This window comes from Pseudoalteromonas sp. Angola-7 (genome assembly GCF_028599255.1).
Taxonomy (GTDB): domain Bacteria; phylum Pseudomonadota; class Gammaproteobacteria; order Enterobacterales; family Alteromonadaceae; genus Pseudoalteromonas; species Pseudoalteromonas atlantica.
In genome coordinates this window covers 57672-99619 of sequence record NZ_JAQREL010000018.1, presented here as the reverse complement: position 1 = coordinate 99619, position 41948 = coordinate 57672, and the positions used below count along the sequence as shown (strand labels likewise).

Here is a 41948-nt window from a genome sequence, read left to right as displayed (position 1 = left end):
GTTAAAGAACGTTGCGATTAAAGCGTTAAACTTTATCTCGCTAGGGCTGCGCATCTTACGCTTTCCTATTTTTTTGTCAACACTTAATTTTGTTAAACTTGAAAGTTTTTAAAACTAAGTTTTACTCAACTCACTGAGTAGCTCGTGCCTCGCTATGCGTTGCGCTCTGCCGTCTCAGTGGGGTCGCATTATAGGGAGATCCGAAAACAGATCAACCCTTTTTTGAAGAAAACTTGAAATAAATGACTGTTCGCGTGAAATTAAAGCAAAGTGGTTACTTTAAACACTAAAAAGGCCCTTACGGGCCTTTTATATTAGTTTACGATGAGTTTCCAACCGAGTTTACTTTGCAATTTAGACTCTTGTTGTAGCTCACTAGCCATAAGAGGGTGTTCTTTTAACCAGTTATTGGCAAACTTTAAGTCTAAGGTGTCTTTTTCTACAGATAACTCTATTTTAGGAAGTACGTCGTCTTGTCGGCGCATCGATAATATTACGGCAATTCTTAATAACCTAACTAAGTATTGGGTAAGTGTACTATGTGCACCTAAAACGTCGAAGCTTCCTTTTTGAATATCGGAGCGATGAGCATTGGCAACAGCAGCAATCACTTTATGTTCAGATTGTGAAAAACCTGGCATATCGGTGTTTTCTATAATGTAGGCTGTGTGCTTGTGATATTGCTTGTACTCTATTAATAAACCAATTTCGTGTAGTTGTGCTGCGGCTTTTAAAAGCGGCAACGCATTTTCACTAACAAGCGGCCAGCTTTCACCTACTTGCTCTGCCAGTTGAATAACTAAGCTCGATACTCGATTAGCTTGCTTTTGATCAACATGGTAACGGTCCATAAACCCATCAACGGTGCGTTTACGAATGTCGTTGTTATGAAGCTCGGGCACCATACTGTAAAGCACACCTTCGCGTAGTGCACCGCCAGCTAATCCCATTTTTTCAATTTCAAGTGATTCAAATAGTGCAATTAAGATAGCAAGACCAGATACAAAAACTAATCTGCGCTCCTCGCTTAGACCAGGTAAGTCTAGTGCAGCGATAGTGCTAAACGTTATTGATTGCTCTTTTATTTTATTTAGCTTTTCTAGAGTGAGTAGTTCATCTAAGTGTTGCGCAACCATTATTTCTTGAATGGCTTGCACCGTGCCAGAAGCACCCGATGCAATTTGCCAACCTGCTTGTTTATACTCAGGGGCAATTTCATCAATGACTTCGTGGGCAGCTTTGATAGCAGCGTTAAAGTTTGCTTCACTTAATTGGCAATCTTTAAAATAGCGCTCTAAATAAGTAACGCACCCCATATTTAAGCTTTTATAGTGCAGTGCCTCAAAGCCCTTACCTATAACGACTTCGGTACTTGCACCACCAATATCAATAACTAGCTGCTTGCCAGTGCATGATGAAGTGTGTGCTACGCCTTTATAAATAGTGCGTGCTTCTAGCTCACCACTTATTACATTAATAGTGTGGCCTAAGATTTTTTCGGCTTGTGCTTTAAAAACATCGGCATTCGTCGCAAGACGTAAAGTGGCCGTTGCTACTATGGTTATATTTTGTTTTGGAATGTCTTGTAGGCGCTCAGCAAAAAGTGCAAGGCACTCCCAGCCTCGCTGCATTGCCTCAGTGCTTAATACGTTATCTTTATCAAGCCCTGCGGCTAATCTTACTTTGCGTTTAACGCGGCCTATAGTTTGTAGGCCGCCAGCAATTGATTTAGCAATAAGCATATGAAAGCTATTTGAGCCTAAATCAATGACTGCATACACATTTTTTTGCGGTTTAAATTGCCCCACCGTTCAAAAACCTCTAGTTACTACTACGTACAGTAACGGCCGAGTTACGACCGTCCTTTTTGGTAACTATTATTTGGGCGACGTCCGTTATTATTACTACGATTACGTGGGCCTGTAGAATAGTTGCGCTTTCTTTGAATAGTAGGCTTTGTTAAATCATCTAGCAATGCGGTTTTATCATAATGTGATAAAGGAATGCTGTGCTCTATATACTCTTCTATTTCATGCAGGTTATAAGCGTACTGCTCACATGCAAAGCTAATTGCATGACCTGATGCGCCCGCACGACCTGTACGGCCAATACGGTGAACGTAATCTTCACAATCATCTGGCAGGTCAAAGTTAAATACATGACTTACCTCAGGGATATGTAGCCCACGTGCTGCCACATCGGTTGCCACTAAAAAGTCTAATTCGCCTTTGGTGAATTGCGCTAATATAGATTGGCGTTTTTTCTGGTTTACATCGCCAGTGAGCATACCTACTCGGTGGCCATCGGCTTTTAACCAGGCATACACTGTTTCACAGCTGTGCTTTGTATTGGCAAACACAATGGCTTTGTCTGGCCATTCTTCCTCAATTAAAGTTAATAGCAGCTTAATTTTATCTTCTTGAGAAGGATGAAATAGCTCTTCTTTAATTCGCTTACCTGTTTTAACGTCTGGCTCGATTTGAACGTGCTCAGGGTTGGTCATATGTTCAAAGGCAAGTTCTTGCACGCGATAAGAAAGCGTGGCAGAAAATAATAGGTTTAATCTATCTGCTGTATCTGGCATACGGCGGAACATGTAACGAATGTCTTTTATAAAGCCTAAATCGAACATACGATCGGCTTCATCAAGCACAACTACCTCAATTTCATTAAGGGTGTAACAGCCTTGCTTGTACAAATCGATTAGTCGACCTGTAGTACCAATTAAAATATCAACGCCTTTTTCTAATTGTGCACGTTGTTTTTCGTAATCTTCGCCACCATATACTAAACCTAAGTTAAGATTACAGTGCGGCGCTAAAATTTTAGCATCTTTGTGTATCTGAATCGCAAGCTCCCGAGTCGGGGCCATGATCAGGGCTCTTGGATGTTTACTAGGTGCTTTGCTAGATTGTAATAACCGATGGCACGTGGCAGTTAAAAACGCCAACGTTTTGCCTGTACCTGTTTGTGCTTGGCCCGCGATATCGCGTCCGTCACAAATAAAAGGTAGGCATTTTGCTTGAATGGGTGTGCAATATTCAAACCCACTTTCGGTTAAACCGGCAACCACTTCCGGTGCGATAGCAAAGTCTGAAAACTTTTTATCGGTCAAATGTGTCTTAGTCATAGCGTTTAAGCATAACGTTTAAACTTGCAATAAGAAACAAGAGTGTTTAAATACGCACTAAATATTTCGCCTAACTAAATCGGAGAGCGCAATGAGCGAGAAAATAATCCAAATTACTGACGATAGCTTTGAAGCTGACGTATTACAATCAGACAAGCCTGTACTAGTAGATTTTTGGGCTGAGTGGTGCGGACCTTGTAAAATGATCGCCCCTATCCTTAATGAAGTAGCTGATGAATACGAAAGCCGTGTAACAGTTGCTAAATTAAACATCGACCAAAACGCGGGTACACCGCCTAAATTTGGTATTCGTGGTATTCCTACTCTGCTTCTTTTTAAAGACGGCCAAGTAGCTGCAACGAAAGTTGGTGCGCTTTCTAAAACTCAACTTATTGAGTTCTTAGAAAACAATATCTAAGTAAAAATTAAAAAAAAGGGCGTTTTTGCCCTTTTTTTGTGTTTATTTTGTATAAAGACTGGACGCTATGCCAGTGAACTGCTAGTTTATAAAGCCAACTAATCCTTAGTTATATTCAACAAACCTCACTCAACTATCAAAGCGATTTTGAGTATGACAATTGTAATAAAGAACCCACCAATATGCATTTACGCGAATTAAAAGACAAGTCTATAAAAGAACTTGTAAACTTAGCTGAGTCCATGGGGCTCGAAAACGTAGCCCGCTTAAGAAAGCAAGATATCATTTTTGCCATTCTTAAAGCACACGCCAAAGGCGGAGAGAACATCTTCGGTGGCGGTGTACTAGAGATTTTACAAGATGGTTTTGGTTTTTTAAGATCATCAGAAGCATCTTACTTAGCTGGCCCAGATGATATTTATGTATCTCCAAGCCAAATTCGCCGTTTCAGCATGCGTACTGGCGATTCTATTTCAGGGCTTATTCGTCCACCTAAAGATGGCGAACGCTACTTTGCTTTATTAAAAGTAAATGAAGTTAACTTCGATAAACCTGAAAACTCTCGCACTAAAATTCTTTTTGAAAACCTTACCCCACTACATGCAAACGAACGTTTTCGTATGGAACGCGGTAACGGCAGTAAAGAAGACATTACCGCTCGTGTACTTGATTTAGCATCTCCAATTGGCCGTGGCCAACGTGGTTTGTTAGTAGCACCGCCTAAAGCGGGTAAAACAATGCTACTGCAAAACATTGCACAATCAATTACTCACAATCACCCAGATGTTACATTAATGGTTTTACTTATTGATGAGCGTCCGGAGGAAGTAACCGAGATGCAACGCCTCGTTAAAGGTGAAGTTATTGCATCAACGTTTGATGAGCCAGCTTCTCGCCACGTACAAGTTGCAGAAATGGTTATTGAAAAAGCAAAACGTTTAGTTGAGCACAAAAAAGATGTGGTTATCTTGCTTGATTCAATCACCCGTTTAGCGCGTGCTTACAACACTGTTATTCCTTCATCAGGTAAAGTACTTACCGGTGGTGTTGATGCTAACGCATTGCACAAGCCTAAGCGCTTCTTTGGTGCTGCACGTAATGTTGAAGAAGGCGGTAGCTTAACGATTATAGCTACAGCTCTTATCGACACGGGCTCTAAAATGGATGAAGTTATCTACGAAGAGTTTAAAGGTACCGGTAACATGGAACTACACTTAAATCGTAAGATTGCTGAAAAGCGTGTATTCCCTGCCATCGACTTTAACCGCTCTGGTACGCGTCGTGAAGAACTACTTACTAAGCCAGATGAGCTACAAAAGCTGTGGATTTTACGTAAGATTGTTCATGAAATGTCAGAGATTGATGCAATGGAATTCTTAATTGATAAGCTTTCTATGAGCAAAACGAACGATGAATTCTTCGATTCGATGAAACGCCAATAAGCGCGTTTTCGTTACATAAAAAAAGCGCCTAGGGCGCTTTTTTTATGTTTAAACGAAATACCAATCGGCTTAGATATTTAGCCTTTCTAGCATACTAAATAAAGCGTTAATGGCGTTATAAATTTCTTATGTAGAACAACTAGGTGTCAAAACTTATGCCTTATGACCACTCTATTTATCTGTCGCTATAAATGTCTAATAACCTAACACGATTGGTATAATTAACTCTCGTTATATTTTTTAAGTACACGCTGTAATTCATCTACAAGCTTTTGAATGTGCTCTTTACTTTGGCTTTGTTTATTGAGTAAAGCCATATCGAGATTTTTAGCGGCCTTGGCAATATCGTCTAACGCAAACATTTGCGCAGCACCTAAAATACGATGGCTGTCTTTTTGTAGTGCCTCTAGGTCATTACTATTATGGTGCTGACTTATGGTTTCGCTTTCAAACGTGAAGCTTTGCTTAAAACTTGTTACTAAGTCGCTCATGTCTATCTTAGCTGTATAGGCTGCCTCTTGTTTTGCTTCACCTAAATGCTGGGAAAGGGTGTTATAAAACGCGTTTTTATCTAATGGCTTACCTAAATACCCTGTAAACCCTAGGGCAAGATAATCATCAACTTCATGGCTCATTGCATTGGCCGTTAAAGCAAAAATAGGCGCTTGAAAGCCGCACTGTTGCAACAACGAAAACGCAGCGCGCCCGTCCATAATAGGCATTTGTATATCAAGCAGCACTAAATCTGGGTATATTTGTAGGCACTTCTCAACCGCTTGCTCGCCATTTTCTACCGCAATAACTTCAAGCCCCATAGAACGTAAATAACGACTTATGAGTCTGCGATTGTCGGGATGATCCTCAGCCAGTACTACGCGCCCGGTTAACTGCTTAACCTGTTCAGCGGCGCTTACATGTTCGTACTCATCTAGCTCTTTTTCGACCTCTACACAGGGTAAAAACAGCGAAAACTGACTTCCGCGCTTAAACTCACTTTGTACGCTAATATAGCCGCCCATCATAGAGGCTAGCTGTTGAGACAAACTAAGCCCTAATCCGGTGCCACCAAAGCGGCGGCTAATACTGTTATCGGCTTGGCTAAAGCATTCAAATATTTGTTTTAGCTGTGATGAATTCATGCCAATACCGGTGTCTTTAACTATAAAAACAAGCCCTTGCTCGGTTTTGTTTAAAGACACAACAACCTGCCCCGCCTGAGTAAACTTAACAGCATTAGCACATAAATTAATGAGTATTTGCTTCACCCGCATTAAATCAAGCTTGGTATAAAACGCATTGCCTACATGGTTATCAAAACGAATTTGTAAATGCTTCGCCTTAGCCTGCGTAATAAACATGGCATGCACATCGCTAACTAGCTGCACTATGTCAAAGCACGAAATATTAAGCTCTAATCTGTTTGCTTCTATTTTACTTAAATCAAGTACGTCATTAATTAAACTTTTTAAGTGATCGCTATGTCGTTGAATTATTTTTAATTCGTCTTGTAGGTTTTCAGGCTCGTACAAACCATTAATTAAATCATCTGTTTGGCCTAAAATAGCGGTGAGCGGGGTTCTAATTTCATGGCTAATATTTGCCAAAAACTGGCTTTTAACATCATTTGCTTCTCGTAGCTCTTGGGCAATAGCTTGTAGCTCTGCTGTACGCTGCGCGACTTGTTCTTTTAATAACTGCTTAGCACGCTTTTCGGCGCCCCGACGATAAAGCGCGGTGCCCGTTACAATTACTAAAAATAATAAAACAAAAATAAAAACCGTAAGCTGCGAACGTTGGCTCATTTTTAACTTTTGTACTTTTCGTTCTTGCTTCAGCTTTTGAATTTCTTGATTTAACTGAGTAGCTTTAAATTGATTTTGTAATACAGCTAAGGCGCTGGTAATTGTTTCGCTATTTATACCGCGCTGCTCTGCTACAAACTTTTCGTGCAGAGTTAATGCCTCAGCGTAGTTGCCTTTGCTTGCCTCTAGGAGCGAGCGTGTACCAAAAGCATCGCGCTTTATACGCACACTATTATATTGTGTGGCCAAATCGGTTGCTTTATCTAAGCTTTTTTGCGAATCAGCAAGCTCGCCTCTCACAAATTGTATTTTAGCCAGTGCATGTAAGGCGTTAAGCTCTAAACTGTGATTGGCAATTTTAAGGGCATTTTGCACCCCCAATTTAGCTTGCTCGTAGGCAACATCCACGTTATTAAGAATTAAATTGATGTTTGCTAAATTAGTATATTGGGTAGATAACTTATTATAATCATTGGTAGAAATATAATAGCGCAGTGCCATTTGGTAATAATGCAGCGCTAAATCAAATTGCGAACTTTCGTAGTAAGCAACCCCTAAATTATTGTTAACTTGCGCTATGCCGCTGGTATCAGCTAATTTTTGATAAACTTTAAGTACTTCTTTATAAAATAAAATGGCGCTTTCGTAACGCGATAACCTTATGTACACCCCTGCGATATTTAGCAAAATATCAGCTTGGTCTTGAGCACTGCCCTTTTTCTCATAAATCTCTTTTGCTTTTAAATAATATTCGAGCGTTAGCTCCATATTATTCATTTCAAAGTACGCTAAACCAATATTACTTAGCAGGTTTGCAAGCTCTACTTGCTTATTGTTTTTTTCAACAATCACCATGGCGCGGCTATATTCAACAATAGCTTGCTGAAAATATCCCTGAAAATAAAACACAACGCCTTGCATTTTAATGGCTCTAAAGTGCATATCTGGTAGGTAGTTTAAGGAAGTGTGCTGTTCTAATTTTTTAAAATACAGCAGGGCATTTTCAAAATCATCTGAGGAGAAGGCTAAATCGGCAAGTTCAGAATACACACTGACCTTTTGGGATTCTGTAATATTTTTTGCTTCAAGCAGTGCATTACCGAGCGTGAGTTTTACGTCCCACTGCTGCTCTTTTTTAAATTCATCAAATAAAGATACACTATTTTGAGCAAAGCTTGGCAGTATGAACACACAACATAAAACAAATAAAAGGCACTTCAATTTGCCTTGCATAATATTATTCCTTCAAACTTTAGCTTTAGTCAGTGTAATCTTTATTGAAGATACACAACAAAACGAGTGCAAACAATGCTTAACCCCCTGATTGATGAGATTTTTGAGCTACTTTTAACTCAGCGTGTTTGGAAAGTTCATATCTTAGCTGCAACGCTCGCTCAACAAGGGGTGCTACCACCTTTAGATGCAAACCCTGAGCAAAATTTATTTAAAAAGAATTTTTTAATTATGAATGCTTTATTTGAGCTGCAAACACAGCTATTACCCAAGCACTTAATTATATCGTCATTACATATTGAACTTGTAGAGCCAAGTAGCAATGTAGCAACGCAATCCCATTTACAAAGTTACTATTTAAACTGGGAAAACTACGACACCAGTGCCAAAGACATAGAGGCATTATTAGATAGTTTTTGGCAGCAATTTAACCCACTAATAAAGCAACCAGTTGGGCGAATTGAGCCATTACTTAAGGCTTGGCAATTACCGCCAAACTTTAGCCTGGCTATGCTACAAAAGCGCTGGCGGCAATTGGCATTAAAACATCACCCCGATAAGCAAACTGGGAGTGCATGTAAATTTAGACAAATAAGAGCCGAGTATGAGCAGCTAAAGCTAGCTGCTCAAAACACGTAATTAACGGGTAAGGCGACGGGCACGAATTTTACGCCCTTTAATATTGCCCTCGGTTAATTTACGTAGTGCAGGTTTTGATGCATTGCGCTCAACGGCTACAAAGGCGACGTTATCGAGTACATTTATTTTACCTACTTGGCGTCCTGCAACACCATCTTTGCCAGTAAGTGCACCTAAAATATCACCAGCACGCACTTTTTGCTTTTTGCCCGAGTCGATCATTAGGGTAACCATTTCAGGCTTGTAAGGCGGCTTTTCTAATAAACTAAAAGCTGGCATTGGCTCTGGCAAAAAGTCTCGTTCGTAATGGTCGCCTATTTGCGCCACTTTAAACTGCTCAGCCTCACCGTAAATAGAGCATGCAATACCTTTTTTACCCGCTCGGCCTGTGCGCCCTACACGGTGCACATGGGTTTGTGGGTCGTGTGCTAAATGGTAATTTATTACCATGTCCATGTCGTCAATATCTAAGCCACGCGCGGCAACATCGGTAGCAACTAATATTGAGGCACTTTTATTAGCAAAATGAATTAACGTACGTTCGCGATCACGCTGCTCTAAATCACCGTGCAACGCCACTGCACTAAAGCCTTCACTTGCTAAATCATCACAAACTTGTTGTGTTTCTACCTTGGTATTACAAAAAACAACACAGCTTTGTGGTGTAAATTTAAGTAGTAATAATTTAAGTGTTGAGTAACGCTGTTTGTTGTTATCCATTTTGTAAAAGTATTGCTTTATTGTGCTTTTTTCTTGCTCTTCTTCTACTTTTATCATCTCTGGATTTTTTAATACGCGCTTTGCAATAGCTTCAATTGCACGCGGAAAGGTTGCACTAAATAACAACGTTTGACGATTTTGCGGTATGTGCTCAATAATGGCATCAAGGGTATCTTGAAAACCCATATCAAGCATTTGATCTGCCTCATCAAGTACCAGCGTTTCAACATCGTCTAAACGCAGTGTGCCTTTGCGAATATGATCGTCCACTCGCCCAGGTGTACCCACAATAATGTGCGCGCCATGCTCAAGCGAGCCTATTTGTGGGCCAATAGAAACCCCGCCACACAAGGTTAAAATTTTAATATTGTGAATACCGCGGGCAAGTTTACGCATTTCTACCGCCACTTGCTCAGCCAACTCGCGCGTAGGACAAAGTACAAGCGATTGAATACGAAAACGTTTTACATTTAATTTAGCTAACACACCTAAACTAAAAGCAGCTGTTTTACCTGAGCCGGTTTTTGCTTGCGCAATTATATCTTTACCTGCCAAAACCGGCGGTAAGCTTTGCGCTTGTACAGGCGTCATTTGCGAGTAGCCAAGTGTTGATAAATTATCAACTAAACCAGCAGGTAAAGCCAAAGATGAAAATGCAGTAGAAGTCACAATTAATTCCAAAATAATAAAAACAACACAGGGCTTAGCCCCAAAATATGGCTCTATAATAGCAGAATTCAGATAAGGCAACCATTAATACCCGATGACCATTATTTTACGATGCGTTAATCCTTGTTAATAAAAAAGTTGCAAATGATACTAGTTTTCATTAAGATCCCCGAAAATTTTAACACCCTAACACTGGATGTAATTGATGAAACTAAACTCACTGTACGTAGCACTTGTTGGTGCCATTAGCACAAGCGCCTTTGCCACCCCTACTGACCTAGAGCGAATTGAAGTTAAAGGCAGCTATTTCAACGACTACAAAGTCGACAACGCCAACGGAGCAATGAGAACATCAGCGTCATTGTTAGAAACAGCGCAATCAGTAACTGTTATTAGCGATACAATAATTAGCGAGCAATTAGCAACCACTCTTGGCGAAGTGCTTACTAACGATGCAAGTTTAACTGCCGGCTCTCAACAACGTAACCGTGAAGTATTTAACTTACGCGGCTTTGAACTTAGCTCATCGACAGGCTACTTACGCGACGGACACCAACATTGGTCTCACTACCAGCAACCGATTGAAATTCTACAACAAGTAGAAGTTATTAAAGGCCCATCAAGTATTTTATACGGACAATCAGGTCCAGGTGGCTTGATTAACATGGTGACAAAAAAGCCTACAGCAACCACATTATTTAACGCCAGTGCAGATGTAGACCAACATGGCTCTACCCGCTTTATGCTAGACGCAGCTGGTGCACTTACCGACGCTGAAGATTTACGTGCACGCGGTATTTTAGTAAAACAAGATGTTGATTACTGGCGCGAATACCAAAACGGCGAAAACCGTGAACGCGACCGTTTTTTAGGTGCTGTAATTGTTGATTACGATTTAAGCGACAACGCATTAGTACGTGTACATTACGACCGCACAGACGACGAAGCAGGCCTTGATACAGGTGCATGGATAGATGACAACGCCAATGTGATTGGCGATGACAAAACTATTCGCGATATGTCTTGGGCATTTACCGACATAACGGTAGAAAACTTAGGCGTAGATTTTGAAGTGTACTTAAACGATCACTGGCAAGTTAAGCTTGGTTACAACGAGCAAACATTTGAGCGCCAGCGTTTTGAGTCTGCACCTCGTAAGCCAAGCACATTCGTAGAAGGCGATAGCTATGAGTCACGCCCTTACGACCGTTTTGACGATTGGCAGTTTAAAACCGCATTTATTGATTTTGTTGGCGAATTTAAAACCGGTAGTTTACAACATCAGTTTTTAATTGGTGCAAACTCGCTAGATTACTATTACGGACAACGCCGTACATCAGCAGAGTATTTTGATTTTGCCGCTGGCCAAAACGAGCCAAGCCGCCCAACAGTAAGCTATAAATCAGATGATACTATTAGCGAAACTGAATACGACTACTACGGTATTTACGTTCAAGACTTAATTACTTTCTCGCCACAGTGGCAAGTATCATTAGGTGGCCGTTACGATGAGCAAAATAGAGAAGGCGCAGATAACGAGTCGTTCGTACCAAAAGTAGGTGTGCTTTATCACCCTAACCCTTCTGCGACTATTTATGCTAGCTACTCAGAAGGTTTTGAGCCACAAGGTAGCGATACATTAGTAAGCGAAACTGACATCAACAACGGTATGAAGCTTGATGCTGTTACCTCTGAGCAAAAAGAAATTGGTGTTAAATGGCAACTATTTGATGACCGCCTAATGTTAAGCGGTGCTGCATTTGATATTAGCAAAAAAGGCACCTTAGTAACCGAAGCACTTGAAGTGCCAGTCGGCGAATTTACCTCTGAAACAAACCAAGTAGGCGAGCAACGCCATAAAGGGCTTGAGCTAAGCGCGCAAGGTGCAGCTACCGATCGCTTATTTGTTATGGCATCAACTATGTACTTAGATGCAAATTTTGAGCGTGACGAAGACCTACAAGGTAAACGCCCCACTGATGCTCCTAAATGGTCTGCATCACTTTGGACTCGCTATGAGTTAAACGACACCATTGCATTTAATGCCGGTGCATTTTATGAAGGTGAGCGCTTTGCCGATAGTGCAAACACAGTAGTAAAAGATGCTTACACACGAGTAGATGTAGGTGCAACTTACAAACTTAAAGTAAGTAAAACCGATGTAAACCTTCGTTTAAACATTGAAAACCTATTAGACGAAAACTACTTAGGCGGCGGTGGCTTAAACAACGTTACCGTGGGCGAAGGCACAAATGTACGCCTAGCAGCTCAATTTAGCTTTTAATTTATAATACTTATACTTATAAAGCCCGCACAATAATAATTGTGCGGGCTTTTTACTGCCTATTAAAAACACCACTGCATTCATCTCATCTATTTTTTAAAGCCTTTAAAAAGTGCTCTAATACACTTAATTATAAAAAGGCTTACTCTATATGAAAAAAATTATTACAGCGCTACTAATGACTAGCAGCCTCAGCGTTAGCGCAAACAATGCAGAATTCACCACAATGCAATTACAACAGGTTGATAAGGTGCGCACTGCTGCACTTAAAAGCCATTTAAGCTACGAGCTACTCGAGTCACTCACAACAGAAGTTGGCCCTCGCTTACCCGGCACTGAAAACGATAAAAAAGCAGTAGCATGGGCTAAAGCAAAATTTAACGAACTTGGTTTTGATAAAGTATGGCTTGAAGAAGCAACATTTCCAAAATGGCGCCGTTATAGCGAAAGCGGAAAAATACTCACCCCAAGTGAGCAACCTCTGCATTTAACTGCGCTGGGTAATAGTGTAAGCACACCCGATGATGGCATTAGTGCACCGGTTGTGTTGTTTGAAACATTGGATGAGCTAATTGCAGCACCAGCAAATAGCTTAGAAGGTAAAATTGCCTATATTAATTACCGCATGAACCGCGACATAGACGGCAACGGATACGGCCCCGCAGTAAAAGCACGTGCCACAGGCGCGATTGAAGCTGCAAAAAAAGGCGCGGTTGCTTACATGATGCGCTCAGTGAGCACAGCTCACCATCGCTTTGCTCACACTGGTGGTAGTTACTATAAAGAAGGGGTTAAAAAAATACCTAACGTAACTATTGCCAACCCTGATGCGGATCAAATAGCGCGCTTAGTGGCTTTAAACAAAAAGGTAACGGTTAATATAAATGTACAAACACAAAGCCTAGGAGAAGGCACAAGCTATAACGTTATAGGCCAATTTAATGGCACCGAAAACCCAGAACAATATGTGTTAATTGGCGGCCACCTAGACTCGTGGGATTTAGGCACTGGCGCATTAGATGATGGTGCAGGTGTTGCGCTAACAATGGCTGCGGCTAAACACATTAGCGATGTTAAACGCCCTAAGCGCAGTATTCGTGTTGTACTGTTTGCAGCAGAAGAGCTTGGACTTTGGGGTGCAAAAGCTTACTTTGCACAACACAAAAGTGACTTACACAATATAGTTGCAGCTGCTGAGTCGGACTTTGGCGCCGATGTAGTATATGGTTTTGAGTCAAATGTTAATGCGGCTTCTCTGCCAGTAGTGCGTGCCATAGCAAAAGAGCTGGCTGCGTTAAACATTGAGTACATTGGTAAAAACCAGGCTAACGGCGGGCCGGATTTAATCCCCTTAAAAAAAGCGGTGTCGGCACCTATATTTGAGTTGGCCCAAGATGGCACTGATTACTTTGATTACCATCACACAGCTGATGACACACTCGATAAAGTAACGCCTGCTAAACTGCGCCAAAATACCGCTGCCTATGCTGTATTTGCGTTAATGGCAGCAGATGCCAAAACAACAATTCAACCGAAAGCGCAGGCTAACTAATAACTGACATACTTACTTACAGTTTGTCGCTTTGATAAACGCACTCCTTGTTTTACCTTTATATAAATTAAATAAAACAAGGAGTGTGCGGGCATGTTGCTTTTCAATACGAGTCAGTCGTTTCCTCATTTTGCACAAACACAGTGCTGCCCTAACTGCCATAGCCGCGCCTATCATCTAATAAACCAAAGTCGTTTTTTACGCTTTACGGTTATTCCGGTTCTACCTTTAGCACTAAACTATAAATACGAATGCTATCAATGCGGCCATAATGCGCCTGTAAAGTTAAAGCAGTTACCGATGTTTGAAATTTTCACTCTACCTAAATACTTTATAGGGGTATTTTTAGCGTTATGGGTGGGGCTATTTTTTTACCAACAACACGCTGCAGCGCAAGCGCAAAAGCAAAGCTACTTAACTAACCCTAAAGCCTACGATACGTATTTAGTACACGCTGATAAATTTACTCATGAGCCCTGGACACTCACCAACTTAAAAGTTGCGCAAGTTTTAAGTTTTGACGAGCAGTTTATAACGTTTCAAGTAAGTAACTACAGCTATAAACGCAACAAAGGCATTACTACTGCAATGCGTACCAGCTTATTAGTACAAAGAGGTTACTTCTCAGATGACAAAATTACTTTGCCTCGTAGCGAAGTAAAAAGACTTTACAGCGACGGGGTGATTTACGATGTACTGCGCCCCTCAGCAAACAGTTTATATGGTGGTTTTGTAATGTTTCCGCCAAAACCAAAACCGCTATATAAAGGCTTAAAGCTCGACAAAAATAACCAACAGGGCATTACGTATTTTAAAAACGAACAGTATAGCGATGCGCTTGAGAGTTTTACTCTAGCCGCAAATGCCGGCTCGCAATGGGGGCAGCTCAATCTTGCGCAAATGTACCGAGATGGACAAGGCGTGACTCAAAATGTACAAACAGCAAAACATTGGTATGAGCAGGCAATAGCGCAAGGTAATAGCAAAGCTAAAATAGAATTAGAGGAAATGTGCGATAAAGCAAACTGCAAATAAAAAATGGCCAGTTAAACTGGCCATTTTCAATCTTCGTTCATACTTATAATTAGAAAGTCATATGCTCATCTAAAAAGTTAAGTACCTGCTTGTAGTAGCGTGTTCTGTGCTCTGCTTTATAAAAGCCATGCCCTTCATCTTCAAGTAACTCGTATATATAAGGATGGTTTTCTTTTTTTAGTGCTGCAACTAAAGACTCAGCTTGCTCAATTGGTGCTCTTTCATCCTGCCCACTATGTACAATTAAAACTGGCGCTTTAAGCTTGTCTATGTTGTAGCTAGGTGAAAAACGCTTTAACAGTGCCTCATCAGTACCAAGCGCGCTTTTAAGATAGCGCTGTCCACGGTCACGTTCAGAGATATCGCCTTCTTCAAACATTAGCGGTAAATCGTACACCCCAACTACACCAATAGCACACTGAAACATATCAGGTTCTAAAATTGCACTTTGTAGTGCCGAATAGCCACCAAAACTTGCGCCCATTATACAAATATTATCTTTATTTACAGTGCCTTGCTCTATTAAGTATTTTACACCGTCAATAATGTCGTATTGTATTTCAGCACCCCATTTTTTATGTCCGGCATGTTCAAAGTTGCGACCAAAGCCACCAGAGCCTCTAAAGTTAACTTTTAGTACTGCAATGCCTCTACTGGCTAATAGCTGAGCTTCGCTCTCATAGCCCCACCAATCTCTTGGTCCATGAGGACCACCGTGAGGCATAACAACTAAAGGTAAGTTTTTCTCATCAGTATTATTAGGGATGGTTAAATATCCGTATATTGTTAAGCCATCACGCGCTTTATAATTTACAGGTTTGGTTATAGCCATTTCACTTGGCTTGATCCAGCTTTTAGTCGCAAACAAAAAGCGTAAGCTATTCTTTTTGGCATCGAACAAGTAGTAGCTGCCAGGGTTAGTATCGCTTGACGCAAAGATAATACTCTTCTCACCATCTTCAGTACTACTAACAAGCTGAACTTGCTGCCCTTGAAGGGATTGTATTAATGCCTTTAAGCGCTCACTTTTATGTGAATTATTTATAAAGGAATAGGCAGGATAGCCAAGCTCATTTTCAATTGCGAATAATTCTTTAGAAACTTCATCTACCCACACTTTTTTTGGAGAGACCTGTGGTTCTTTATGCAAAAGCTCAAACTTTTTGCTCTCTAAATTTAGTTTATAAAGCCCCTTTGCTTCGCCATTTTCTGACGCTGTCACATAAACAGAAGCACCGGTACTATCAAACGCATGGAGGCTAATATCAGTGTATTTTAACTCTCCTAAATCAAGCTGTTGCCATTCACCACCTGACTTATCACGGGTATAAATTTTTTGATTAATATAATCATCGTTTGAAACAGCAACACGCACATTACCATCATGGTCTGTTAAAAAGCCTGCCATTTTTGATGGTGAACGAACGACTCTTTTTCGTTTTCCGCTGTAAATATCAACTTCATAAACTATTGTATGCGGCTCATTTGAAGCGCTCCATGGGTAGGTCAGGATCAGCATTTTACGCCTATCATGAATAAGCGGGTCTAGTACATAAGAAGTACCTAGTATGGGTGTCGCTTTTTTTATACGGGTTCCTGTTTGCATTTCACCTTGGTAACCCACTAAATATTTGCCTCGGCTACCATCAGCATTTACACCAAAAAGCTCACCATGAAATTCGGGATGATCTTTCCAGCCTTTAATGTACTCTTTAGCCAATACAATTCTTTCATTGTTAACCCAGTAATAATTGCCAACTTGGGCATTATTAGGAAACCTAATTGCATGACTTACTTTAAATGTATCAGTGCTTAGCACCATTAATACATTTTTTCCTTCAGGGCGAGTAATTACAGCTAAGTATTTTCCATCAGGTGAAATTTTCACACCTGCAAACTCTATATCTTTACTAAAGCTTTCTATCGGTACCAAGTCGTTACTTGCCGTAGTATGAGAGCTAAAAATACTGGCCAGCAATAAAGACAGACAAGCCAAAAACTTATTCATTAAAGTTCCTTTTATTTATTTTTGATTGAGCTTTTATGTTACATACTTTTAACAAAAATATACACCATACTTCTTCCCTTTATGTAAACAGGCGTAAATTAATAAGGTTATAAATCTAATGCTTAGGATTAGTAAGCTTACTCCAAACTAAATGCAGAATAACAATGCATAGCCCTGCTACTACTCCTAGTAATCCGTCAAATATAAGGGGGGCTAATGTTTCGCCGGTGCCATTTAATAACGACTTACCTATGGTTATTACTTCTAATTGCCAATGATGTAGTAGCTCAATACCGTGGGATAAAATGCCGCCACCGACTAAAAACATGGCTACTGTGCCGGCAAAGGCTAAAAATTGCATAAGCCTTGGTGCTGCAGCTAATAGCCCCTTACCAAGCATCTCTTTAAATTTATTAGCCGACACCTTTGATTGATTAAGCAAATACAACCCCGCGTCATCAAGCTTTACAATACCGGCTACAAGGCCGTATACACCTATGGTCATTAATACGGCTATAACACACAGTACAAGCGCCTGATTTACAAGTGTGGCACCTGCAACCGTTCCCAAGGTGATCACTATAATTTCGGCTGAGAGAATAAAGTCGGTGCGTATGGCTCCTTTTACTTTTTGCTTTTCATACTCAGCTGGGTCTAATTGTTGCGACTCATCAGCCTCTTTTTCGGGGTGAGGTAAAAACCCAGCAAATACTTTCTCAGCGCCTTCAAAACATAAAAATAAGCCACCGATTATTAGCAGCGGGGTTATTAACCAAGGCAGCCATACACTTATGAGCAATGCACCAGGCACCAAAATAGCTTTATTCAAAAATGAGCCCTTTGCCACAGCCCAAACTACGGGTAATTCGCGGTCGGCTGTAACCCCTGTAACTTGCTGAGCATTAAGTGCTAAGTCGTCACCAAGTACACCGGCTGTTTTTTTAGTGGCGACTTTACTCATTGTGGCAATGTCATCAAGTAAGGTGGTTATATCATCAAGTAATGTTAAAAGGTTAATGCCTGCCATGTTGCTTCCTAGCTAAAAAATAATGCTATCAACATAGCGTAATACGTAATTTTCACCAACGGTTAATTTTGCTTTGTTATGCTGATTAAACGCACTGATTTTTATCAATGGCAAACTTACTTAGGGGATATAAATGAAAGCATTGGTGGTTATTTTTACAAGCATGCTGGTTTTATCAGCCTGTAGTAATGAGTCTAAAAGTACCCACTACTTATGCAACGAGCGCGTAGTAGAATTAGCCCACCAAGGAGCGGGGGCAACACTTACTTTAAATGAGCAAACATATACGCTTAATAAAGAGCCGAGCGCATCAGGGGTAAAGTATATTAATGAGCGAGTGCTATTTTGGTCTAAAGCCGATGAAGCCATGCTGATTGTTTCAGGTAATAAATACCATTGCCAACTTCAACAAGCCGACGCCTTATAATTTTGTCGTTCGCGATTTAAACTTTTTCTTTTTTCTCATCGTAATAAATAGCCTGTTTTTACGTTATCACTGACTAGGGTGTGTTGAAATTTGCGGATTGAAATTTGTTCAATCTAGGGGCGATTAAGTCGCGGCGCGAGGTTTGTAACCTAGTGGGCTAAGTAAAAACCAAGCAACAAAGAGTTTATCGCCCCTAGGCAGAACCCGAAGGGCAGCGCATGTTTGGCATTTATGCTGCGTTATCGCCTATTTATGGGGAATAACCACACTTCATAGGCTCTGCCTTGCCTAAAAGCCAAACACACTGCTGCAAATTCAACCATCAAAGTTCAACACACCCTTAACAACTGCACATGCATTTGTTGTTTAGTTGGGTATAATACTTTCACTTTTTGCTTAGTAGCGGCCTACCATGAAATATAAAGATTTACGTGATTTTATCGATTTGCTTGAAAAAAAAGGCGAACTTAAACGTATTACTCAAGAAATCGACCCGTATCTTGAAATGACAGAAATAGCCGATCGTACATTACGTGCTAAAGGCCCCGCATTATTGTTCGAAAACCCAAAAGGTCACAGTATGCCTGTGCTTGCAAACTTATTTGGTACACCTAAACGCGTTGCTATGGGCATGGGCCAAGAAGATGTAAGCGAGCTGCGTGAAGTTGGCAAGCTACTCGCTTTTTTAAAAGAGCCCGAGCCACCAAAAGGGATTAAAGAAGCACTAGGGCAAATTCCGGTATTTAAACAAGTACTCAATATGCCGGCTAAAGAAGTTAAAAAAGCACCGTGCCAACAGGTTGTTCTAGAAGGTGACGAGGTAGATTTAACTAAGCTGCCTATACAACATTGTTGGCCTGGAGATGCCGCACCTCTTATTACTTGGGGCTTAACTGTTACCAAAGGGCCTTATAAAAAGCGCCAAAATTTGGGTATTTACCGCCAGCAGCTATTAGGTAAAAATAAAATAATTATGCGTTGGTTATCGCATCGCGGTGGCGCACTCGATTTTCAAGAATGGTGTAAAGAAAACCCCGGTGAGCCTTACCCGGTTTCGGTTGCATTAGGAGCTGATCCTGCCACTATTTTAGGTGCGGTGACACCTGTGCCAGACACGTTAAGCGAATATGCCTTTGCTGGCTTACTGCGCGGTAGTAAAACCGAAGTGGTTAAGTCAATTTCAAATGACTTACAGGTCCCTGCCAGTGCCGAAATAGTACTTGAAGGCTACATTATGCCTGGCGAAATGGCTCCCGAGGGGCCATATGGCGATCACACTGGTTATTACAATGAAGTTGATGACTTTCCTGTGATGACAGTGACCCATTTAACACACCGTAAAAACCCAATTTACCACAGTACATTTACCGGCCGTCCACCTGATGAGCCAGCTATTTTAGGTGTGGCATTAAACGAAGTGTTTGTGCCTATATTGCAAAAGCAATTTCCAGAAATCGTCGACTTTTATTTGCCACCCGAAGGCTGCTCTTACCGTATGGCCGTGGTAACCATGAAAAAACAATACCCAGGCCATGCTAAGCGCGTCATGATGGGCGTATGGTCGTTTTTACGTCAGTTTATGTACACTAAGTTTGTTATTGTTTGCGATGATGATGTAAATGCCCGTGACTGGAACGATGTTATTTGGGCCATCACTACCCGTATGGACCCTGCGCGCGACACCACATTAATTGAAAACACGCCAATAGATTACCTCGATTTTGCATCGCCGGTATCTGGGCTTGGCTCAAAAATGGGCATGGATGCAACAAATAAGTGGCCAGGTGAAACCGACCGCGAATGGGGCGAGCCAATTGTCATGGATAAAGCGACAAAAGATCGTGTTGACGAAATTTGGCAAAGCCTCGATATACTTTAAGCACGCTTAGTGAATATAAACAGGCTATAAAATAACCCCGCAGATATGTTAATATTGCTCCACTTAACTGCATATCTGCGTAAACGCTGCTAAAAGGTAAAAAATGCAAACATTAAAAGCTGAAGTTGTTGCCATCAGCCCACTTACAGAATTTGTTCATAAAGTAATTTTAAAGCCTCAACAACCTGTTACGTTTGAAGCTGGCCAATACATGCAACTTGTACTTGGCGAAAAAGACAAGCGCGCATTTTCGATTGCAAGTCGTCCATCGCAATGTGATGAAATAGAGCTTCATATTGGCGCATCTAAAGCCGATTCATACGCAATGCAATCGCTTGAGCATTTGCGTAATGCGCATCAAAATAATACACCGGTAGATATAGAAGCCGGCCTTGGTGTATCGCAACTACGCCTTCAATGCGAGCGCCCTATTATTTTATTGGCTGGCGGCACTGGTTTTTCTTATGCAAAATCAATGGCTGATCACTTAGCTGAAATTAAATGCGACCGCCCGGTATTATTTTACTGGGGTGTTAAAGAAGAGTCTGCATTGTATGCTCACAGCGAAATGCAAGCATGGGCAGAGAGTAACGAGCACTTTAAATTTATTCCTGTTGTAGAAAACCCATCTGCTAATTGGCAAGGCCACACCGGGTTTGTACACAAAGCAGTAATGCAAGATATTGTGTCGTTAGAACCTTACGACATTTATATGGCTGGTCGCTTTGACATGATAGGCATTGTCCGTGATGACTTTATTGCTCACGGTGCTGTTCGCGAAAACATGTACGCCGATGCATTCGCGTTTATAAAATAAATTTTTATTTATAATACAAAGGCGCCCCATGGCGCCTTTGTTATTTCTATCAAATTTAAGCTATTAATTGGTATAACCTATTACTTTAATCAGTATAAACAATTTCCTAAATTCCTATCTATAAACCATACTTTGTATAGAACATCAGCGGGAGAGACCCAAATGTTAAATACAAAAGTAAAAGATTTTATGCAACGTAAGTTGCCACACATTACCCCCAATACCGAAATGACCACCGCTATTAGCGAGCTGCAAAAGTTTAACTTATTAGGTGCACCAGTATTTGATGACAATAAATCGCTGGTTGGTTTTATATCTGAGCAAGAGCTGTTAAAACCATTAATGCGAAGCAGCTATTTTTGCGATGGCGTTGTAAAAGTTTCGCAGCTTATGCAAACCGAGGTTGTAACCGTTAATGCCGATACCAACATTATCGAGCTTGCAGAGCAAATGAAAACAGGAAAGCCAAAAAACTACCCCGTTGTTGAGGGTGATACCGTGATAGGGCTAATTGGCCGAAGCGATGTATTAAAAGCACTGTTTGATAATTACATGAGCTGCCAAACAAAAGTAAGCTAACATAAAAAATGCCGCTAATAAGCGGCATTTTTTGTATTAAGCGTGTTTAACGTGCTGCAGCAAGCGCAGTTAATGCGCCTTTATCGCTGTCGCTTAAAAATGCAATCTCTAAGGCATTAGCTTGTGCCTTATGCATATCGGCTTGTGTTAAACCCGCCTTTGGTGCAGCCACTAGGTATTCATGCTCAATTTCAATGCCCTCTACAGCCGGATCGTCGGTATTAATACACGCTAAAATACCGTGATCTAAAAACTGTTTAAGGGGATGTTTAGCTAAATCGTTTACGGTACTAGTTTGAATATTACTGGTTAAGCACGACTCAATACCAATGCGGTTATCGCGCAGGTAGTCCATTAGTTTAGGGTCTTCAATTGCTTTTACCCCATGGCCTATACGGCTTGCACCTAATTCATTAATGGCTTGCCAAATACTCGCTGCACCCAGCGCTTCACCGGCATGAATGGTAGCGGCCAGGTAAGCGTCTCTTACTTGCTTAAATTGTTCGACAAAAAGCTCTCCCGGGAAACCAATTTCATCTCCGGCTAAATCAATCGCCACTAAATCATTTTTAAAGGCAAGTAATGCGTCAAGCTCCTGCTGGCAGGTTTTAACACCGTAAGTACGCGACATAATACCAATTAAGTTTGCTTTAATATTGGCGCCTTGAGTAGCCGATTTAATACCATCAACCACGGCCTCAACCACCCCTTGCGGGTGTAAGCCTTGGCTTTGTGCCATATAATACGGGCTAAAGCGAAGCTCTACATAATCAAGTCCCTGCGCTTGAGCATCTTCTATGTTCTCAACGGCAATGCGTCTACAGGCTTCGTAGTCGCCCAGTACCGTTACACCCCAGTCGAGCTTTTGCAAAAATGCCATTAAATCAGGCTCAGGATCAATAACTTGTACGTGAGGGATAAGCGCCTCTACGTTATCAGCAGGTAGCGTAATATTAAACTGTCGACCAAGCTCTAGTATGGTTTGCGCACGTACATTGCCATCTAAATGGCGATGAATATCTAGCAGAGGTAATTTTTTATTTATCATAATAGCGACTCGGTTAGGTTAAAATTGCGCGCATGATACGCAGGTACAGTTATTTTTCAAGTGTAGAGCAGTTAAAGTAAATATTAGCGGTCATATGTCTGCTTTTTACTCAAAAAGTGAACAAAATTAGGTTTTTGTTCACTTATTTTGATGAGCTAAGTGATGCCAGAGTGTTTTGAATAAGGTATTTGCTTCAATGGGTTTAGTAATATAATTATCCATACCGCTGGCAACTGCTTTTTTAACATCGTCATCGTGGGCATTAGCAGATAAGCCAATAATAGGTAGGTCAAACAAACCAAGTTCATTACGAATAACTCGCGTGGCTTCAAGGCCATCCATTTTTGGCATTTGTATATCCATAAGCACAATGTCGTAGGTATGCTCTGTCAGCTTTTCAATCGCCTCAAAACCATCATTAGCAATATCAGCAACGCACCCTTTGGTTTTTAAAATAGCGCTCGCGACGTGCTGATTTAATGGGTTATCTTCAACAAGTAATAATTTATAATCTGCAAAAGAAAGCGTACTAACATCTATCTCATCATATTGTTGCTTTATTTGCTCAGCCTTTGGTAGCGGCGAATAAATTGGTAAGCTGAAGGTAAACGTAGAACCGTGCCCTTCGTGGCTTATTAAATCAATTTCTCCACCCATCAACTCTACAAGCTTTTTGCATATACTTAAACCCAAGCCCGTGCCGCCATATTGACGCGAGGTAGAGCTATCTGCTTGTGCAAACGGTTTAAAGAGCTGTTTTTGTGCCTCTTTACTAATACCAATACCGGTATCGTTAACGCTAAAGTAAGTCATTTTTTTAGATTGCCACACTTTAAGCGTGATGCTGCCTTTGGCTGTAAACTTAATGGCATTATTGATTAGGTTTAGCAAAACTTGTTTTAAGCGTATTGGGTCGGTGTTAATAACCAAGTTACTTGATTTATCGTAATCAAGCATAAATTCTAGCGACTTTGCTTCTATATCAAACTGCAGTAAATTGGCCACTTCTTCACTGAGTGTGCCTACATCAATTGGCTCTTGAATTAAATCAAGTTTGCCTGCTTCCATTTTAGAAAAATCGAGCACATCATTTAATACTCTTAGCAATACGCCCAGTGCCCCATCCGCTTGTTCAATATAACTGCGAGCTTGCTGCCAATCGTTTTGCTGTAGGGCTAAATAATGCAGCCCTTTAATACCATTAATAGGCGTGCGAACTTCGTGGCTCATATTTGCTAAAAACTGGCTTTTTATTTCATTGGCTTCATCGGCCTTTTGCTTTTCTAAGCGTAAAATTTTTGTTTGTTTTGCTACCTGCTCACGTATACGAATATTGGTACCCGTTACCGATATTAAAAAGGTAATAAGCAGCCAAACAAATAACATGCCGGCTATTTGTGCAAGCCAGTAAACTAACCATGACTCTCGTTGCATTGGCTGATGCAGCTCCACCTGCCACACCCGCTTACCTACCAATAATTTATAGTCTTTTAACGGCAATAGTTGCTGGTGATCGGCAATAAAAATAGGCTGTGCATTATTCTCTGTTGTGGTGTCTGTAAAGCTCACTGCAACGCCGTTGTTTTGATCAAATAACACCGCGTTTGATAGTCTTTCTAAACTTACAACGGCTACCACAAAACCTTTAAAATCGTCTTCGGTAATATTGTTGCCAAACACCGGATGAAAAAACAACACGCCGCGCTCAGCTTCGTTTTGCACTAAATTTATTGGCTCACTGATCACCAACTCATTTAACACTTTTGCTTTTATTAATGCAGATCGCCTTACCTCATTTGAGGCAAGATCAAAGCCAATTACGTCTTCATTTCCCGACAAAGGATGTGCGTATTGTACGGGGTAGTAAAAATCTCGTGGGGGTACGGCCTGCCAACTGCCATCTTTTGCTCTTTCTTTTAAGCTATATTTAGCCAGCTCGGTGTTGTTATTAGCCTCTATATACTGAGCTAAGTTTTCACTTGGTAAGTAGGGCACCCACTCAAATGCTAAAATTTCTTCGCTGTAACTAAGCTGCTTAGAAGTAAACTGCTTAAATTCAGTAAAGCTCACATCGTCACTACTAGAAAAAAAGGTCGCCAGTAAGGCGAGGTGTGCTGTTATTTCGTTAATTTTATTGTTGATAGCATCTTGAGTGGCTAATATTTTCAGCTCTTCTTTTTGAATGTTTTTTTCTTTTTTTACACTGGCCGCGCCATAAAAGCTAATACTTATAACCATATAAATTAACAGTGAGGGCAGTATAACTTGTAGGCGATAATTTACCTGTGAATAGTTAAATGCCGCTAGCATAAGCGGAGTAAAAACAAGCACCCCAATACTGTCGCCTATCCACCACGCTATAAACGTATCCCAACCGGCTTGAGACACAATAACGCCATTAAAAATTAATAAGCTGGTGCCTACACCTGCAGCTATAACACAGCACAATGGGCCGGCAACAACGAGGCTTTGAATACAGTGTTTTAAAGAAGATAAGTCGAGTGGTGCTTTAATCACTTTCGTGACCAACTGGCTACCTACCCATGCTTGTAAAGTAGCAGCAAAGGTAACAGCCGCAGCATGCATAAATACACTTAACTGAAATATCGCTGAGGCGCTTTCTAAATGAATGAGGTTAGTAAAAAAAGCCCCTAAAACAATACCTAGTAAGCTCTTTCTGCCCCAAATTAAAAAGCCAGCAAGTGCAATTCCCGAAGGCGGCCACACAGCCACTGCGTAGCCATCTATCGCTAATAGTAAATTACTAAAATATCCGGTAAAAAAGTAAGCGCACGCTAAACTTACAGTGACAATGAAAAAGTGTTTCAACCCAATGCTCCCGAATATCAAAGCTGCAAAAGTATAAGTGTAGCCTTTATTGATACAAAACGAGTGCTTTATCGGCTTGTGCGGTATTTTTATAGCTAAGCGCTGCTTGCTGAGCAAATTGCTTTTTGTTTTCGATATTCAAGGCTTTATCAAAAACCTTTGCGGCTAACTCATAATCGCCTTGGGCATTAGCTAAACACGCAAGCGAGAGTAATAATGCGTTGTTTGCATCATCTTTTTTCAGGCGCTCTTGAATACTACTTTGAAGCTTTACAGCCTCTGCCGAGGTGGCGTTACTTAATATATTAGCCAGCTGAGCATGTTGCTCGTCGTGCTTCACCATTTTAATTAAGTCACTTTCAATCGCACTTAACTGACCCACTTTAGCCATTTGCATTAAGTAAGCTGTATTAGCATGAGCTTGTAGCTTTTTAGGAAGTTGTTTATATTTTTCAGTGATTTTATCGCTAGCTTGTGCATTAAAATAGGCATTAAACAGCTGTGTCCACTGCGCATCGTTGAGGACTTTTTTGCGAAGTAAACGCGGTAAAAAGTCTTCAAGCGCACTAAAGTGCTGTTGCTGTACAAGTATTTCGGCGTATAGCTTAAGCTCAAGTGGTGTCGCTTTTTTTGAATCGCTGTTAGCACGCATTTGCGATTCTATTGCGCTGCTATCGCCACTGGCTATCCAAAGTTTAGCAACGTTAAGTTGCTGCTCTGGGCTAATTTCAAATAAACGCTCTAGTGCTTTGTCGGTTTGGTTATTAGCAAGCGCTGCTTTTGCTAATAGCGCTAAGCGTATATCTTCAAACTTACTGGGTACACTATTACCAGATAACGTTTGCTCTACAAGCTCGTAATCATCGTTTATCGCACTCCATAAGGCTTGCTCTATAGCTGCTTGCTTTCGCTCTTCGCTACGCGCAAAAAAACCATGTTTAGTATTATGATAAATCGACAATAAATAGCGCACTAATTTGTAAGTTAAAAACAAAATTGTTGCACTAATTACCGCCATAATACAAAACGATACAATCGTGCCTTCAATCGTGGTGTTGTTAAACGAGATCAGCACATAGCCTTTTTCATCCAGTACAAATGGCGTAATCGCTAAAACTAAAACAATCGCAACAATTAATACTATAAGCCCTATCATTGCGCCCACTCCTTAACCTGCTGCGTACTTTGTAGGTTTACTTCAGGGTTAAAGTTTAATGGCTCTTTTTCTAGGCTAGTTAGTGCGTTTATAACCACTTTTGTCGCCTCGTCATCTTGCTTAAAGTACTCATTAACAAGACGCTTAGCCTCACTTATGGCACTAAAATAAATGCTCGCTTGTTTGCTCATTAATGCATCTTGAGCTTGCGTCACATTTAATTTAATACGTTGATTAATTAAGTGGCGCTCCTGATCAGTTAGCAGTGGCTCTATAGCAACTCCTTCGTGCTGACGAATAGTAATAAAGCTATCAACTAGCTTATTCCAGCTATGACTTAGGTTTTGCTGCCAATCGCTTACATCTTCACTCAAGGCATTTTTTTCAATTTCTGCTGCTTCTTGCGGTATGTTAACGGCATTAAATGCAAGGTTATCTATGTTTGATAACACGCTATTAAGTTTTAAGTAAATGGCTTCTGTTGGGATAGGTTTTAAGCTATCTAGTGTTTGAATGTCTTGTGTTATTGCTTGGCGAACTGCAACAGTACCTGGGTGTTCACTCAATAAGGCATCTAAGCGTTTAAGTACAGCGCTGGCACCTTGGTAATCTTTTTCTGCCCACAGTTTAAACTCAGCCATACGTTGTAAGCTGGTTACTTCTTGCGGGTTTAGTGAAGCGCCTTGCTGCTGAGCTTGTTGCAATGCTGCTTTTAATTGTTGCTGGTTACTCTCTGCACTTTCATTAAGCGCAGCTGCCACTTTTTGCTCACTATTGAACAATGCTTGCTGAAGATTAGATTGCGCAGACTTGAGCGCCTGTAACTCTTGTGACAATAACGCGTTTTCTTCTTTTAGTTCATTAACAGCTACATTTTGGGCTTTACCTGCATTGAGTTTTTGGTAAAACTCATACCCCACACCACAGGCAACAATAAGCGAAATGATCAGCGCTAATACTGCTAATTTACTTATTTTTTGCTTATCGTTATGTGGTTTACTGTGTGCTTTAGCTGCCTCTTTTTTTTGTGCAGAAGCCGCTGCCTTAGTGGTTGGTGTGTTATCTGCCGTTACTGGCTTTGACTGTTCGCTCATCTTGCTACCTTGCTGTTTTATGCAGGAAAACATAGCGGTATCGCTTGCCCCTGCGGCAATGTGTATATTAGCCGAGCTTACCTGTTGCTGTTGTAAATAAGCGGCTATACGCTCGCTAGCAACATAAAATCGGCACTGTTGTAACCACTGTAACTGTTGTTCAGTCAGGTTATTAAATATTGCATCAACTGCTGCATTACTGGTTATGACTATACCTTGTACTTTCAGGCTTTGCCAGTGGTCTGTCCAGTTGGTTTTTTCAGCGCTTATTGGCTCGCGCTTGTATACCACACAGTTATTTAAAAATGCCCCACGCGCCTTTAAGGTTTTGGCAATATCAGGGCGCCCCGCTTGGCCTTTTACTAATACAATATTGCTACCATCAACCTCAGCTAACGAGTTTAGCGCCAATAACCCTTCAGAATCATGCAGTTTAGGCACTGCTGCGCGCACGCCAAATAACGCATAAATAGTATCTGCAGTTTGCTGACCTACTGCGTAAAATTGCGCTTTGGTATTTATTGTTGGCTTTAATTGCGCAAGGGCAGTAACGGCATCTTGAGAGATAAAAATAATTTTATCGGCATTAATTAGCGGGCTTAGCTCGGTAGTAGAAGGCGTAAGGTAGGATATTTTTAAAACAGGAAATAATGACGCCTGATAACCCGCTTGCTCAAGTTGCTGAGCAAGGGCTGCGCCTTTTCCTTCGGGCCGAGTTATCAGGATATGTGTCATTTATGCGTCTCTATATACTTCTGCTAATATTTTGTCGGCGCCTTGCGCTAATAACTTTTTAGCTAGCTGCACACCGATAGCTTCGGCATTATTTATATGACCGGTTACTTCGTCATGTAAAATTTCACTACCATCTACTGCGCCCACTAGGCCACGTAAATGCACTTGCTCGCCATCAACTAATGCGTAGGCACCAATTGGTACTTGGCAGCCACCTTCTAAATGACGATTCATAGCACGCTCTGCATTTACACGAATACGTGTTTGGGTATGCTCAAGCGGGGCCAGTAAGGCTTTTGTTACTTCATCGTCAATACGACATTCAATGCCGACAGCACCTTGTCCGTTAGCAGGTAGAGATACCTCAGGCTCAATATAATCAGCAATACGCTTGTCCATTTTTAAACGTAGCAGTCCGGCTGCGGCTAAAATAATCGCATCGTACTGGCCATCATCTAGCTTAGCTAAACGAGTATTAACATTACCACGTAAGTCTTTAATGACTAAATCAGGGCGCAAAGCTCTAATTTGGCACTGACGACGAAGGCTAGAAGTACCGACTACAGCGCCTTGTGGTAATTCGCTTAAATTGGCAAAGTTATTTGATACAAACGCGTCGCGCGGGTCTTCACGCTCACAAATTGTGTGCAGTGCTAAGCCTTCTGGAAATTCTACGGGTACATCTTTCATTGAATGCACAGCAATATCCGCGCGGCCATCTAACATTGCTTGCTCAAGCTCTTTAACAAACAAGCCTTTACCACCAATTTTAGCAAGCGGTGTATCTAAAATAATATCCCCTTGAGTAGACATAGGGACTAATTCTACGCGCACATCAGCATGAAAATGCTCAAGCTGTGCTTTTACAAATTCAGCCTGCCAAAGCGCTAAAGCACTTTTACGGGTTGCAATGCGTACTAACTTTGTTTTTTCTGTCATAGGGGTATCCAAATAGTTACAGCTAATAGCCAAGCTTAATTAGCTAAAATTCTAAATTCTTTTTGAGCAATTAAATTACCTTGCTCATCAACAACATCTACACGCCAATGGCCTGTTTGTGTATTCATAATATTTTTGGTTGAGTACGTTCTGTAGCGCGGCGAGGTAACATTAAGTGAAATCTCAGCCATGGTTTCACCCTCATAAGACCATACATGCTTTACTTGTTGGCCTTGTAGGTTTTTAAGCTCACTAAAAAACGAAAGTGCCTCTTCAAACTGATTTAAGCGGATATCTGCAGCAAATACATTAGTGGGCTCGCGCTTACTTACTTTGCGAGTAAGCACTGCACGGCTAATTTTACCTGTATCAATTTGTGCACCTAATGCAACACTGGCAATGTGCGCATTAGATGAAAAACCTTCACTGCTAGTTAGCGAGCCGTCGTCGTTTTCAATATCTGGAAGCTGTTCATTGGGTGGTGCGCTTAACTGCGTACTAGTAAGCGGCTGATTAGCGATAGGCTCAGCGAGTTCAGTATCTGATTGCTCAATAACAGAAACTTGATTGCTTTGAACGTTAGCAATTGGCTCTCTATTCGTTTGCTCATTATTGCTTTGCGCTAACGAAGTATTATTAACGCTTTCATCCTCAAGCACCGCTGGCGCAACATCTGCTATATCATTTGTAAGCTCATTTGGGCGCGCTTGCTCGTCATTTACACTCACCGTGGGCTCAACATTATCTGCTGTGTTGTCGCTTAAATGTAAATATGGCGATTGCTCATTAGGTTGCTCGCCCTGCTCGGCATTTACCGAGCTAGTTAAGCCATACACAACCGCTGCCGAGGTCATTGCTACCAACATAGAAACACTCGCAATACGACGCCAATGCCACTCGTAGCTTACATTAGGTACACTATTTTGTGGTTCGCGTTTTACATTTGCTTTAATAACTATTTTTTGACTCATATTGACCTCAGCGGCTCCAAATTAGCTTAAACGGGCAATTAACCATTGGCGAATAGCTTGCAGTTCTTCTGCGCAAACCTGATGAGCCATAGGGTATTCTTGCCAGCTTACATCCATGTTATGTGCTGTTAATACTTCAAACGCACTTCTCCCCGCGCTATGCGGCACTACATTATCTTGGCTACCATGAGCCATAAATACATTTAAATCAGTATGCTTTGCTTCTTGCGCTAGCTTTTCAGGCACGCACATATAAGTAGACAGCGCCATAACACCTGCAAGTTTGTGCTCAAATCGCGGCGCTAAATGTAAAGACACCACGCCCCCTTGCGAAAAGCCCGCCAAAATAATTTTATCGGCAGGTATACCATTTTCAATTTCTTGATTGATCAGGGCTTGCACTTTTTCGGCTGAATCTCTCACGCCTTGTTCATCGGCACGTTTGTCTAATTCTATAGATTTAATGTCGTACCACGAGCGCATTTCCATGCCACCATTTATGGTGACCGGTTGAATAGGCGCATGCGGAAAAATAAATCGTATACCAAGCTCACTGGGTAAGTTAAGTTGCGGTGCAACCGGAGCAAAGCCATCGCCCGAGTCGCCTAAACCATGTAACCAAATAACAGTGGCTTTGTGCTCACCTTGCGCTGGATATTGTGCAAACTCTAAACTCATAAGCTTGATTGCCACTTAATTTCTTGGCCAGCTTGGCGAGTAGACGCTTGGTTCATAAACTCCCAAAACTCTGCGCCAGAGCGGTTATCAATCCACTGGCCGTCACGCATTTCAAAATGGTGGCCATTAAATTTAGTCGCAACCCACACTTGATGCAAAGGCGCTTGTTTGTTAATTACAATTTTACTTTTATCAGGGAAAATTATTTCTAAAATACCCTCTGCCGATTCGTAGTCTAAATCTGCTTCGCAATCATCAACTTGCTCTTCAATTGTGAACATAAGAGCTTCGGCTAATTGGTGATATTCGTGTTCAGTCATTGTAATTTTCCTTTGCAGGCGAGCTGCCTAATATTGGGTACGGTTTATATACAGCTAGTGTAACAGGAATAAAATCATCCGCGAATAGCTGCATTTTTTAGATATTCTGTTACTCTGCGATTATAAAGCCAGCAACCGTATTAATCTAATGAAAGCGACACATACCTTACAATTAAAACGACTATATATAAGTACTTTACTGCTAAGTGCATTAGCTGGCTGCGGCCAAAGCGGGCCTTTGTATTTACCAGAGCAACAGGCTGAGCAAAACACACCCCCTAATACGGCACAGCCAACGCCCGTAAAAAAAACCAACACCGAGCAAGTGCAGGAGCAATAAATGGATTATTTTAACTATCAAAACAATCAATTATTTGCCGAAGATGTCAGCATTGCCACAATTGCTCAGCACTATGGTACGCCGTGTTATGTGTACTCGCGTGCTACTTTTGAGCGCCATTATTTAGCCTTTGCAAATGCCACTAAAAATCATAAAAGTTTGGTGTGCTACGCAGTTAAAGCCAATTCTAATATTGCAGTATTAAATATATTAGCGCGTTTAGGCTCAGGGTTTGACATAGTGTCTAAAGGTGAGCTGGCGCGTGTAATAAAAGCTGGCGGTGATGCCAGTAAAGTGGTGTTTTCAGGTGTGGCTAAAACCGCCGACGAAATTGCTTATGCACTAAAGTTAGGTATTAAATGTTTTAACGTTGAGTCGGCCTCAGAGCTTGAGCGTATTTCTGAGGTAGCGTGCGAGTTAAATTTAGAAGCCCCTATTTCTATTCGTGTAAACCCTGATATAGATGCCAAAACTCACCCGTATATTTCTACCGGTTTAAAAGAAAACAAATTTGGTATCGATATTCAAACGGCTGTGAGCGTTTATCAGCATGCGGCGTCTTTACCTGGTCTAAAAGTAACAGGTGTAGATTGCCACATAGGCTCGCAATTAACTGAGGTTAAACCTTTTTTAGAAGCGCTTGATAAGCTAATGGCATTAATAGATGAGCTTAAAGCAAATGGTATTGAGCTTACTCATTTAGATATTGGCGGCGGCTTAGGCGTTCCTTACAATGATGAACAGCCACCTCACCCAAGTGAATACGCTGCGCAGGTTACCGAGCGCTTAGCCAATTACAAACACCTTGAACTTATTTTTGAGCCAGGGCGCGCTATAGCCGCTAATGCTGGAATTTTAGTAACGCAGGTTGAGTTTATTAAGCAAAACCAGGATAAATTTTTTGCCATTGTCGATGCGGGTATGAACGACATGCTTCGCCCTTCGCTTTATCAGGCATGGCAAAAAATCATTCCTGTATCGGTGCGCGATGACGACACCCCAACACATAACTTTGATATTGTGGGCCCAGTGTGCGAAACCGGCGACTTTTTAGGAAAAGACCGCGAGCTAGCCCTTAAACAAGGCGACTTATTGGCGCAGCGAAGTGCTGGTGCCTATGGTTTTACAATGAGTTCAAACTACAACTCTCGCCCACGCGTGGCCGAAATAATGGTAGATGGTGAGCAACACCACCTTATTCGCCAACGCGAAACCATCGAGAGCCTTTATCAAGGTGAGAAAATTTTACCATAAACGTTTTTGTTAAGGCGCTGCTCTGTGGCATGATTAGCGCAGAGCAAACCCGAATTAGAGCGCTATGTTAGTTAATTTTTCCAAAATGCACGGCTTAGGCAACGACTTTGTTGTAATTGATAACATTACACAAAATGTATTTTTGTCTCGCGATCAAATCAAAAAACTGGCTGATCGCCACTTTGGTATTGGCTTTGACCAATTACTTATGGTTGAAGCCCCTTACTCCCCTGATCTCGACTTCCATTACCGTATATTTAATGCCGATGGCAATGAAGTAGAACAATGCGGAAATGGCGCACGCTGTTTTGCCCGCTTTGTGCGCATGAAAGGCTTAACTAACAAGCACAAAATTAGTGTCTCGACTAAGTCGGGCAACCTCACGCTATATATAGAAAAAGACGGCCAAGTGACGGTAAACATGGGCCATCCTAATTTTGAGCCTGCTAAAATCCCGCTTAAAGCCAGCAAGCGAGAACTTACTTATATAATAAGAGCTCAAGAGCACACTGTATTTAGTGGCGCTGTGTCTATGGGTAATCCGCATTGCGTGTTAGAAGTTGACGATATAGCTACCGCACAAGTTGAGGTGCTTGGTCCGCTGCTTGAAAATCACGAACGTTTTCCAAATCGTGCCAATATTGGCTTTATGCAGGTGGTATCACAAGATCATATTAAACTTAGAGTGTGGGAGCGCGGCGTTAGTGAAACCCTAGCGTGTGGCACGGGTGCCTGCGCAGCAATGGTAATTGGCCACATTCAAAGCAAACTTAACACCACGGTACAAGTTGATTTACCCGGCGGCACATTACAAGTACGTTGGAGCGGCGAAGGTCACCCTGTCCGCATGACCGGCCCAGCCGAGCATGTATTTGATGGTCAAGTTGCCTTATGAGCGAGCTAACAAAAGAGCAAGTCGCTGAGTATTTGGCGCGCCACCCTGATTTTTTAATAGAGCAGCCAGAGCTACTTGCACAACTTGAGTTACACCACAAAACGCAAGGTGCCACCTCGCTTGTGCACATACAACAGCGCCAATTGCGCGAGCACAATACTCAGTTAAAAAATCAAATACACAGTATGAGCGAACACGCTACGCAAAATGAGCTAGTATATCGCTTGTTTAGCCAATGCCACCGCCAACTGTGGACAAACTACGACTTTAATACGCTTGCCGCTAATTTGCGCAATATTATTTGTACCAGCCCACACATTAGCGAGTGTAGGTTGGTTAAATACAACAACACTTTAGATGGGCTTATTGAGCACCGCCTTAGCCAATTTGGGCACTACTTAGGACGCGTTAATCAGCAAGAGCGTGAGCTATTATTTTGTGAAAACACGCAGTCTTCTGCTATTTATCTTATTGGTTGCGCTGAAAAACCGGTCGCTATATTGGCCTTTGGCAGCCATGATGAAAACCATTTTGAACCCGCACAAGATAACCTATTCGTGCTTGATTTTGTTCATGCATTGCAACTTAGGCTGTTGGAATTGGCATGAGCGACGAGACGCCTAACACTGAGCAATTAAGTGAGCATTGGCGTACACCCATTCATTTATTTAGTGACTATTTAAAGTACGAAAGACAGTACTCAGAGCACACTGTAAATCAGTATGTTAGCCAACTAAACTTTGCCGCCCTGTATTTTAGTAAATTATGTGATGACTGGTTTGGCGTACAAGGCGAGCATATTCGCCGCTACAGCATGGCGCTTCGTTCAAAGCAATTAAGTGGGCGCACTATTAGTTTAAAATTAAGCTGCATTCGTAGTTTGTATAAATTTTTAAAAGCTAAAAACATCGCTCAGCACGCGCATTATCATAACCCAGCACAAGGCATTAAAGGGCCTAAATTTTCTAAGCCTTTACCTAAAAATCTCGATGTAGATCAGATGGCAAGCCTACTAGAGATTAACGATGACGACCCATTAGCCATACGAGACAAAGCTATGATGGAGCTTATGTACTCATCTGGGCTACGCATTAGCGAGTTAGTTGGCACCAACTTACGCGATATAAACGCCGCAAGCGGCGAAATATTAGTCAAAGGTAAAGGTAACAAAGAGCGCCTCATTCCCGTGGGTCGCAAAGCGCTCACAGCGTTAAAAAACTGGCTCAACATACGGGGGCAATTTGCAAAGCCTGACGAAATGGCGGTGTTTTTAAGCAGTAAAAAAAATCGTATTTCGGTTCGCCAAGTTCGCTTACGCATGCAAGAGTGGGGAATAAAACAAGGCATTAGCTCACAAGTGCACCCGCATAAACTTCGCCACTCGTTTGCCTCTCATATTTTAGAATCATCTGGCGATTTACGCGCTGTGCAAGAATTATTAGGGCACAGTAGTTTATCGGCTACGCAAGTATATACGCATTTAAATTTTCAGCATTTAGCAAAAGTGTACGACAACACTCATCCGCGCGCTAAAAAACAAACCGATTAGGAATGTAATTATGATCCGATTTAATCGTGCTCCTCGCCCTTTTTCAGTTATGAGCTTTGATTTAGACGACACACTGTATAACAACCACCCCATAATAAAAGCCGCGGTTAAAGCCCAGCAAGATTACTTAAACGCGCTACCCAGCTACTTACAACAAGGCCCAAAATACTGGCAACAATGCCGCAATGAGGCCGTAATACAGTTACCTGAGCTTGCTGATAATGTAACTAAATGGCGCCAACATACGCTACGCTTAGCCCTTTCAAAGCTAGATTTAAATGAGCAAGAGGTAGAGCATCATGCCGATGCTGCCTATAACGCCTTTGCCGATGCGCGCAGTAAAATAGTGGTAACCGACGACGTACTAAAGCTGCTAGATAACTTAGCCCAGCACTTTACGCTGGTTGCAATAACCAATGGCAATGTTGAAATTGAGCGCTTTAACTTATGCGATAAATTTGCGCTAGTATTGCAAGCTGGTATGCACGGTAAAGCCAAGCCCCACGGTACACTGTTTGATAAAGCCGCCGCACACTTAAACGTGGCTAAAAGTGAAATTTTACACATTGGCGATAGCCTAGATACCGACGTACAAGGCGCTAATAATGCAGGCTGCCAATCGGTTTGGTTAAACGACCAAGGTGCGGCTTATCACTACAAAGGCCTTGCCGATGTTGAAATTGCGAATATTCATGCCTTAGCGCACTTTATCAAATAGCCTAAATAGAACGAAGAGGTTGCAATGAGCCATTATACCAAGCTAATTACCTTGCTATTAATAGGCTCGCTTAGCCTAAACGCTTACTTATTGTGGCCACAAAAACAGCCTGTAGTTGGCACACAAAAAATCCACAGCGGCAAGAGCATCAAAGCGCCAAAAAGTAACCTGCTCAGCCAAGCTCAACAGCAATTTACACAACACAAATTTGATGATGCTCTAAATACGTATCAGCAACTAAATCTAAACGCTCCAAAAAAAGCACATACTTTATACGCTTCGTGGGTAGCACAACTAAAGCAATGGCTAAACACAAACCTACCGCTTAGCCAGTCATTGTTAAATGCACTTTTAAATAAAGACCCTTACAATACCGAGTTACTCACTTTACACGTAGATTACCTAGTAAAAAGCGGGCAACGGCAAAACGCAATTATTGCGCTATTTGAGCTCTACCCATTGTTAAATAAGCACCAACAAGGCCCTGTAGATAGGCGCCTTGTGCATTTAACGACTAACGAACTGCATAGTTTGAGTGAGCAGCAAAATTGGCAAACAATTATTGAACAAACTCAAATTTGGCTCGACTATCAAAACGACAATAGCCATTTTTTATACGCACTCGCTCATGCTTATTATCAACTAGAGGACTTTATTAGCGCCTTAACAACTATTGAGCGCATGCCATCAAATCACCCACTACAAGCCGAAGTAACTGCCTTACACGCAATGATAGAGAAAGCTCAATCGCAAGATGACTTTATTGCGCTTACCCCCTACGGCGCACATTACTTAATTAGCACCGAGCTAAATAGCTCAATCCAAACAGAGCTAATGATAGATACCGGCGCAAGTATTACTTCTCTTTCGAGTGACGTGCTTAACCAACTTTCACCCAGACCACTGTATTTAGGCGATGTAACCGTAAACACGGCGAATGGGCAAATTAGAGTAAAACGCTACCAAATTGAGTCGTTTAAAGTAGGGATGCAAACTATTTACGGTTTTGAAGTGCTCAGTATTGAAAACACCCGCGGCCAAGGTTTGTTAGGAATGAACTTTTTATCTAGATATAAATTTAATATAAATCAACAAACAGATGAGTTAGAGTTGAGTGCTAAATAATTTAAATTTAAGGAAAAAACATGACCCTAAACGATTTTTTACAGCAACTTGCAGACAACCCTAAAAGCATACAATTTAGCGATACCATGGCGGTAATAGAAGCTAATTACGATTTTACCGCGTGTGGATTTAATAACCACGGCTTACTTAGCTCTGCAAGCGAGAACAACGGCTCATGTAAAATTTTTGCGTTTGCTAAATTAAACGATTTAAGCAAGCAAAATACATTGGATTGTTTTGGTAAGTTTTACCGCGAAGACGTACTACAAAACCCTAAAGGCGATGATCACATGAACATTCGCACGTTTATGTTAGCGCCAGAAGCGACTCCATTTTTAGGCCTGAGCTTTGATGGTGAGCCACTAAAAGAGAAATAACACTAAGCTACTAAATTAAAGCGCTTTTTCCATAAAGTAACGCGTACCAGAGCGTGGATAGTTGTTAAGCTGATACTTAACCACGTATCCGCGCTTTTCATAAAAAGGCTTGGCCTGAAAATCGAGTGTATCGAGCTGTGCGGTATTAGCGCCGCGCTCAATAGCAGCAAGCTCAAGCGCATTTATAAGCTTGCCTGCTAACCCCTTGCCCCGCGCGGTATCGCTACACCAAAGCCAGTTAATCATTAGCCAATTACCAAACACATAACCACTCACGCCCGCAATTAAGCTGCCTTTTTCATCTACAAATTTATAGCCTAATGGCACTTTAGCCGCATCAAAATGCTGCGCGTTAAATTCAACTATTTCACTACGCAGTGAAGAGCTTAATGCGTCGGAATGATCAGCTCGTAATTGGTACATATTACGCGTCTTAAAAAGCGAATATTAACAAACTTAATTAAAAAAGGTTATTTTTTCCATAAGGTACTTCTAGCAGATTGCTGCTTGTTTTCTCGGGTTGGCCGCACATTTCATCGTAAGCGCTAGTATGTCGCAGTACCATTTCGGCGTAGGCTATTTTTTCAAAACGTTTTTGAATATGCAGCGGGCTGAGCGCTTTTACAAACTCGCCATTTTCTTCAGTAACGTAATACTCTACGTTATTTATAATGACAGACACTTGATAGAGCGCCATTTCAAGGGAGTGCGCGACCACTTTTTGTAATGGTTCGTGCTTTTTTAACTCAGAAAATTTCATACCCATAACAATCGCCTTTTAATAAAAAGTAACTTTATAGATACGCACCTTTGCTATAATCGCGATCAAATTATTACATCACTGCCTTTTAAGCTTATGAGCAATAAAATTCGACTCGCTAAATACATTGCTCACGCTGGTGTGTGCTCACGAAAACAAGCATCACGCTTAATAGATGATGGGAGAGTAACGGTAAATAATCGCCCTGCTAATCATATTGATCACGTTAATGAGCAAGACGACGTAATAGTTAATGGCCAAGCAGTAAAAGGGGCTGCCGATTTAGTTTATTTTGCGTATCACAAACCTATAGGTATTGACTGCAAATTAAATGAAAATGACCCCGCCAGCCTTATTCACCATTTACCTACCCTCACTCGGGTTTACCCCATTGGCCGATTAGATAAAGACTCTCGCGGATTGCTTATTTTGACCAACGACGGAGATTTTTGTAATCAACTTATTCACCCTGACTTCCACCAGCCGAAACATTATTTAGTCACAGTAAATAAACCTATTAATAATGCGTTTTGTGAAAAAATGGCCGCAGGAATCCCCGTAGATAAACAAGTAACCTTACCGTGTGAAGTAACAAAAATAGCTGACAACCAGTTTAGTATTATTTTAAAGCAAGGGCTTAACAGACAAATACGTAAAATGGCGCAGTACTGCGGCTTTAAAGTAATTGATTTATATCGGGCACAATTTAGCGAACTTGCTCTTTCAAGACTAAACCTACCTGAAAACCACTATATACAAATTAATAAAACAGATATTTCAAAAATCTAACCTTCGTTTAAATAGCGCACAAAAAAGTTAAAATAACCTTGCAAAAATAGATTACAGGTGTAGTCTTAATTTAAAGATTACATTTGTAGGCAATAAAATGATTGAGTTATCAAAAGCAGAATTCGACGTGCTTGATGCGCTTTGGATTAATTACCCAGCAACCGCCAGCCAAATTATTGAGCGCTTAAGCGATGATAAACAATGGCACGAAAAAACCATTAAAACCCTACTGGGTCGATTAGTTAAAAAAGGCGCACTGACCTTTGAAAAAGACGGCCGCCAATATATTTATACTCCTTGTATGGAGCGCGCCGACTACACATTAAAAGAAAGCAAAAACTTTATTGAGCGCTTTTTTAGTGGCCGCATAGCGCCGCTGGTAAGCGGGTTTGCTAAATCAGAGCAGCTTTCGCAACAAGATATAAACGAGTTAAAAAAGGTCATTGATGACTGGGAAAAAAACCAAAAGTAAGGAGTGGCTATGGATATTCAAACCCTGTTTAACTGGTTACTAGAGCAGCAATTATTACTCAGCATAATGCTTGGCGGGTTTATTATATGTGAGCGTTTTAGTTTAAGGCTGCTTGGCCCAGGCTTTGTGTATAAATTAGTATGCCTAATCCCCGTATCGTTACTGGTTGCAAACTTACCAAGTAACATTAAGCCACTGCAAAATAGCGCCATTAGCCATTATTTAATAACGCCTAACCAACCCCTTATTAATAACTTAGGCCTAAATTGGGCCGTGCTTTATGTAGTGGTTAGCCTAGTGCTGTTTAGCATAGCGTTTGTTGTGCATATTCGCTTTATAAAAAATCTGCAGCTCAATTATTTAATTAATAGCGAACACACTCTAACCTCACACATTAAAACCTATACCAGTAACCATATTGCATCGCCAATGGTGGTAGGTATTTTGCAAAGTAAGCTCATACTGCCTAGTAATTACAAAACCCAGTTTGATAAAGCCACTTTGGCACTTATTTTAGAGCATGAGGCTGTGCACATAAAACGCAAAGATAACCTAATAAATGCCCTGCTGTTACTGACTACTATTTTAATGTGGTTTAACCCGCTCGCCTGGATGGCTTACGCAAGCTTTAGACGCTTGCAGGAGCTAACTTGTGATCAGCAGGTACTTGCCAATAAAACCACACACCAACACATTTTATACAGCAAAGCCTTAGTTAACTGCGCGGCGGCAGCGCCCGCAGGCCTAATGGCTTATTCACACTACGGAGATAAAAAAACCATGTTACAACGACTTACCAATATAAAGCACAGTGGCAATCACTCTCGCCTTGCCAAAGGTGGCTTACTGCTAATGGCAACAAGCATGCTTAGCGGTTTAGCCATTGCAAAACAGCCCCAAACTGAAATAACGAAAGAGGATCATATTTCACCAACAATACGCATTGAACCTGTCTACCCAGCCCAAGCCGCTAAGCAAGGCATTGGCGGCTCGGTTGTATTAAAGTACGATATAGCCGCCAATGGCAGAACAAAAAACATTAGTGTCATTCAATCTAAGCCGTCAGACGTTTTTGATAAATCAGCTAAAGAAGCGCTGGCAAAGTGGGAGTATAAAATCTCTGAGGCAGGCTTTAATGATGTACTTGTACAGCTCGATTTTGCTATAAACAGCGAGGTTGCTAATACCGATTTAATCGAGCGAATTAAAGTATCGCATTAATGCTATTTAGTTATTCAAGAGCACAAAGCAAGCGCCCTTTTAGGCCGCTTGCTTTGTGGTTTTACTTATAAAATTAGATACTCACTACAATCATGGCAATGGCAGTGCCTAAGCCAATAAACCATACAAGCGAACGTAAAATATCTAAGTTTAACCAATAAAAAATGCAATACAAAGTGCGCGAGACTATATGGGTAACCGCCAAGGTTTCTGTTACTGCATTTACCGAGTTAGTTCCCAATATCACCGCAATAGCAACGGCAAACACTGCAAGTGATTCAAAACAATTTTGATGAGCAGCGAGCGTTCGCGCACCAAAGCCCGTTAATTTTGCTTGTTGAGAGCGCGGGTGTTTATTGTCGTATTGGCCAAGCTTTGCCATTGCAATGGCCACTGGTATTTTTGCAAAATAAGGCATTAATACAGCAAGTAATGCGCATACTACTAATGTTGTCATAATTTATTCTCTTATCTTAAAACCTAGTTATTTAACCAATACATATAACACACATACACAAAAAAGCCGCCAACACGTTTTATGACATACGCAGGCGGCTAAACAATAACATCATACTTACTATAGCTAAGTTTACCTATAAAGCAGTGCGGCATAATGTCGCAGGTGATGAATATTCACTATTACCCTTAATGCATCGCATTAATAACTAAAGATTGTTAACTTATAGACCTTATTTTTTACCGACGACCCCTATGACCTGGATCTTTTTCACTTTTTTAGCCGCCTTTATGCAAGCATGGCGAAATGCCCTGCAAAGTAAATTAAGCGCACATGCAAGTGTGGCTGGCGTAACCCTTTCGCGCTTTATTTTAGCCGGCCCTATTGCTGCAGTGTATTTGTATGGTCTTTATCAATATGAAGACACAGCCATGCCTACCTTTAATAATGCCTTTTGGGGGTTTGTTATTGGCGCAAGTGTTATGCAAATACTCGCCACCGGCTTAATGGTAAAGCTGTTTAAAATGAATAATTACGCCATAGGTGCAGGGCTTGCTAAA

At 41.3% G+C, this 41948-nt stretch carries 39 protein-coding genes (1 of these 39 only partly in view); 22 read left to right on the top strand and 17 right to left on the bottom strand.

Going from position 1 to position 41948, the window contains the following annotated elements; all coding sequences use genetic code 11:
* Window positions 1-314: 314 nt before the first annotated feature.
* Together gppA and rhlB are read right to left on the bottom strand one after the other, a co-directional pair.
* Entirely contained in the window at window positions 315-1808 is a 1494-nt protein-coding gene (gene gppA / locus PSH50_RS19035) for a guanosine-5'-triphosphate,3'-diphosphate diphosphatase (RefSeq protein WP_096040975.1), read from the bottom strand.
* 44 nt (window positions 1809-1852) lie between these two features.
* Complete coding sequence (rhlB, locus tag PSH50_RS19030; RefSeq protein WP_054983731.1) at window positions 1853-3130, bottom strand: ATP-dependent RNA helicase RhlB; 1278 nt, start codon at window positions 3128-3130, stop codon at window positions 1853-1855.
* A gap of 91 nt (window positions 3131-3221) precedes the next feature.
* Between rhlB and trxA the strand changes: the two genes are divergently transcribed.
* Together trxA and rho are read left to right on the top strand one after the other, a co-directional pair.
* Window positions 3222-3548, top strand: coding sequence for a thioredoxin TrxA (gene trxA, locus PSH50_RS19025; protein WP_004588957.1), 327 nt, complete (start codon window positions 3222-3224; stop codon window positions 3546-3548).
* A gap of 182 nt (window positions 3549-3730) precedes the next feature.
* The gene (gene rho, locus PSH50_RS19020) at window positions 3731-4990 is read left to right on the top strand and encodes a transcription termination factor Rho (RefSeq protein ID WP_004588958.1); all 1260 of its coding nucleotides are present in this window, start codon (window positions 3731-3733) and stop codon (window positions 4988-4990) included.
* Window positions 4991-5211: 221 nt separating this feature from the next.
* On the opposite strand, the gene PSH50_RS19015 is transcribed toward rho, so the two are convergent.
* On the bottom strand, window positions 5212-8025 hold the full coding sequence (locus tag PSH50_RS19015) for a tetratricopeptide repeat protein (protein ID WP_273587995.1): 2814 nt from the start codon (window positions 8023-8025) through the stop codon (window positions 5212-5214).
* 75 nt (window positions 8026-8100) lie between these two features.
* Between PSH50_RS19015 and PSH50_RS19010 the strand changes: the two genes are divergently transcribed.
* The gene (locus PSH50_RS19010) at window positions 8101-8664 is read left to right on the top strand and encodes a DNA-J related domain-containing protein (protein WP_273587994.1); all 564 of its coding nucleotides are present in this window, start codon (window positions 8101-8103) and stop codon (window positions 8662-8664) included.
* Here PSH50_RS19010 and dbpA read toward each other — a convergent pair whose 3' ends face one another.
* The gene (gene dbpA / locus PSH50_RS19005; RefSeq protein WP_273587992.1) at window positions 8665-10053 is read right to left on the bottom strand and encodes an ATP-dependent RNA helicase DbpA; all 1389 of its coding nucleotides are present in this window, start codon (window positions 10051-10053) and stop codon (window positions 8665-8667) included.
* Window positions 10054-10258: 205 nt separating this feature from the next.
* Between dbpA and PSH50_RS19000 the strand changes: the two genes are divergently transcribed.
* The 3 genes from PSH50_RS19000 to PSH50_RS18990 all read left to right on the top strand — a co-directional run bounded on the left by PSH50_RS19000 (window position 10259) and on the right by PSH50_RS18990 (window position 14924).
* Complete coding sequence (locus PSH50_RS19000) at window positions 10259-12337, top strand: TonB-dependent siderophore receptor (protein ID WP_273587991.1); 2079 nt, start codon at window positions 10259-10261, stop codon at window positions 12335-12337.
* Window positions 12338-12488: 151 nt separating this feature from the next.
* The gene (locus tag PSH50_RS18995) at window positions 12489-13889 is read left to right on the top strand and encodes a M20/M25/M40 family metallo-hydrolase (protein WP_273587990.1); all 1401 of its coding nucleotides are present in this window, start codon (window positions 12489-12491) and stop codon (window positions 13887-13889) included.
* Window positions 13890-13982: 93 nt separating this feature from the next.
* Window positions 13983-14924: a tetratricopeptide repeat protein gene (locus tag PSH50_RS18990; RefSeq protein ID WP_273587989.1), complete on the top strand. Its 942-nt coding sequence runs from the start codon at window positions 13983-13985 to the stop codon at window positions 14922-14924.
* 49 nt (window positions 14925-14973) lie between these two features.
* Here the strand turns inward: PSH50_RS18990 and PSH50_RS18985 are convergent, their stop codons facing one another.
* Complete coding sequence (locus PSH50_RS18985; RefSeq protein WP_273587988.1) at window positions 14974-16932, bottom strand: S9 family peptidase; 1959 nt, start codon at window positions 16930-16932, stop codon at window positions 14974-14976.
* A 115-nt stretch (window positions 16933-17047) separates the two neighbouring features.
* Window positions 17048-17959, bottom strand: coding sequence for a DUF808 domain-containing protein (locus tag PSH50_RS18980; RefSeq protein ID WP_273587987.1), 912 nt, complete (start codon window positions 17957-17959; stop codon window positions 17048-17050).
* A gap of 133 nt (window positions 17960-18092) precedes the next feature.
* On the opposite strand from PSH50_RS18980, the gene PSH50_RS18975 reads away from it, so the two are divergent.
* From PSH50_RS18975 to PSH50_RS18960, 4 genes are all read left to right on the top strand, one after another.
* Window positions 18093-18386 (top strand): MliC family protein, encoded by a 294-nt coding sequence (locus PSH50_RS18975; protein ID WP_024032060.1) that lies wholly within the window; start codon window positions 18093-18095, stop codon window positions 18384-18386.
* Between the two features lie 412 nt (window positions 18387-18798).
* On the top strand, window positions 18799-20265 hold the full coding sequence (ubiD, locus tag PSH50_RS18970) for a 4-hydroxy-3-polyprenylbenzoate decarboxylase (protein WP_024032061.1): 1467 nt from the start codon (window positions 18799-18801) through the stop codon (window positions 20263-20265).
* Window positions 20266-20368: 103 nt separating this feature from the next.
* On the top strand, window positions 20369-21082 hold the full coding sequence (fre, locus tag PSH50_RS18965; RefSeq protein ID WP_054983722.1) for an NAD(P)H-flavin reductase: 714 nt from the start codon (window positions 20369-20371) through the stop codon (window positions 21080-21082).
* Window positions 21083-21244: 162 nt separating this feature from the next.
* Entirely contained in the window at window positions 21245-21661 is a 417-nt protein-coding gene (locus PSH50_RS18960) for a CBS domain-containing protein (RefSeq protein WP_273587986.1), read from the top strand.
* 46 nt (window positions 21662-21707) lie between these two features.
* Here the strand turns inward: PSH50_RS18960 and add are convergent, their stop codons facing one another.
* The 8 genes from add to cyaY all read right to left on the bottom strand — a co-directional run bounded on the left by add (window position 21708) and on the right by cyaY (window position 31431).
* Window positions 21708-22709, bottom strand: coding sequence for an adenosine deaminase (gene add / locus PSH50_RS18955; RefSeq protein ID WP_273587985.1), 1002 nt, complete (start codon window positions 22707-22709; stop codon window positions 21708-21710).
* Window positions 22710-22847: 138 nt separating this feature from the next.
* Complete coding sequence (locus PSH50_RS18950; protein WP_273587984.1) at window positions 22848-25538, bottom strand: CHASE domain-containing protein; 2691 nt, start codon at window positions 25536-25538, stop codon at window positions 22848-22850.
* A gap of 46 nt (window positions 25539-25584) precedes the next feature.
* Window positions 25585-26694 (bottom strand): heme biosynthesis HemY N-terminal domain-containing protein, encoded by a 1110-nt coding sequence (locus tag PSH50_RS18945; RefSeq protein WP_024032065.1) that lies wholly within the window; start codon window positions 26692-26694, stop codon window positions 25585-25587.
* The gene (locus PSH50_RS18940; RefSeq protein WP_273587983.1) at window positions 26691-28523 is read right to left on the bottom strand and encodes a uroporphyrinogen-III synthase; all 1833 of its coding nucleotides are present in this window, start codon (window positions 28521-28523) and stop codon (window positions 26691-26693) included. The genes PSH50_RS18945 and PSH50_RS18940 overlap by 4 nt, the downstream gene beginning before the upstream one ends.
* Complete coding sequence (hemC, locus tag PSH50_RS18935) at window positions 28524-29462, bottom strand: hydroxymethylbilane synthase (RefSeq protein ID WP_273587982.1); 939 nt, start codon at window positions 29460-29462, stop codon at window positions 28524-28526.
* 35 nt (window positions 29463-29497) lie between these two features.
* Window positions 29498-30433, bottom strand: a complete 936-nt coding sequence (locus PSH50_RS18930; RefSeq protein ID WP_273587981.1) for a DUF2914 domain-containing protein — start codon at window positions 30431-30433, stop codon at window positions 29498-29500.
* A 21-nt stretch (window positions 30434-30454) separates the two neighbouring features.
* Window positions 30455-31111 carry an alpha/beta hydrolase gene (locus PSH50_RS18925; RefSeq protein ID WP_024032069.1) on the bottom strand — a complete coding sequence of 219 codons (657 nt, stop codon included), beginning with the start codon at window positions 31109-31111 and terminating at the stop codon, window positions 30455-30457.
* Entirely contained in the window at window positions 31108-31431 is a 324-nt protein-coding gene (gene cyaY, locus PSH50_RS18920) for an iron donor protein CyaY (RefSeq protein ID WP_004588977.1), read from the bottom strand. Before cyaY ends, PSH50_RS18925 begins: the two co-directional genes overlap by 4 nt.
* Before the next feature lie 148 nt (window positions 31432-31579).
* Between cyaY and PSH50_RS18915 the strand changes: the two genes are divergently transcribed.
* From PSH50_RS18915 to PSH50_RS18880, 8 genes are all read left to right on the top strand, one after another.
* Entirely contained in the window at window positions 31580-31771 is a 192-nt protein-coding gene (locus PSH50_RS18915; RefSeq protein ID WP_004588978.1) for a lipoprotein, read from the top strand.
* The gene (gene lysA / locus PSH50_RS18910; protein ID WP_029773748.1) at window positions 31772-33025 is read left to right on the top strand and encodes a diaminopimelate decarboxylase; all 1254 of its coding nucleotides are present in this window, start codon (window positions 31772-31774) and stop codon (window positions 33023-33025) included.
* A gap of 64 nt (window positions 33026-33089) precedes the next feature.
* Window positions 33090-33920, top strand: a complete 831-nt coding sequence (gene dapF, locus PSH50_RS18905) for a diaminopimelate epimerase (protein ID WP_004588980.1) — start codon at window positions 33090-33092, stop codon at window positions 33918-33920.
* Window positions 33917-34528, top strand: coding sequence for a DUF484 family protein (locus PSH50_RS18900; RefSeq protein ID WP_024032071.1), 612 nt, complete (start codon window positions 33917-33919; stop codon window positions 34526-34528). The genes dapF and PSH50_RS18900 overlap by 4 nt, the downstream gene beginning before the upstream one ends.
* Window positions 34525-35469, top strand: a complete 945-nt coding sequence (locus tag PSH50_RS18895; RefSeq protein WP_273587980.1) for a tyrosine recombinase XerC — start codon at window positions 34525-34527, stop codon at window positions 35467-35469. The genes PSH50_RS18900 and PSH50_RS18895 overlap by 4 nt, the downstream gene beginning before the upstream one ends.
* Before the next feature lie 10 nt (window positions 35470-35479).
* Entirely contained in the window at window positions 35480-36187 is a 708-nt protein-coding gene (locus PSH50_RS18890) for an HAD-IA family hydrolase (RefSeq protein ID WP_273587979.1), read from the top strand.
* Window positions 36188-36211: 24 nt separating this feature from the next.
* Window positions 36212-37312: a retropepsin-like aspartic protease gene (locus tag PSH50_RS18885; protein WP_273587978.1), complete on the top strand. Its 1101-nt coding sequence runs from the start codon at window positions 36212-36214 to the stop codon at window positions 37310-37312.
* A 20-nt stretch (window positions 37313-37332) separates the two neighbouring features.
* Window positions 37333-37689, top strand: a complete 357-nt coding sequence (locus PSH50_RS18880) for a HopJ type III effector protein (RefSeq protein WP_096040956.1) — start codon at window positions 37333-37335, stop codon at window positions 37687-37689.
* A 15-nt stretch (window positions 37690-37704) separates the two neighbouring features.
* On the opposite strand, the gene PSH50_RS18875 is transcribed toward PSH50_RS18880, so the two are convergent.
* Window positions 37705-38112 carry an N-acetyltransferase gene (locus PSH50_RS18875; RefSeq protein ID WP_273587977.1) on the bottom strand — a complete coding sequence of 136 codons (408 nt, stop codon included), beginning with the start codon at window positions 38110-38112 and terminating at the stop codon, window positions 37705-37707.
* A gap of 37 nt (window positions 38113-38149) precedes the next feature.
* The gene (locus tag PSH50_RS18870) at window positions 38150-38455 is read right to left on the bottom strand and encodes a DUF6482 family protein (RefSeq protein WP_004588987.1); all 306 of its coding nucleotides are present in this window, start codon (window positions 38453-38455) and stop codon (window positions 38150-38152) included.
* 90 nt (window positions 38456-38545) lie between these two features.
* Between PSH50_RS18870 and PSH50_RS18865 the strand changes: the two genes are divergently transcribed.
* The 3 genes from PSH50_RS18865 (at window position 38546) to PSH50_RS18855 (ending at window position 40931) form a co-directional block, all read left to right on the top strand.
* Window positions 38546-39238, top strand: a complete 693-nt coding sequence (locus tag PSH50_RS18865; RefSeq protein WP_273587976.1) for a pseudouridine synthase — start codon at window positions 38546-38548, stop codon at window positions 39236-39238.
* A 97-nt stretch (window positions 39239-39335) separates the two neighbouring features.
* On the top strand, window positions 39336-39710 hold the full coding sequence (locus PSH50_RS18860; RefSeq protein ID WP_004588989.1) for a BlaI/MecI/CopY family transcriptional regulator: 375 nt from the start codon (window positions 39336-39338) through the stop codon (window positions 39708-39710).
* Between the two features lie 9 nt (window positions 39711-39719).
* Window positions 39720-40931 (top strand): M56 family metallopeptidase, encoded by a 1212-nt coding sequence (locus PSH50_RS18855; protein WP_273587975.1) that lies wholly within the window; start codon window positions 39720-39722, stop codon window positions 40929-40931.
* A 73-nt stretch (window positions 40932-41004) separates the two neighbouring features.
* On the opposite strand, the gene PSH50_RS18850 is transcribed toward PSH50_RS18855, so the two are convergent.
* Window positions 41005-41388: an MAPEG family protein gene (locus PSH50_RS18850; RefSeq protein WP_273587974.1), complete on the bottom strand. Its 384-nt coding sequence runs from the start codon at window positions 41386-41388 to the stop codon at window positions 41005-41007.
* Window positions 41389-41642: 254 nt separating this feature from the next.
* Here PSH50_RS18850 and PSH50_RS18845 point away from each other — a divergent pair, with 254 nt between their 5' ends.
* Window positions 41643-41948: the start of a DMT family transporter gene (locus PSH50_RS18845; protein WP_273587973.1), read on the top strand. The gene runs 573 nt beyond the window's last position; the window shows 306 of its 879 coding nt (coding positions 1-306); it begins with the start codon at window positions 41643-41645; its stop codon lies off the right edge, out of view.

Excerpts from the sequence above, each read along its gene's own strand:
- cyaY (WP_004588977.1), bottom strand. The coding sequence starts at position 31,431 with ATGACTGAACACGAATATCACCAATTAGCCGAAGCTCTTATGTTCACA.
- PSH50_RS18895 (WP_273587980.1), top strand. The coding sequence starts at position 34,525 with ATGAGCGACGAGACGCCTAACACTGAGCAATTAAGTGAGCATTGGCGT.
- PSH50_RS19000 (WP_273587991.1), top strand. The coding sequence starts at position 10,259 with ATGAAACTAAACTCACTGTACGTAGCACTTGTTGGTGCCATTAGCACA.
- PSH50_RS18980 (WP_273587987.1), bottom strand. The coding sequence starts at position 17,959 with ATGGCAGGCATTAACCTTTTAACATTACTTGATGATATAACCACCTTA.
- PSH50_RS18945 (WP_024032065.1), bottom strand. The coding sequence starts at position 26,694 with ATGATAGGGCTTATAGTATTAATTGTTGCGATTGTTTTAGTTTTAGCG.
- PSH50_RS18940 (WP_273587983.1), bottom strand. The coding sequence starts at position 28,523 with ATGACACATATCCTGATAACTCGGCCCGAAGGAAAAGGCGCAGCCCTT.
- PSH50_RS18995 (WP_273587990.1), top strand. The coding sequence starts at position 12,489 with ATGAAAAAAATTATTACAGCGCTACTAATGACTAGCAGCCTCAGCGTT.
- PSH50_RS19010 (WP_273587994.1), top strand. The coding sequence starts at position 8,101 with ATGCTTAACCCCCTGATTGATGAGATTTTTGAGCTACTTTTAACTCAG.
- PSH50_RS18850 (WP_273587974.1), bottom strand. The coding sequence starts at position 41,388 with ATGACAACATTAGTAGTATGCGCATTACTTGCTGTATTAATGCCTTAT.
- PSH50_RS18885 (WP_273587978.1), top strand. The coding sequence starts at position 36,212 with ATGAGCCATTATACCAAGCTAATTACCTTGCTATTAATAGGCTCGCTT.
- PSH50_RS18875 (WP_273587977.1), bottom strand. The coding sequence starts at position 38,112 with ATGTACCAATTACGAGCTGATCATTCCGACGCATTAAGCTCTTCACTG.
- fre (WP_054983722.1), top strand. The coding sequence starts at position 20,369 with ATGCAAACATTAAAAGCTGAAGTTGTTGCCATCAGCCCACTTACAGAA.
- PSH50_RS18925 (WP_024032069.1), bottom strand. The coding sequence starts at position 31,111 with ATGAGTTTAGAGTTTGCACAATATCCAGCGCAAGGTGAGCACAAAGCC.
- add (WP_273587985.1), bottom strand. The coding sequence starts at position 22,709 with ATGATAAATAAAAAATTACCTCTGCTAGATATTCATCGCCATTTAGAT.
- lysA (WP_029773748.1), top strand. The coding sequence starts at position 31,772 with ATGGATTATTTTAACTATCAAAACAATCAATTATTTGCCGAAGATGTC.
- PSH50_RS18880 (WP_096040956.1), top strand. The coding sequence starts at position 37,333 with ATGACCCTAAACGATTTTTTACAGCAACTTGCAGACAACCCTAAAAGC.
- PSH50_RS18865 (WP_273587976.1), top strand. The coding sequence starts at position 38,546 with ATGAGCAATAAAATTCGACTCGCTAAATACATTGCTCACGCTGGTGTG.
- PSH50_RS18900 (WP_024032071.1), top strand. The coding sequence starts at position 33,917 with ATGAGCGAGCTAACAAAAGAGCAAGTCGCTGAGTATTTGGCGCGCCAC.
- PSH50_RS18990 (WP_273587989.1), top strand. The coding sequence starts at position 13,983 with ATGTTGCTTTTCAATACGAGTCAGTCGTTTCCTCATTTTGCACAAACA.
- PSH50_RS18960 (WP_273587986.1), top strand. The coding sequence starts at position 21,245 with ATGTTAAATACAAAAGTAAAAGATTTTATGCAACGTAAGTTGCCACAC.
- hemC (WP_273587982.1), bottom strand. The coding sequence starts at position 29,462 with ATGACAGAAAAAACAAAGTTAGTACGCATTGCAACCCGTAAAAGTGCT.
- PSH50_RS18855 (WP_273587975.1), top strand. The coding sequence starts at position 39,720 with ATGGATATTCAAACCCTGTTTAACTGGTTACTAGAGCAGCAATTATTA.
- ubiD (WP_024032061.1), top strand. The coding sequence starts at position 18,799 with ATGAAATATAAAGATTTACGTGATTTTATCGATTTGCTTGAAAAAAAA.
- rhlB (WP_054983731.1), bottom strand. The coding sequence starts at position 3,130 with ATGACTAAGACACATTTGACCGATAAAAAGTTTTCAGACTTTGCTATC.
- PSH50_RS18860 (WP_004588989.1), top strand. The coding sequence starts at position 39,336 with ATGATTGAGTTATCAAAAGCAGAATTCGACGTGCTTGATGCGCTTTGG.
- PSH50_RS18985 (WP_273587988.1), bottom strand. The coding sequence starts at position 16,932 with ATGAATAAGTTTTTGGCTTGTCTGTCTTTATTGCTGGCCAGTATTTTT.
- PSH50_RS19015 (WP_273587995.1), bottom strand. The coding sequence starts at position 8,025 with ATGCAAGGCAAATTGAAGTGCCTTTTATTTGTTTTATGTTGTGTGTTC.
- trxA (WP_004588957.1), top strand. The coding sequence starts at position 3,222 with ATGAGCGAGAAAATAATCCAAATTACTGACGATAGCTTTGAAGCTGAC.
- rho (WP_004588958.1), top strand. The coding sequence starts at position 3,731 with ATGCATTTACGCGAATTAAAAGACAAGTCTATAAAAGAACTTGTAAAC.
- PSH50_RS18890 (WP_273587979.1), top strand. The coding sequence starts at position 35,480 with ATGATCCGATTTAATCGTGCTCCTCGCCCTTTTTCAGTTATGAGCTTT.
- PSH50_RS18930 (WP_273587981.1), bottom strand. The coding sequence starts at position 30,433 with ATGAGTCAAAAAATAGTTATTAAAGCAAATGTAAAACGCGAACCACAA.
- PSH50_RS18975 (WP_024032060.1), top strand. The coding sequence starts at position 18,093 with ATGAAAGCATTGGTGGTTATTTTTACAAGCATGCTGGTTTTATCAGCC.
- PSH50_RS18870 (WP_004588987.1), bottom strand. The coding sequence starts at position 38,455 with ATGGGTATGAAATTTTCTGAGTTAAAAAAGCACGAACCATTACAAAAA.
- dapF (WP_004588980.1), top strand. The coding sequence starts at position 33,090 with ATGTTAGTTAATTTTTCCAAAATGCACGGCTTAGGCAACGACTTTGTT.
- PSH50_RS18915 (WP_004588978.1), top strand. The coding sequence starts at position 31,580 with ATGAAAGCGACACATACCTTACAATTAAAACGACTATATATAAGTACT.